Below are 57671 nucleotides of genomic sequence, written 5' to 3'. Positions count from 1 at the left end.
TTCCACTGCATGAAGTCGTGCAGGTCGCCGTGCTCCTTGATCACCTCGGTACCTGGGCGCAGCCACAGGTGGAAGGTGTTGCCGAGGATGATCTCGGCGCCGGTGGCGACGATGTCCCGTGGCAGCATGCCCTTGACCGTGCCGTAGGTGCCCACCGGCATGAAGGCCGGGGTCTCGACGGTGCCGCGCGGGAACGTCAGGCGACCGCGACGGGCCTTGCCATCGGTGGCCAGCAACTCGAACGACATACGACAGGTACGACTCATGCTTGATCCTCGGGTGCCGATGCCTGGGGTCCGGTCGGCGCGGGGTTGCGGGTGATGAACATGGCATCACCGTAACTGAAGAAGCGGTAACCGTTGTCCACGGCGGCCTGGTAGGCGGCCATGGTCTCGGGATAACCGGCGAAGGCCGAAACCAGCATCAGCAGCGTGGATTCGGGCAAGTGGAAGTTGGTGACCAGGGCGTCGACCACATGGAACGGCCGACCCGGGTAGATGAAGATGTCGGTATCGCCGCTGAACGGCTTGAGCACGCCATCGCGGGCGGCGCTTTCCAGCGAACGTACGCTGGTGGTACCCACGGCGATCACCCGGCCACCACGGGCGCGGCAGGCGACCACGGCATCCACCACGTCCTGGCCGACTTCCAGCCATTCGCTGTGCATGTGGTGGTCCTCGATGCGCTCCACGCGCACCGGCTGGAAGGTCCCGGCCCCGACGTGCAGGGTGACGAACGCGGTCTCGACGCCCTTGGCGGCAATCGCCTCCAGCAGCGGCTGGTCGAAATGCAGGCCGGCGGTCGGTGCGGCGACGGCGCCCAGGCGCTCGGCGTAGACCGTCTGGTAGCGCTCGCGGTCGGCGCCCTCGTCAGGACGGTCTATATAAGGAGGCAACGGCATGTGGCCGACACGCTCCAGCAGCGGCAGCACCTCCTCGGCGAAGCCCAGTTCGAACAGCGCGTCATGCCGGGCCAGCATCTCGGCCTCGCCACCGCCGTCGATCAGGATCTTCGAGCCGGCCTTGGGCGACTTGCTGGAGCGCACGTGGGCCAGCACGCGATGACTGTCGAGCACCCGCTCCACGAGGATTTCCAGCTTGCCGCCGGAAGCCTTCTGGCCGAACAGCCGGGCCGGGATGACCCGGGTGTTGTTGAACACCATCAGGTCGCCCGGGCGCAGATACTCGAGCAGATCGGTGAATTGACGATGCGCCAGGGCCCCGCTGGGCCCATCGAGGGTCAGCAGGCGGCTGTGGCGACGCTCGGCCAGCGGATGGCGAGCGATCAGGGAATCGGGGAGTTCGAAAGTAAAGTCAGCGACGCGCATGATGGGAGGTTCGTCCAGCAGGGCCGGAAAGTTTAGCGGAATTCGTCAAAATTGACCATGAAAGGCAATTGACCAACGGTAGGCGCCTCTCTATACTTCGCCGCCATTGAGCCCTGATGGCGGAATTGGTAGACGCGGCGGATTCAAAATCCGTTTTCGAAAGGAGTGGGAGTTCGAGTCTCCCTCGGGGCACCAAGATTGAAAAAGACCTTGATTATCAAGGTCTTTTTTTTCGTCTGCTGGAAAGTGACCACCAGCGGCCGCAGCGCTCGGCGGAGGAAAACGCCTCATGGAATCGCAACTGGAAACCGTCGCCCTTTTTGCCCTCAAACTGGCCCACGAACGTGACGGCGGGAGCCCGCTTTTGCGCGATGACGTGGTGATGGGCGAGTACCAGAAGGATGTGTTCGAGCTGTTGCTGCGCCAGGGCGATGTCGAGGCGATCCGGGGCAAGCTCAATGCCTGCGTGGCCGTCGCGATGGACGCCGTGGGCGGGACGGACAAGCCCCTGGGGCGTGAACTGCGGCGACTGGCCGATGACTGCAATCAGGTACGGACCACCGCAGACCTGACGGCACCGCTTGATCTGCTAAAGAACTACCTGAAAGACATCCAGTGACGAGCCGCACGCGCCCTGTAGGAGCAGAGCTTGCTCCGGGCGGCGTTCCGACGAAGAACGATAACGCGGCGGGCCTGCCGAAACCCGCCGCCCAATCGCTATTTTTGCTGAACGGCGCAGGCCTACGCCTCACGCAACATCCCCTGCGTAAGGTCATCGATCACCGCCTTCCCCATCTCCCCCAGATAATGCGCCGCCCAGGCATATCGCTCGCCATCCTTCGCATCCAATGCCGCATCGAGGGACAACGCCTTGGCACACTGCAGCAACAGGGAAGCATGTTCCATGGCTTCCAATATCGGCACATCGGCATTGACGCGGAACAGCTCGCGGCCTTGGGAGCCGCAGGTGGAAAAGGTGACGGCACCGAGGGTTTTGATGAGGGGTGATGGGTTCATTGGGCACCTCCGGCGAATGCCTGGGTGCTGAGGGGTAAAATCTGAAACGTCGACTTACAAGAAACGCTCATGCGCTTGGCTCCCGCGGAATACTGAATCTCAAGGGCACCAACCATCGTGCTGAAAGGTGGCGCAATATTCCTATTTGCAGGTTTCCAGGCCTGATCGTTGGATTTTCAACGACATTCCGAGAATAGCGGGATACGCACAGTGCCTCAAAAAGCGTTTGAAGCGAGATATTTCAAGGTAATGCATCGCCACCTGCGCAGTGCCCCTTCCCCCCGACATCCCCGGGCCAGTTGGCCGGGATTGCCGCCGAACACGGGAAGATCGAGATACCGACGGTCCAACAGGCATTGATCACCCTGCAAGAGAAGAAGCTGGTCTGGAAGGCTTCTCGCGGCGTATACGCCGTGGATGAGTCGGCCATCACCGACATTCTACAAGAGGCGAATCTACTGGAAGGACTCAACTGAAAGGACGTTTCATTAAACCCGCCCCGGCCGAAACCAGGGCGGGCCACTTCAATAACCCTTACCGCTGGTCATCGAAGTGATCCCGTAGAAACTCATACAGGCGATAAGCCCGAAATGCGTTCACTACGAGGCTCCAGGTACGTCGCAGGATCTTTGACATACTGTGGCCCTCCAAAGCGGGCCAAACCTCCAGCGTACTTACCGGAACACGCACGCCTTCGGGTCCACGCGAGGACTCGGTGAGGCGGCCGGGCTGATGGCCCCCTGAATGAATCCGGCACGGGTTACTAAGCCGTGTCAGGGGGGCCTGAATGCGCGCGCGGGCCTGGCCGCCTCAGCAATGTTTTTCGCGCGAGAGCACCGACATCGTACCCGAGCATCAACCGTCAGATGTTTCTATCAGTTGCTTTTTTGTACAACTTTCAATCAAAACATTTCAGCCCCATCCCTCGACCTAAGGGCGTTGCATAGTCTCATCAGACTGGTTAGGATTGGGCCGTCCACGCGAGGACTCTGTGAAGTGAGCAAATCGACCCTACGGCCGGATTTGCAAAAAAAACCGCCCTACTAAGGCGGTTTTTTTTCGCCTCGTGTCCAGGCCGCAGCCATGAGCATGGCCCGTCGTACATATCGGCACCCTTCCCGGCGCTCCGACGCCCAGACTGGACCCGATAATAGCGCTTCAGTAGCATGCCCCCTCTTCAAGTCCGCCAGCCAGGGATGCTCAATGCCGGTTCTATCCTCCACCCCTTCACGCCTGTTGACCACCGCGACCCTGCTGCTATCAGCCCTGCTGGGCGGCTGCAGCGTCAACGGCACCTACCCGGATGCCACGGAGCCAGACGCCGCCAAGCTGCGTTTTGTCGCCAACACCTCGAACGCCACCCTCGACTATTTCGACGCCGAACACTGCGACGGGCAGACGACCGGGATGCTCAACAACATGCTGATGGGCGACACCAAGCGGCGCGCCGACATGCTCAGCACGCCGCCCAAGGACGCCCGGGGCTACCTGGAAATCAAGCTCAAGCCCGGACACGAGACCCTGTTGCGGGTCAACACCCACGAGGGTTATTCGGTCTGTGGCAACGGCATCAACTTCAAACCCGAAGCCAATGCCGAGTACGAGCTGACCTTCGACTCCGGCAAGGGCCAGTGCCGCACCCGCCTGCAACGGGTCCGGATCATCGACGGCAAGGAACGGCGCACGCCTGTGCTGCACCTGGGCAAGGGCCTGCCCGCCTGCGCCGGACGCAATCCGCTGTTCCCCAAGCAGCCGGTGGCCCTGCCGGACACGCCACATCGCCTGGAACTGATGAACCGGATCATCGACAGCAGCCTGATCCCGAGCATGCTGCCTTCCCCGGAAGATGCCAGCAAGACGCCGCTGGCGATGGCAAAGGTCGACAACCTGATCGCCGAGCGCAAGGCCAAGCTGGGTTTCACCCTGCCGGACGACTACTGGGCCCTGTATCGCCAGAACCTGCAAGCCTTCGACGCCGAGTCGGCACAACGCAAGGCGCTGACCTTGCAGCGCTACAAGGATGAGTACCTGTCGCGCCTGCGCCCGTTGAAGGATACCGAACTGGAAGACTGGGCCAAGCCGGAAGACAAATCGGCAAAGCCGGGCAACAAGGCGGCGTTCGAGCAGTACAAGTCGATGACGCTTTACTACTTCGAAGCCGGCAAGCAGGTGACGCTGGAGATCATAGAACATCACCTGGAACGCATGGCGCAGATGGACCAGCGTTACGGGGTGTGCGAGCGCTACAGCGAATGCTGGAGAAGCTTCTGACGAGACACGTCACGGCCCACCCGGACGGGGACCGGGTAGGCCACTTCGATCGGCTGGCGCCCCTGGCAAAGCCCCTCCCTGACGACGGTCGATACAGGTACCGGACCACGAAGCCCCTCCACCCCACTGCAGGGGCTGCGCGCCCCCTGTCCCCATGACACCCGCCCGAAACGCCCCCTTCTATACTCAATGGCAGTCGCGAAAAGAACCATGCAAGTCGCTTTGGTGCCGATAAAGCCTGGGCGCCATGGCAAGCTGGACTTTATGCCCTGAAGAGGTGCGGCAAAGACCGCACCGGGCCCAAAAGATGCCCGCTCAGGGTGCCTGGCCACCGGACATGCCACGATACCGTGACGTGGTGTGAATGCCGCAGCCGACACTTTCGGACAGCCGACGACCTCGTGGTATGTCCGTAGCCGTGAGGATTGCCGTATGCCTGATGAGACGTTGCACCTGCCCCTGGTCCACCGCCTGCTGGAACGCCACAAGGGCTCCCCGGGCGCGCTGTTGCCGATCCTTCATGATATCCAGGAAGGCATCGGCCATATCCCCGATGTCGCCATCCCCGAAATCGCTCATGCCCTGAACCAGAGCCAGGCCGAGATCCGTGGGGTGATCAGCTTCTACCACGACTTCCGTACCGCCCCTCCGGCCCGGCATATCCTGCGCCTGTGCCGGGCCGAATCCTGCCAGAGCCGCGGCGCCGAACAACTCGCCGCACAATTGCGCGATCGCCTGCAACTGGATGACCACGGCAGCAGCGCCGACGGTCGCATCAGCCTGCGTCCGGTGTATTGCCTGGGCGCCTGCGCCTGCTCGCCGGCCCTGGAGCTGGATGGCCAGGTGCACGCACGGCTCAGCGCCGAGCGCCTGGATGCGCTGCTCGACAGCTGCCGGGAGGACGCATGATGCCGAACCTCTATCTACCCGCCGACTCCCTGGCCCGCGCGGTCGGGGCCGATGAGATCGCGGCGGCCATCACGACCCGGGCCAGCGCAGGCAATCTGCAACTGGATCTGCGGCGTACCAGCTCGCGAGGCCTCTATTGGCTGGAGCCGTTGCTGGAAATCGACAGCCCGCGGGGCCGCCTCGGCTTCGGCCCCGTGAGCGCCGCCGACGTACCGTCGCTGCTCGATGCACTACAGGGCGACCCATCGGCCCATCCCCTGGCCCTCGGGCTGGTGGAAGAACTGCCTTATCTGAAAAGCCAGCAGCGCCTGCTGTTCGCCCGCGCCGGCATCACCCGTCCGCTGTCCCTGGATGACTACCGGGCCCATGGCGGCTTCGAAGGACTGGTCCGGGCCATCGCCATCGGCGCTGAACAGACCGCTACCGCCGTGTTCGATTCAGGCCTGCGCGGCCGCGGTGGCGCGGCCTTCCCTGCCGGGATCAAATGGCGCACGGTCAGCGCCGCCCAGGCGCCCCGGAAATACGTGGTGTGCAATGCCGACGAAGGTGACTCCGGCACCTTCGCCGACCGCATGCTGATGGAAGGCGACCCCTTCCTGCTGGTCGAGGGCATGACCATCGCCGGCCTCGCGGTCGGTGCCAGCCAAGGCTACATCTACGTCCGCTCGGAATATCCACAGGCGGTGTCGACGCTGCGCCAGGCGCTGGACATCGCCCGCGAGGCCGGTTACCTCGGTGCCGATGTACTCGGTAGCGGCCAGGCCTTCGACCTCGAGGTTCGGGTCGGTGCCGGCGCCTACATCTGCGGCGAGGAAACCGCCCTGCTCGACTCCCTCGAAGGCAAGCGCGGCATCGTCCGCGCCAAGCCCCCCATCCCGGCGTTGCGCGGGCTGTTCGGCCAGCCGACGCTGGTGCACAACGTGCTCACCCTGGCGTCGGTCCCGCTGATCCTGGCCAAGGGCGCGCAGTTCTATCGCGACTACGGCATGGGCCGTTCCCTGGGCACCATGCCTTTCCAGCTGGCCGGCAATGTCCGTCACGGCGGCCTGGTCGAGCGGGCCTTTGGCCTGACCCTGCGTGAACTGGTGGAAGGCTACGGTGGCGGTACCGCCAGCGGCCGGCCACTGAAGGCGGCCCAGGTAGGCGGTCCGCTGGGCGCCTGGGTCCCCCCGGAACAATTCGATACACCGCTGGACTACGAAGCCTTCGCCGCCATTGGCGCCATGCTCGGTCACGGTGGCGTGGTGGTGGCTGACGACAGCCTGGACATGGCCCGCATGGCGCGCTTCGCCCTGCAGTTCTGCGCCGAGGAATCCTGTGGCAAGTGCACGCCCTGCCGCATCGGCTCGACCCGCGGCGTGGAAGTGATCGATCGGCTGCTGGCCGCCCCCGACCAGGGAGGCCGCGATGAACAGGCGATCATCCTCAAGGACCTGTGCGACACCCTGCAATACGGTTCGCTGTGCGCGTTGGGCGGCATGACCTCCTATCCGGTGGCCAGCGCCCTCAAGTATTTCCCCGCCGACTTCGGTCTGCAGCCCTCGGAGGCCGATCAATGATCACTCTCTTCGATCCGAAAACCGATATGGACCTGGGCACCCCGGCCCGCGACAGCCTGGTACAGGTCACCCTGAACATCGACGGCCAGAGCATCAGCGTGCCCGAAGGCACCTCGGTGATGCGCGCGGCGGCCATGCTCGGCACCAGCATTCCCAAACTGTGCGCCACCGACAGCCTGGAACCCTTCGGTTCCTGCCGCATGTGCCTGGTGGAGATCGACGGCATGCGCGGCTACCCGGCGTCATGCACGACGCCCGTCAGCGAGGGCATGGTGGTCCACACCCAGACGCCGAAACTCGCGACACTGCGCCGCAACGTCATGGAACTGTACATTTCCGACCACCCACTGGACTGCCTGACCTGCTCGGCCAACGGCAACTGTGAACTGCAGACCGTCGCCGGCCAGGTCGGCCTGCGGGAAGTGCGCTACGGCTATGAAGGCGACAATCACCTGGCCGACAAGAAAGACACCTCCAACCCTTATTTCGACTACGACCCGAGCAAGTGCATCGTCTGCAACCGTTGCGTACGCGCCTGCGAGGAAACCCAGGGTACCTTCGCCCTGACCATCACCGGACGCGGTTTCGAATCGCGGGTCGCCGCCGCCGGCGGGGAGAATTTCCTCGACTCGGAATGCGTGTCCTGCGGCGCCTGCGTGCAGGCCTGTCCCACCGCGACGCTGATGGAAAAAAGCGTGGTCGAACTGGGCCAGCCCGAGCATGCCGTGATCACCACCTGCGCCTACTGCGGCGTCGGCTGCTCGTTCCGCGCCGAGATGAAGGGCGACCAACTGGTACGCATGGTTCCCGACAAGAACGGCCAGGCCAACCACGGCCACTCGTGCGTCAAGGGACGCTTTGCCTGGGGCTACGCCACTCACCCGGATCGCATCACCAAGCCGATGATCCGCAAGCACATCGACGACCCCTGGCAGGAAGTCAGCTGGGATGAGGCGGTCACCTACGCCGCCAGCGAGTTCCGGCGCCTGCAACACAAATATGGCCGCGACGCCATCGGTGGCATCACCTCCAGCCGCTGCACCAACGAAGAAACCTACCTGGTGCAGAAACTGGTACGGGCGGCCTTCGGCAACAATAACGTCGACACCTGCGCCCGCGTCTGCCATTCGCCCACCGGCTATGGCCTGAAGCAGACCCTGGGCGAGTCCGCGGGGACCCAGAGCTTCGACTCGGTGATGCAGGCCGACGTGATTCTCGTCATGGGAGCCAACCCCAGCGATGCCCACCCGGTGTTCGCTTCCCAGCTCAAGCGCAGCCTGCGCGAAGGCGCCCGGCTGATCGTCATCGACCCCCGGCGTATCGACCTGGTGGACTCCGTGCATGCGCGTGCCGAACTGCACCTGGCCCTGCGCCCGGGCACCAACGTCGCCATGCTCAACGCGCTGGCCCATGTCATCGTCACCGAGGGCCTGCTCGACCAGGACTTCATCGACGCCCGTTGCGAAGGCGGCGATTTCGCCCGCTGGAAAGAGTTCGTCAGCCGCGCGGAAAACTCGCCGGAAGTGCTCGGGGTCATCTGCGGCGTGGCCGCTGAAGACATTCGCGCAGCCGCCCGCCTCTACGCCAACGCCGACAATGCGGCCATCTACTACGGCCTGGGCGTGACCGAACACAGCCAGGGCAGCACCTCGGTCATGGGTATCGCCAACCTGGCCATGGCCACCGGCAACATCGGCCGCGAGGGCGTCGGCGTGAACCCGCTGCGCGGGCAGAACAACGTGCAGGGCTCCTGCGACATGGGCTCCTTCCCCCATGAGTTGCCCGGTTACCGGCACATCTCCAACGAAGCGGTGCGCAGCCAGTTCGAACAGGCCTGGAACGTCACCCTGCAACCCGATCCGGGCCTGCGCATCCCCAACATGTTCGAATCAGCCCTGGCCGGCCACTTCAAGGGCCTGTACTGCCAGGGAGAGGACATCGCCCAGAGCGACCCGAACACCCAGCACGTCACCGCGGCACTGTCGGCCATGGAATGCGTGGTGGTGCAGGACATCTTCCTCAACGAAACCGCCAAGTTCGCCCACGTGTTCCTGCCGGGCAGTTCGTTCCTGGAAAAGGACGGCACCTTTACCAACGCCGAGCGGCGCATCTCGCGGGTGCGCAAGGTCATGGAACCGCTGGGCGGCAAGGCCGACTGGGAAGGCACCGTGGCCCTGGCCAATGCCCTGGGCTACCCGATGAACTACCAGCACCCGTCGCAGATCATGGATGAAATCGCCAGCCTGACACCGACCTTCACCCACGTCAGCTATGCGGCCCTGGAGCGTCACGGCAGCCTGCAATGGCCGTGCAACGAGGCGGCGCCGAACGGTACACCGACCATGCACATCGAAGAGTTCGTGCGTGGCAAGGGACGCTTCATGATCACCGGCTACGTGCCCACCGAGGAAAAGGTCAACAGCCGCTACCCGCTGCTGCTGACCACCGGCCGCATCCTCAGCCAGTACAACGTCGGCGCCCAGACCCGGCGTACCGAAAACGTCGCCTGGCATGATGAGGACCGCCTGGAGATCCACCCCACCGATGCCGAGAGCCGGGGTATCAGCGAAGGCGACTGGGTCGGCATCGGCAGTCGTGCGGGCCAGACCGTGCTGCGTGCACGGGTGACCGAGCGGGTTGCCCCGGGGGTGGTGTACACCACCTTCCACTTCCCGGAATCGGGAGCCAACGTCATCACTACCGACAACTCCGACTGGGCCACCAACTGCCCGGAATACAAGGTCACTGCCGTGGAGGTCAGCCGCGTCTACCAGCCTTCGGAGTGGCAGAAACGCTACCAGGCGTTCAGCGACGAGCAGCAGCGCCTGCTGGAGGAACGCCGCCAGGCACGCGAAACCGGAACCCGAGCGGAGGTCCGCCGATGAGCACCGATAACCTGATCAAGATGGCCAACCAGATCGCCCAGTACTTCTCCAGCGAACCGGATCCGCAACAGGCCGTGCTCGGCGTGCGCAATCACCTGCAGATGTTCTGGACGCCCGGCATGCGCAAGGAACTGCTGGCCTGGCAGATCGAGCACCCGGGTGCTGAGCTGCATCCGCTGGCGCGTGCGGCGGTCAGTGGAGCGGGTTGGGAGGCCTAGGAGCGCACTCCCCCCCTGGCCTGTGAGAGCAGGCCAGGGGCATCACCTCGGCATAAGCCTGCAACGGGCTAGAAGCCTGGAGGCCTGCGAACCCCATCGCTGGCGACAGGATCGAGATGATTGCGCGCGGCCTGTCGCGACTCGCGCAACTGCCGTTTCAGCGTTCGCAACGGCGGCGCATACAGGAAGCCGAACGACACGCTGTCCTTGCGTCCCTTCACCGCATGATGGAGCAGGTGCGCCTGATACAGGCGCTTGAGGTAACGATTGCGTGGCCGCGGCCGAAACGGCCAGTAGCGATGCACGATGCCGTCATGCACCACCACGTAGATGATCCCGAAGGCTGCCACACCGGCACCGATCCACTGCAAGGGCTCATGCCCGCTGTTCCCCGCCACGATCAGGCCGACAGCCACCACCGCCAACACCAGCAGATAGATATCGTTGGTCTCGAAAGCCCCCAGGTGTTGCTCATGGTGCGAGCGGTGCAGGAACCAGCCCCAGCCATGCATCACGTACTTGTGCGCCAGGTAGCCGACGCCTTCCATCGCGACGAGGGTACAGAGGAACAGGGCAAGGTGGGTGATCATGGAACGCTGTCGACTCGCAGGAACATCGGAATGCAAAGCGGCTGGTAAGGAGCCAGCATACCTTGCCGGAGACGAAAATCGAGCGCTGGAACGACGAGCGCTCAGATCTGCGCCTGCACCACTTCGATCCCCAGGCGCCGATAGGCCTCGATATCGCCCATCACCTGCTGCTCGGTGAACATCGTCTGCAACCGTGCGCACGGCCCCACCACGAACGGCTCCACCGCGCCGAGCTTGTCGGCGGTGGTCACGGCCACCACATGGGAGGCGCTGTCGAGCAGCGCCTGCTTCACCGCCAACTCCTCGTAGCGCGAACAACTGATACCGACCTGCGGATGGATCGCACAGACACCGGTAAACAACAGGTCCGCCTTGATGCCCTGGATCAACCGCACCGCTTCGTGCCCTCCCACCGCCATGGTCGCCGGGTTCAGCGTGCCACCGGCAAGGATCACCGTAACGCCCTGGTGCTCGGCCAGGGTCATCGCGATCATCGGCGAACAGGTCACGGCGGTGAAGGACAGGCCCGTCGGCAGTGACTGGGCGATCTGCAAGGTGGTACTGCCCGAGTCGAACAGGACGATCTGCCCCTGGCCGATCCGCCGTGCCGCCAGTTCGGCCAGGTGCCGTTTCACCTCATCGGTCTCGGCGATCCGGGTGAAATAGTCCTTGCCGGTATCCTTGGGGCGCGGCAAGGCGCCCCCATGGACCCGTTGCAACAGGCCGGCCTGGGACAGCTCGGCCAGGTCACGACGGATCGTGTCTTCCGACACCGCGAAATGCTGGCTCAGTTCCGAGGCCATGACCTTGCCATCGCGCTCCAGCAACAGCAGGATCTTCTGTCGCCGCACATCGGGCAGCTCGGAAGGGGAATGAAAGTTTTGCATGAGTTCGCCTGATTGTGCATGTTTGTGCCGATTTCGATAAAACTATATGACAGCCACCTGCTCGATCAAGCGAAAGCACGACAATACCGACATACGCGATCACAGCCGGCGAAAGCTGACGACATAGGCGGTTTTCACGAGATTTGCCCAAATCCGCTGTCGATGTCGCCAATACCTTCAATGCCCGCAGCACCTGGCTGTCGGAAACTTCCCAATCCATGCCTAATTTGCCCGCGACCCCGCGTAATACTTGAGCCCCCCATCTTCGGGATTTAATATCCACGCCGCTTATGTCGAGCACTCAGTATCGGTTGCAGATCTGATCCAGTCAGGGCCCCGCTGAGAAGAAAAATGAGAGAAGGTGAAGCAATGACGGGTGAAAACCTGACACCGGGTTTGCTCAAGCGCGGCCTGAAAAACCGCCATATCCAACTGATTTCCCTCGGAGGGGCGATTGGCACCGGGCTGTTCCTAGGCTCCGCCGGGGTGCTCAAGTCCGCCGGCCCGGCGATGATCCTGGGCTATGCGATCTGCGGCTTCATCGCCTTCCTGATCATGCGCCAGTTGGGCGAGATGATCGTCGAGGAGCCGGTGGCCGGCTCGTTCAGCCATTTCGCCCACAAGTACTGGGGCGGCTACGCGGGCTTTCTCTGCGGCTGGAACTACTGGGTGCTCTACGTGCTGGTGGGCATGGCCGAACTGACGGCGGTGGGCAAGTACGTGCAGTTCTGGTGGCCCGAAATCCCGTCCTGGGTCAGCGCGGCGGTGTTCTTCGTGCTGGTCAACCTGATCAACCTGACCAATGTGAAGACCTTCGGTGAAGCCGAGTTCTGGTTCGCGATCATCAAGGTGGTCGCCATCGTCGGCATGATCGCCCTCGGCGTCTACCTGCTGGTCAGCGGTGTCGGCGGCCCACAGGCCACGGTCAGCAATCTGTGGAGTCATGGCGGCTTCTTCCCCAACGGCGTCAGCGGCCTGCTGATGGCGCTGTGTTTCATCATGTTCTCGTTCGGAGGCCTGGAACTGGTGGGCATCACCGCCGCCGAGGCCACCGAACCACGCAAGGTGATCCCCAAGGCGATCAACCAGGTCGTGGTGCGTATCCTGATCTTCTACGTCGGCGCACTGACCGTCCTGCTCTCGCTGTACCCGTGGGACCAGTTGCTGGTCACTCTCGGCGCTTCCGGCGACGCCTACAGCGGCAGTCCGTTCGTGCAGATCTTCGCCCTGATCGGCAGCGACACCGCCGCGCAGATCCTCAACGTGGTGGTCCTGACCGCCGCCCTGTCGGTGTACAACAGCGGCGTGTACTGCAACAGCCGCATGCTGTTCGGCCTGGCCGAGCAAGGCGATGCGCCGAAGTCACTGCTGAAGCTGAACAAGCAGGGCGTACCGGTTCGGGCCATCGGCGTCTCGGCGCTGGTCACCCTGCTCTGCGTGGTGGTGAACTACGTCGCGCCCCATGAAGCGCTGGAGCTGCTGATGGCACTGGTGGTCGCATCGCTGATCATCAACTGGATCGTGATCAGCCTGACCCACCTGAAATTCCGCAAGGCCATGGAGCAACAGGGCGTGGTACCTGGCTTCAAGGCGTTCTGGACGCCGTTCAGCAACTACCTGTGCCTGGCCTTCGTCGCGCTGATCCTCGGCGTGATGCTGATGATCCCGGGCATCGCCGTGTCGGTCTACGTAATGCCGGCCTGGGTACTGTTCATCTACGGGCTGTATCGCCTGCGCGTGGCGAAGGGTTCGCCGCGTACGGCCTGATCATCAGCCTGAAGAACAAGGGGACCAGACGGTCCCCTTTTTTGATGGTGCCCAGCCGGCGGCAGAGCCTGTGAGAACCGCCACAGTGCCATTCAAGGCGTCCCCGGATGCGGCTGTGGATAATCGCGCGCCACATCCAGCGGCCAGGCATAGGGCCCATCCCACAACTGCTCATGCAACGCGCCGATCCGTTCGGCCATCGCCTGGTCGTGCATCACCACTTCGAGGTTGCGCGAGTTGTCGAGGTAGCCGCCCAGCCAGTTGCTGGTGCCGACCCACGCCACCTGCCCGTCGATCTCCATGGTCTTGCTGTGGATCACCCGCGCATAGGGGATGAAGCCCTGCGGGTCCTGGGGCAAGGTGACGATCTTGACCTGGACGTTGGGCAGCACCGCCAGGCTCTTGAGGTAGGCGACTTCCGGCGCGCCGGTGTTCCAGTCGGAGACCATCAGCCTGATCGACACGCCTCGTGCCGCAGCAGCGCGGACGGCATTGTCGATCACCGGGTAGTACGGACGGGTCTTGTCCGGCCCGTAGGACAGCGGCGCATAGTCGAGCAGTTGCACCCGCACCTCATGTTTGGCCTCGGCCAGCAGGCGCGGCAGCTCCTGCTGTGAATCGCCGACGCCTGCCGGGTTATAGCGTTGCGGGCTGGCGACCAGGTAGTTGCCGCTCCGTGTCGGCTCCTTGCCGGTTTTGGGCAATGGCACCGGCTTGTTCTGGGTCAGCGCGGCCTGGGCCTTCCAATCCTGATCGAATATCGCCTGGACCTGGCCGACGACGGTTTCGTCACTGATCCGCAAGCCGGTTTCATGAATGTGCTCAAGGGACCGCCAGTCGAAGTTCTGGCTGCCGATAAAAGCCTGCTGACCATCCACCACCAGGTACTTGGCGTGGATGATGCCGCCGCCCACCCGTGCATACGGCAGTACGCGGAAGGTCAGGTTGGGAATCCTGCGCAACCGTTCCAGGGTAGCCTGGTCGGAGAGCTTGAGGCCCTTTTCTTCCAGCAGGAAACGAATTTTCACGCCACGCCTGCCAGCGGCCTCCAGACTGTCGATCACCTTGTCCATCACCGAACCGGGATGATCGGCGGCATAGAACTGGCCGATGTCGATTCGGTTTCTCGCGCCGTTGAACAACTCGATCCAGACCGGGCCGGGCTGGCGCAGGTCGGGGGCATCGAGCTCGGTCGCCAGGGGCACGGTGTGCACCAGTTCGAAACCGGGAATGGAAAAATCCGCCTGGGCCAGCGGACTGAGCAACAGGCCGAGCGCAGCGGCCAGGCCGATGCGCAAGCGCATTGCGTGAAACTTCGGAATGAGGGACATAAGCGTCTCGTATCGGAAGATAAAAACAACCGTTGGCGAGCGGGCTCGTCGGGACGCCGCACCGCCGCTCTCGGCTGCACCGCAGCCACAGAACCGGACACCGCGATCGGGCTGGTGCATCCAGTACTCAGGTTTCAGGGGGGCTTTGCCCCCCAGCGCGGGCAAGCCCGCTCGCCACAAACAGCCCTTTATCCAGAACGGCTCAGGCCGTGTGCAACTGCGCCGGACTGGTGGCGCGATGCGGCACCTCACCCTGCACCCGGGCACCGGTCGCGGCGCGGATCAGCAGCATCTTGAGCTGATCGTTGATGCGCTCCAGGCTGTCCTGGAAGAAGTTGTGGAACACCACGCAGAACAGCGCGATGGCGATCCCCAGCCCGGTGGCGAACAGGGCCGTGCCGATCCCGCCGGAAATCTGGCCCGGGTCGGATACACCGGCACTGGCCAGGGCCTTGAAGGTGTCGATGATGCCCAGGATGGTCCCGAGCAGCCCCAGCAGCGGCGCCGCCGTGGTGATGGTCTCGATGATCCACAGGCTGCGGGCCAGCGGCGCCCGACTGGCCAGGTACTGGGTGTCGATCACATCCTCCAGGTCCTTGCGCGTCCCGTGGGCGGCCTTCTGCGCCAGCACGGCACTGGCCATGTCCAGCGGCAGGCTGTCACGGCGGGTCAGTTGCTGCGGCAGGTCCTTGTCGCTGTGCACATGCGAGCCCAGGGCTTCCATCAGCCCACGGGCCTGGCGCCGGACGTAGGCGAAGTAGATGGCGCGTTCGATGGCGATGAAGATCGCGATCGCCAGGGCGGCGTACATCACATAGAACGTGATCTCGTGAAGCGTGTTCATGTCCATTAGCGGGTTACCTCTGTAGCGGATGGGACAGACATCAGAAATTCGCCTCCAGCGAGACGGTCACGGTGCGGTCCAGGCCGACGATGTAGGCCGGGTCGCCATCACGGAAGCCGCCATAGGTCGCCGAGTTGGTCTTGGTGGTGTACACGCCGTCCAGGTATTTCTTGTCGAACAGGTTGTCGACGTTCAGGCGCAGGGTCGCGTCCTTGACCACCTTCTTGTCCACCGGCAGGTAGATACCGGCACCGAGGTTGAACACGGTGCGCCCGGAGATCGCCTCGTCGTTGGTCAGGTCGCCGTACAGCTTGCTGGTGTACTTGCCGCCGAAGGTGCCGTAGAACAGGCCGTCGTCATAACCGATGTTGGCGGCCAGCATGTTCTTCGGCACGTTGGCGAACTGCTTGCCGGCGGTCGGCAGCAGGATCGCCTTGCCGGCGTTGTAGACGGTCAGGTCGTCCTTCTGCTCGGCACGGGTGTAGGTGTACGAGGTGTAGAAGTTGAAGTGATGGGGCAGCAGGCCGCTCCACTCCAGCTCCAGGCCCTTGTTGTCGACGTTGCCGGCGTTGATGTCGGCGAAGTCGCCGTTGATGTCCCTGGACGACACCTGGCGGTTCTCGAACTGCATGTAGAACAGGGTCGCGGCGACGGTCATGTCGTCCTTGGTGTAGCGCCAGCCCAGTTCGTGGTTCCAGCTGGTTTCCGGCTTGGCGTCGATGGAGCCGGCGCCCTTGTCGTACAGCACATAGTTCTGCGGTACGCGCATGTTGCGCGACAGGCTGTAGAACGCCTGGTCGTACTCGTCGACCTGATACTTCAGGCCAACGTTGGGCAGCAGCTTGGTGTAGGTCTGGCTGCGCTTTTCCGGCTGTTCGGTGAGACTGCCGTGGTTGGTACCGTCACGCTTGACGTTCATGTAGGCCAGGCCCGCCACCAGGGTCCAGTCCGGGGTGAAGTACCAGGTGTCCTGGGCCCAGACCTTCTGCGCCGGGGTCACGGTGAAGCGATCGCGCCCCTGAACGGTGTTGCCGTTGGCATCGACCACGTAGTCGGAGTCGGGCCAGACGCTTTCCGGCTTGCCGCTGGACTTGAGGCGGATGAAGGGCTGGGTCTGGCTCTGGCGGGCGCGCTCGTACCAGTAGCCGAACTGCAGGCTGTGGTCGCCCAGGTCCCAGTTCAGCTTGGTGGTGATCCCCGGGCGCCAGGTCTGGGTCCGCGAAGGCCGGTAGTACACGCCGGTGTTCGGTGTACCGTCGGCGTTGTACTGGGCGCCGGTCGGCAAGTTGCTCAGGTCGAATACGCCACCGGCATTCGAGCCGCTGTTGAGCGCGTAGGCCGAACTGCCCACGCCGCTGCCGTTACCCCAGTAGTAGTACGGGATCACCGACAGCGCGAGGTTGTCGGCCAGCTTGAACTGGGTGTTGAGCACGCCGGTGAAGGTCTGGAACGGGTTCAGCGCCAGGCCGTAGTAGCTGTTGATCTTGCCGTTGCTGCCCACGGCCGGGGTCTGCGGGTATGGGTCGTACTTGCGCCCGTACTGCTGGAACTGCGCCTTGGTCAGTTGGCTGTAGCTGGTGTTTTCCTGCTCGTGGTACTTGAGGATCAGGTTGGCGGTGTTGCCGCCGCCCATGTCGAAGAAGCTGTTCCACTCGACCTTGTCGGCACGCTCGGCACCGCCGCCGCGCCATTTCTGGCCTTCGGTGTGGGAGACCGACAGCCAGTTGCTCAGGCCGTTGATTTCACCGGTGTTGAGGCGGGCGAAGGTCTTGGTGGTGGCATGGCTGCCAACCACCTGCTTGACGAAGGCGCCGGTCTCCTTGGTCGGGCGGATGGTCACCACGCCGATGTTGCCGCCACTGGAGCCGATGTGCGGGCCATCGGCCTCGGACGAACCCTGGGTGACGAAGATCTGCTCGATGTTCTCCGGGTCGCCCAGCAGGTTGGCGTACAGCGCGTAGTTGCCGGAGTCGTTGATCGGCATGCCATCGATGGACATGCCGACCTGGTCGGAGTTGAGACCGCGCATGGTGAAGCGGAAGCTGCCCAGGCCCGTGGCGTCTTCACTGGAAATGTTCAGCCCCGGCGTGTACTTGAGCTTGTCGATGGCGTTGCCGGTGGCGGTCTGCTTGTCCAGCGCCTCCTTGGTCACGGTGGAGCGGCCCTTGATGCTGTCCTCCTGGACCATGTAGCCGCCACCTGCCGTCGCCTTGCCCTGCACGCCGATCACGCCGACATCGCTGGCAGCGGTGTCCGCCATTGCCACGCCGTGGCCCATGCTCGCGGCAACGAGTGCCAGATGAATCCGTGTAAACCTCATCACTCTATTCCTGGTTATAGGTGCTTACTGCACGCTGTAATTGAAAGTGGCGGTGAAGCGTTGCTCGTTGCGTCCGCCAAAGGCTTGCTCAGGGAAAGGCTTGACCTGCTTGATGCGATGCAGGCTGTTGGTCGCGGCCCGGTTGAGCAGCATGCTCGAGGCCGGGGTCTGGATTCCGGAGTCGAGAACGCGGCCCTGCCGGTCCACCAGCAACCAGACCACCACATCGCCGCTGGGGCGTTCGAGGGAGGCCTGGCGTCCGGTGGGGTACTGCTTGAAGGTGTCCAACTCATTGCGCAGTCCCTTGAGGTAACCGCCTTCCAGGGCCTGGCTGTCGACCTTCGGCGGTGCTGGCGGCGCGGGCGGCGTTGGCGTCTTGGCCACCACCGGCTCGGCAGGCGGCTTGGCCTCCACCGGTTTGGCCGGCACGGGCGTCGGCTTGGCCACCGGTTTGGGTGTCGGCTTGGGCTTGGGTTCCGGCTTGGGCTGTGGCTTGGGCGGTGGTGGCGGTGGCGCGGGCTCGGCCTCCTCGTCCTCGATCACCGGTGGCGGTGGCGGCTCTTCCACCGCCGGCACCGGCTCGGGGACCACCTCCGGCTCAGGCTCGACCAGGGCCAGTTCCACCGCCGACTCGTCGTAGACCGGCTGGACCTTCAACGGCTGCGAGGTGATCCCCAGGATCACCAGCGCCATGGCGATCAGGGCCGGGACACTGCCCAGCAGCTGACGTGCACGAAACAGGATGTACATGATCAGGACTTACGCGTGGCGATGGAGACAGACGTGAAGCCACCCAGACGCAAGGTGTCCATGACTTCCACCAGGCGGGCGACTTCCACGCCCTTGTCGCTGTTGACGATGATCGTCGACTTGCTGTCGGGCTTCTCGGCGGCCTTGAGCGCCGGCACCAGGCCCTCGACGGTCATGTCCTTGCCGTCCAACTGCAACTGGCCGTCCACGCCCAGGGTGAGGATGAATTTGTTCTGCGGCTTGAGCTGCTGCGAACTGCTGGCGCTCGGCAACTGGGTCTTCATGCCGAGGGCCGGAATCACGTTCAGGCTGACCAGCACAAAGAACACCAGAAGGAACATCATCACGTCGATCATCGGGATCAGTTCGATGTGCGCCTTGCGCTTTTTAGGTTCGTCCCAGGTTCTCATTCGGCTGCCCCTTGTTGATTAGGGGCGCCAAGCTAGCAACGAAAAATGACCGATCGGTTAACTTTAATTTACGGTTTTAAGGCTCTAGGACGGCCATTACGTGCCACTACTGATTTTTTTCGACACGTAATGAAACTGACACTCGGCGAGGACACCCTTGGAACTTTTCTCGACCGGGCTTCCTGAAACAGGACTCGGCCACTTCATCCGGGCCACCGTAGATGACTGCTGCCACCGTTTGAAAGGGGTACATATCGATAGGCTGCGGCAAGGACTCCTGCGGGACCATGGGCAACCCCTTTGACTGAACCCAAGAGTTTTTTCCATGACCGATAATGTTGTGCAAGCGTCCGGTGCGGGCCCGATCGACCTGGACCGACGCCGCCTGATCACCGGGATTGCCGGGGCCGCGGCGCTGTCGCTACTCAGCCCATTCGCCCGCGGTGCCGGGGTCGACTACCCCTTCACCCTCGGCGTCGCTTCGGGCGACCCATTGCCCGACGGCTTTGTCATCTGGACGCGACTGGCACCGCGCTTCAATGCGGCAGACGGCAATGGCGGGCTGGACCGGCCGGTGCCGGTACGTTGGCAGGTGGCGACGGACGCGGCCATGCGCCGTGTCATCCAACGCGGCGAGGTCATGGCCGACAGCCGTTTCGCCCATTCGGTGCATGTCGAGGTCGCCGGACTGGAAGCCGGTCGGCCCTACTGGTACCAGTTCGAAAGCCTCGGAGCCCAGAGCCCGGTCGGTCAATCACGTACGACACCGCCACGACAAGCGATGACCTCGGCGCGACTGGGCTTCGTCTCCTGCTCGCATTGGGAACGGGGCTACTTCAGCGCCTACCGCCACCTCGCCGCCGAACAGCCCGACCTGGTGTTTTTCCTCGGCGACTATATTTACGACAGCTCCTACACCGATCCAGGAAAAATCGTGCGACCTCACGGTGCCGGAAACGCCAGGACCCTGGTGGACTACCGCAACCGCTACGCACTGTATCGGACCGACCCGGACTTGCAGGCGCTCCACGCCTGCGCGCCCTGCGCGGCGACCTGGGACGACCACGAGGTACAGAACGACTACGCCAACCAGTGGTCGCAGGACCCGAACCTCTCGCCGCAGGCATTCCTCAAGCAGCGCGCGGCGGCCTACCAGGCCTTCTACGAACATATGCCACTGCGCGCCAGCAGCCTGCCCAGAGGCCCGGACATGCGCATCTATCGGCGCCTCGATTACGGGCAACTGGCACAATTCCACATTCTCGATGGGCGCCAGTACCGCTCCGAGCAGCCGTGCATCCCGCCCAACCGCAGCCACCAGGGGCATGTTGCGCCCAGCGACTGCGTCGACCTGCGCGACCCGAAACGCACCATGCTCGGCTGGGAACAGGAAGCCTGGCTGGACCAGGGCTTTGCCCGCTCGACGGCACGCTGGAACGTGATCGCCCAGGACCTGCTGGTGACCCCGGTGCTCCAGCGCATGCCGGGCAGCCAGGAACTGGGCCACTGGACCGATGGCTGGGACGGTTATGCCGCCACCCGCGACCGGGTGCTACAGTCGATCGAGCGCACGCGGGTGAAGAACCCGGTGTTCTGGGGTGGGGATATCCACTCGTTCTGGACCACCGATCTGCATCTCGACGGTGGGAATCCGGATTCGAAGATCGTCGCCACCGAGTTCATCGGCAGTTCGGTGACCTCCGACGGGCCACCGTTCGAGTTGTTCAACTCGGTGCTGCCGTTCAATCCGCATGTGCGGTTTTTCGACAGTCGCCAGCATGGCTATGTGTCGGTCGAGTTGGAGTCGGGCAGGATGACAACCAGCTTCCGGGCGATCTCTGAACGGGCCGATCCGCGAGCGACGGTGTCAACGCTCAAGCAGTTCGTGGTCGAAGATGGACGGGCGGGGGCACTGCCCCTCTGATGCGCCGGTGCTGCCCCTCAGGGCAGCCGCGCATGGCCGTCATATGGCGTCTGCAGGTCCCGCTCGGGAATTTCCCAGACAATCAACTTCGGAGGCGTCTGCGTGAACGCCGGGCTTTCGAAGTAGGCCTTGGCCGCGCCGGAGAACTCGCCACCATCCTTGGCGAAGTTGCCCACTGGTGCGCCGAGCGCCGCTTCGAGGAAGCCGATGAAGTTCGAGTTGCGCGAGAACGAGGTGCCGATCAGCGCGGTATTCGGCAGGTTGTCATCGCCGAACAGATCGTCGAGGTTGTCGCCACCGGCCTCTTCCGCGCGCTCCTTGATCTGCGTCGCCGCGACGTTCTCGACCCGTGGCTGCAAACTCGCCGGCAACCAGTCGATCCCTGCCAGGCGCACCAGGTCGCCTGGCCGCACCGCGATCGGCTGTGTCACCAGGTCGAAAGCCTTGCGAGGCGTCGGCTCGAACTTCTGCCCACGGATCATCTGTGCCACCTGCTCCGCCGCGGCCTTGGCACCGGCCTCGCTCCAATGCGTATCGGTACGCAGGTAGGCCGCTTCGCCGACCGCCTGCAAGGCCGATGTCAGGTTCAAGGCGGGAACGCCCGCTGCCTGCAACTGCCCCAGCCACTCATCGATACGCCGCGCCAGCACGGCTGGACGACTGAGCCTGCACAACTGGTTGGCGACGATCCGACTCTTGTCCGGTACCACCGCCACCACCAGTTGGATACCGCGCTTGCCCAACGCCTGCTGCAGTTCGCTCACCGCCTGGACCTTGGCCCGCGCATTGAGCTCGGCATGGCGGTTCAGGCGTAATTCATCGGTGAGAAACAACCAATCCGGGCAGCCCTCGCGCACCCGCGGCCCGAGGTCGCCAAAGGCCAGCCAACTGGCACCCCGCTCCAGGTCGGCGGCCTGCTTCGGCACGGGGGCATCGGACAGGGTCTTGGCGAAGCGATGGGTGATGTCGCCGTGCAGCAGCATGTCCTGGGTGACGGTCTTGGGCAGAAATTCGATCTTGCCCTTGAACATCAGCCAGACACAGGACAACAGGCCCAGCGCCAGGAACAGCATGAAGATCACGCCCGCCAACGGGCTGACGCGAAGCGCCAGCTCCGTGGGGGGCGTGGGTGCGGTCGACGGGGATTGCGTTGGCTTGGTCATCAGAACTGGAAATACAGGAAGGGCACGGCTTCACGGCTGGCGATCAGAGCGAACGACAGCATGAACCCGAGCACGGGCCAGAGGGCCGCAGCCAGCGCAAACCACGCACTGCCGGCGAATCGTCTTTCACAACGCGCCTGCAACAGCGGCGCGAGAATGCACACCACCCCGAGCAGGGCCGCCAGGCCGTGCACCGGTCGCAGGGTCACCGCCAGCGCATCGCCGAGGGCAAAACCATGCTGGCCGAACTGCCCGCCGTACATGCTCAGCGCCGTGGCAAAATCCGGGGAGCGGAACAACGTCCAGGCCAGGCAGACGAACAACAGCGTCGCGGTGTGCGAGGCCCAGCGTGGCAAGCCCGGCAGGCTGGAACGCGACCAGGCACGATCGACGCACAGCGCCACGCCATGGGCAGAGCCCCACAACAGGTAGTTCCAGCTGTCGCCGCCATGCCACAGGCCGGCGATCGCCATGGTCAGGAACAGGTTGCGATAGGTGTTCCAGGTGCCCTTGCGATTGCCGCCCAAGGAGATATACAGGTAGTCGCGCAACCAGCTGGACAACGATAGGTGCCAGCGGCGCCAGAAGTCCTGGATGCTGTAGGCCAGGTACGGGCGGTTGAAGTTCTCCGGAAAATGGAAGCCCAGCATCAGCCCCAGGCCGATGGCCATGGCGCTGTAGCCGGCGAAGTCGAAGAACAGTTGCAGCGAGTAGGCCAGGCAGCCGATCCAGGCATCGACGAAGGACGGATTTTCCAGGTGAAAGGCCACGTCGACCAGGGGCGACAGGGTGTCGGCCACCAGCACCTTCATGCACATGCCGATCATGAACCGGCGCGCGCCCAGGGAGAAATTCAGCCAGTTGAAATAGCGCTGGTTGAGCTCGCGGCGGACCCAGTCATAACGAATGATGGGACCGGCGATGGAGTGACCGAACATCGAGATGTAGGTCGCGTAGTTGACGAAACTGCGCTCCACCGGCACCACGTGCCGGTGTACGTCGACCAGATAGGAAATCGCCTGCAGCACGATGAACGACAACCCCGCCGGCAGCGCCACCTTCTGCCACGCCATGGGCATGGCCCCGTACCAGGTGATCAGCTCGTTCCAGGTGGCGGCGAGGATGTTGGCGTACTTGTACCAGCAGAGCACGGCGGTGTTGATCACGATCAGTGCCACCAGCAGCCGGATCCGCCCGCGGCCGTCCTCCCGCGAGCGATCGACCAGCAGGCCGCCGACCCACGCGAGCACGGTCAGGACCATGTGCAGGAACAGGAACAGCGGGCTCAGCCAGCCGTAGAACAACCAACTGCCGATCAGCAGGATCGCGTTGCGCCAGGCCGGTCTTGCCAGGGCATAGACCAGCAGGAACGCGGGCAGGAACAGCGTCAGGAACTCGAGCGAGGCGAAAACCATGGCGACGGGTGCTTCCGATTCAGTTGGACACGCTGTCCGTGGCGGTAATGAGACGCGGCCCCGTCGACGAAGGCAGTATCAATAGACTGTAGCGTTTGTTGGCTTCCAGCGCGCCCAGCTCGAGCGCCGAACCGACCGGCTTGCCGGCGCAGACCAGCTGGACCGCCAGCGAACCACGCGGGTTGAGTTCCTGGCGCCGCGGGTTGCCGGCCGGAGCCTTCTGGAACAGGTCGACATCACGCCCGGCCAGGTTGACCTTGGCCTCGGCGCAACCGGAGTCGGCATCGAACAGGGCCAGTGAGGCCTTGAGCTGGTTGGGAATGTCGAAGGCTTCGTTGACCACCAGTTGGCGAATCCCCTGCTTGCCGTCGTCCAGGGCGAACACCGTGGCGAAGTCGCCGGCCGCGACTTTCGCCTCCAGGGCGACCTTGTGGCCGTCACGGCTCAGGGTGCCCTTGATCGCCTGGCCACCGGGTACCGGGATGAAGTCACTGACAACCTTGTCGCCTTCAAGCTTGAGGCTGGTCTTGGCGCCGTCGGGCGTCAGTTCCAGGGGGCTGGCGGAGACGTTGACGAAACGCAGATAGGCCGAGTCCTGCGACGGACCGGTAGGATACAGGGCGATCTGCGCAGCGAACGCCGGCGCGACCAGGGCGACCCCGAGCAGGCCGCCGACAAAGCCGAAAGTCCGTTTCACTTTTTCGCTCCCTTCACCGCGCTCGCGGGCAGTTCACTGATGGATTTGCCGATCGCCGCCGCCCACGACTTGTAGCCGGCGATGGTGAAGTGCTGGCCGTCGGAAGTGATCCACTCGCCCGGCTTGGAGAATTTGGTCGAGTCGATGTAGGTGCACGGCGCGACCATGTTGGCCAGGGTGCCGGCGACCAGTTGGGTGCGCACCTGGTTCTTGCCGTAGGTGTTCTCGTTGGTGTTGCTGCCGTTGGCCTTGCCCCAGGCCGGCCCGACCCAGACGCACTTGGCGCCGCTGTCGGCGATCTGCTTGGTCAGCGCGGTCACGCTCTGGTAGGCCCAGACCTTGGGAAACGGCGTGGTCTTGTAGGAGGCCATGGTGTCGCCCATGATCAGTACGACCAGGTCCGGCTTGTCCTTGGCGATCACGTCCTTGATCGGCTGAGTGTCCATGGTGCCGCGGCTCATCACCTTGATCTTCTCGCCCGGGTCGCGGGTCGCGCCGCAGTCGAGCTTGAGCTTCGGCGTGACCCAGTCGGCCGGGTTGGCGCCACAGGCACCGATCGCATGCACCTGGGCCCCCTGCTGGGTCAGGTTGTCATACAGCGGGTTCATCAGCGAGTCGGGAAAACTCATGTGGCTTTCGCCAATCACGAGCAGGGTCAAACCAGCGAGCACGGAAGAAGCCATCAAACTTTCCTCGTTGAATCAATTCGAATAGGGGGAACCGAAGGGACTGACCGGCAGATCCATGGGGCCGTTCATGTCCTCGAAGGTGTAGCGCAGGTAAACGCCACCGGCGACCTGGCGATAATCGCTGGCATTGTCCACGCCCAGCGTACCGCCGAGGAAGAAGTTCGAACCGAACTTGTATTCGCCGGCCGCGCTCAGGCTGTAGCCGATGCCGGTCTTGTTGTCACCGGAGTAGCGGCCCAGACCGACTGCCGTGGCATTGGCCTGGTACTCGCCGTGACCGGGGAAGACGTCGGCGCTGTCCTGGCCGATATGCTGGATACCGATCGAGGACTTGATCCGGTAAGTGAAGCGCTCGGTGCGCTGCGACCAACTGACCGGCACGCCCAGGGCGAAAAAGGTCTGCGGACTGAAATAGCCGCCATGGCCGTAGGTGTAGAAATCCTGGTTCTCGGAGTAGCTCAGGGCCGAGCCGCTGAGGCCGAGGGTGAGAATGCTGCCCGGCGTGTTACGCAGATACCAGTAGACACCGCTGCCCAACTCGAAACGGTTGTTGTCGTCGACATTGTTGCCCATCAGCCGGTGTGCCGAACCGTAGCCGTACGCCCCGAACTTCTGGTTGTCGTAGCCCAGTTCTCCGCGCACGCCGTTGGCGGTGACACCGCCCCATTTCTCGCCGGTACGCGGGTCGCGGGAACCGGCGAACGAGGTCACGCTGTCGGTAACGACGCGCCGCGAGGCGCTGACGCCATAGCTGAAGTTGGGGTTGGCGGAGAACGGCCGGTTGAGGCTGACGCCGCCGATCGGCGTGCTGTAGGTGAAGCCGATCGGGCTCATGCCGATGTCGGCCTTGAGTCCGTTGTCCTTGTCGCGATAGGCCACGGCCAGACCGACACCGCTGTCCTTCTGGCTGCCGACGAGCGCGGTGCCACTGGTGCCGAAGCGGGGCGAACCGTTGGCACCGGGGCTGCCCGAATACAGGTAGACCGGCGTGACCTGCAACGCGATGCTCGCCAGGTTCGAGCCGACGGGGAAACTGGCCTCGAACGGTGCCTCGACGTCCGTCAGCTTGCCCAGGCCCTTCTCACTGTTGTTGCTGCGCACGGTGAAACCCTGCACGACATAACCCGTACGGTCCTGGAGAATATCGTTGAGCGCGACCTGGGCCGGACTCAGTCCGGTGCTCGGCGCCGTGTCACGGGCGTAGGTGTCGCGCGAGTAAGGGTCGCTGAACGGGTTGGCACTGCGACTGGCGACCGGGGCTGCCGCAGCGGCCTGGACCTTGCGTGTGACCGGCTCCGGAATCAGTTCCTGATCACCGGCGCTCAGGCCGCTCGGCGAACCCTCCACCGGTGGCGGGATCAGCGAGGCTTCGGCCAGCGAGGTGCCCTGGCGGCGCTGCCCGGCCAGCCCGACGAACGGGTTGGAGGATGCGGCGTTGCCACTCGCGACACCGGCGACATAGGTGTCGACCCGCTGGCCGTTCTCGATCTCGATCGCCTTGCGCAACAGGCGGCTGGCTTCGCCGGTCTTGCCCATCTCGCGATAGATCCGCGCCGAGGCGGTCAGGGTCTGCGGCACGCCGGGCTCGAGTTCCAGGGCCTTTTCCACCGAACGCTCGGCCAGCGAGTAGTCGCGCCCCTGCATGGCGATGTCCGCCAGGCCCAGTTGCAGCCTGGCATTGCCGGGGTCGGCCTTGATCAGCGGTTCATAGAGTTTGCGTGCCTTGTCGACATTGCCGCTGGCGGCATACATGCGCGCCAGCGAGGAAATCGCCAGGCTGTCGTTCGGCCGCTGCTGCAGGGCCGGCGACAGCATGTCGTAGGCGGCGACCAGATCGTTCTTCTGGCGCAGTTCGTCGGCCTGCTTGACCCGGTAGAGAAACACCAGGTCCTCATAGCGCTTGCTCGCGGTCTCGCTCATCGGCTTGCCCTGCAACTGGCGCAGGATTTCGCTGACCTCGGTATCCCGGTCGGCCTTGAGCAGCACGCCTGCGTACAGCAACTGCAGGTCCGGGCTCGGTGCGGATTTGTCCAGCAGATCACGCATCAGGCTGACGGCCTGGTCCGGATTGCCGGCCTCGGCGTAGGCACTGGCCAGGATCGCCACGCGCTCGGGCTTGCCACGGGTCAGCGGCTCGCACCGTCCCAGCAGGCCCCAGGCTTCCTGGCGCTGGCCGCGGCGGGCGACATCCACCGCCAGTTCGGTCTGCACGTGCAGACGGATGTCCAGGTCCATCTCGTTCATGTCGGCGCTGCGCTTGGCCGCCGGAATCCGCGACAGGGTGCGCTGGGCCTTGGTCCACTCGCCCAGCTCGGCGGAGAGCAAGGTGCTGGTGTAGAGCGCGTCCGGCTGATCGGGTTGCTGCTTGAGCAGTTCGTCGATCAGGTCGCGGGCGACCTGGGCCTGCCCCTGGCGCAGGTATACCCGCGCCAGGGCGAAACGGATCCAGGGATTTTTCGGGTCGTCGGCCAGGGCTTCCTTGTAGGCACGCTGAGCGCCCGCCAGGTCGCCGCGACGCTCGGCCAGCTTGGCCACCTGGGTGGCACGCAGCGCACGAATGCGCACGCTCGGCGCCAGGCGTGCCTGCTCGGCCGGCGACAGGCGATCGATCAGTTGCAGCGCTTCATCGGACTTGCCGGCCCGCGACAGCACGCCGATCAGCCCGCTCAGGGCATCGGGGTAGTTCGCGTTTCTCGCCAGCACCTGTCGGTACCCGGCCTCGGCGTCGTCGAATTGTCCGGCCTGGGCATACCAGCCGGCCAGCGCGGTCGGCCCGGCCGGCTCGACCGAGTTCTTCGCGATGGCCTGCTCGATCAGTTCCCGCGCCTGGGCCTGGCGGCCATTGCGCTGGGCGTCGTTGGCCCGGTCGAGAAGGATCCAATAGCGCACGTCCTCGAGAGCGCCTTTCCACTGCGCGCCGGCGCCGGTCCGGGTCGCCTGCGCCAGGTAGTTTTCCGCCTCACCGAGACGCTTCTGCTGCTGACGCAGGATGCCCATGCCCCCCAGGGCATCGTAGTCGTCGGGCTTGTCCTTGAGACGCGCCTGCAACTCCTGCTCGGCGGTCGCCAGGTCGCCGACGTCGAGCGCCTTGAGGCCACGGGCGACATGCGGGTCGCGCTGCCAGCCGGAACCCGTGCGGCCCTGGGCGATGCCCTTGTTCATCAGCGCGCGGATTTCGCTGTCGTCCGGGTGCGCCTGCAGGTACTGCTCGAACAGCGACACCTGGTCCCGCGACGGCGGCCCAAGCCAGACCAGGGCGAAACGCCAGGTCTCGTCGGCGTTGCCACCGATATCCGGGTTGTGCGACAGCCGTGCCAGGGCACGGATACCTTCCGGACGGCTGTCGGGGTTGCGCGCCAGGTGCAGCGCCAGCCACAGGTCGAGAATCGCATCGTCCGGACGTTCCCGACGCAGGCGCTCCAGCCCGACGCGGGCCTGCGGCCAGCCACCGGTGGAGAACCCCAGGGTGTTGTAGTACTCGCGGGCGATCAGGCCCTGCGGCTGGCGGCCCTCGAACAGTTGCCGATAGACCGCGACGGCCTGGTCGCGCTCACCGGCATCGCTCAACTCGCGGGCCTTTTCCAGCAACTGTTTTTTTTCCGGCGGGCTCAGGGCGATATCCTGTTCGAGCTGCAGCGCCAGACGTGGCATCGGCTGGATCGCCCGCAGACGGGCCAGGTAGTTCTGCGCGTTGGCGATGCGCTGGTGCTGCACCTCGATCAGGCCCAGGCCGTACAGCGCATCGGGCTGTTCGGCGTCCAGGCTCAGCAGGCGGGTCCAGGCCTCGGCCGCGCGATCGGGCTTTTCCTTGGACTGCCAGTAGTAACCCTGCTGAATCAGCAGCGATTGCGGGCTGCCGCTGTCAGCGGCGAAACCGAAGCCGGAAGCCAGAGCGGCACAGACCGCCAGGGCTAGGGTTTGCTGGCGCATGCGGCCTCCCAGGATACTTTCACAGTGCCGTCCTTGTTGAACTGATAGCGGTGCTCGCTCCAACCGAGAGAAAACAGGCTCAGCATCACATGGTAATACTGATGCTGTTGATAGGCCGGGTCAGCCGGGTTGGTGAAATGCGCAATCGCCTGGTCGACCAGCCGCTGTTGCTGGTCCGCCAGCAACGGCAGGCCCTTGGCCCGCAGGTACGGTACCAGCGACGCGGAGAAGCCGTAGGGGCCGACGCCTTCGGTGACGCCGGTGAGCACCTGGACCTTTTCCGGTGGTACGCCCGTGGAAGCGACGGACTGCGCCATACCGTCGAGGTGATCGAGCATCGGCTTGGCCAGGGGGTCGTCCGGCGAGGTCAGGCCGGCCCACAGGTAGGTACGTATCGCGTCATAGCTGCCCAGCGCATTGGTGAACTTGTCCACCACGAACATGCCCTTGTTGAGGTCCGTACCACGATAGCCGACCCAGTCCGGAACGAAGCCGAAGCGATTCATGTTCTTGTCGGCGATCATCTTCGCGGTGCTGTCGGCCACTTCCTTCCAGGGGCTCGACGGCAATTCCTTGCTGAAGCGGCGCAACAGCGGAATCGGCGTATAGCTGGCATTGAAGCGCCACAGTTGATCCGGGTGCTCATAACCCACCGGCCCCGGCAGGAGCATCTTGCCAAGGCCGGGAATGTCGCGGATCAGGGTCTTTTGCACATTGTCCAGGATGCGCTGCGCATCGGCCCGGTAGGCCGGCTTTTTCCACAGACGATCGGCCTCCAGCAAGGCATAGGCGAACCACAGGTCGGCATCGCTCGCGGAATTCCTGTCGATGATGCCCCAGGTGCCGGCGGGCGTCGCGCCCCACAACCAGCCGGGCAGGTTCTGCGCGATGTTGGCGCCGGCCATGTTGTCCCGGGTCCAGCGCCACAGGGCATCGAACGTCTCCGGGTCGTTGCCGATCAATGCGAAGAACATACCGTAGGACTGGCCCTCGGAGCTGCTCTGGTTGGGGTCCATGCTCGAGCCTAGCATGCGCCCGTCTTTCTGCACGAAACGCTCGGCATAGTTCTTCCACAGAGGCCAGTTCTGCAGATTGCAGCTCTCGCCGGCCTGCGCCGCCATCGGCAGCAGCAATGCCAGGGACAGCAGGCCGCGCCCAAACACACGCCCCACGCGCCTGGCGGGGGCGTTCAACTTGCACAGACTCATGACAGACGCTTCCGGGCCCGGGAACGCAGGAACACGAACAGCAGCAGGCTCACCAGCGCCAGGCCGCAGACCGTCACCAACAGCATCCACAGCAGGTTCTGCGAAAGCATCCACTGCATGCGCTTGAACAGGCTCAGGTCGCCGACGTAGTACTGCTCGTCAGCCACCAGCGAGGTGATGCGCTTGTCCTGCACCACCGCCAGACTGCCCTGGATGGTGTCCTTGTACTGGTCGCCACCGATCAGCGCGGCCGTGGCATCGGCCAGGCCTTCGGGCTTGCCACTGGCGATCACCACCACACTGCGCTCGGACCTGAGCGGCGACTCGAAACCGGCCAGGTAGGTGCTGCTGTTGGCACCGCTGTAGGTCACCTGCAGGCGCGGCTTGCGCTGGTTGGCCCGCGGGTCCGGGCTGATCCAGTCACGCACGCGCAGGGTCAGGTCGGACAGGCTGAACCGGTGGCCGGTGCCTTCGAGACCGGCCGGCAAGTGGCTGGCCCACTGCTCCAGCAGCGGCTGGTTGGCGCCCGAGGCGAACACCAGCAGGTCCTTGTCGCTGACCGACTGGACATCCTTGGGCTGCACCACGGTCACCGCGGTCGCCGGATAGCCGGTGGATTCACCGAACCGACCGAGTACCGTCAGGTACGCCCCCCACTCCTGCGGGCCACTGCCCTCAGGCAGTACCACGGCGCTCTGCGACAGATCCGCCAGACGGGTGAACGGGAAGCCGCTGTCGTTGAAAACACCCAGGTTCGGCAAGGCGATGTAGTGGTTGAAACCGCGCAGGTCGAGGCTCGAATCCGGGTCGATCAGGCCGCGCATGTTGTCGATGATGATGTCGCGGCATTCGCCCTGCTTGATGTAGTCGAACATGAAGCGCAGTTGCAGTTGCGAACGTGGCGAGGCCACGCCCAGTGGCAACAGCACGCGGGCCTCGCGCGGCAGACTCTCGTCTTTATTCAGCATCGCCAGCAGGTTGTCGCCACCGTCGAGGCTCTTGAGCGACGGCAAGGGCATCGACTTCATGAAGGAGTTGTTCAGGCTTACCAGCAACGAGGAGTTCGCCGACTCCTGTTGCGGGGTATAGCGGTACTTCAGGTCCAGCGGCACGCCGGCCTCGCGCCAGTTGAACAGATCCGGCGGCAGGCGTACGGGGATGGTGATGTTGCCGGGGTTGTAGCCGGACACGCTGAGCTGCTTGGTTTCGATCAGCTCGCCCAGGCGTACCGGGCGGTCGGACGGCAGCCAGTTCGGTGCATCGTAGGGCTGGCGTGGGCTCAACGGATCGAGGTGATCGATCACCACGCTGCTGCCCACCAGCGCCTTGCTGCCGATGGCCACGGCGTTGGCGGCCAGCTTGAGCTCGGCGGCATCGCGACCGGCGACGATCAGCAACTTGCCGCGCGGGTCGTTCGGGTTGGCCTGCAGGGTGACGGTGGCCCCTTTCAGCTCCGGGATCTGCAGGCTGCCCAGTTGCACGGCCTCCTTGCTTTCGATCAGGACAATGGCGTTGCCCTGCTGGGGAATCTCACCCAGGGCGCTGGTGAAGTTGGCGCCGCGGTAGGACGCCAGCGCGCCCATCCAGGACGACAGAGCGCCGGCGGCTTCGAGGGTAGCGTTATCCGGTTGCCGGGCAAATACAAACGGCAGGTTGAGCTGGCTCGCATCGCGACGGTCGAAAAACGGCAGCGGCAGGATCGACAGGTCGTCCTTGAGCTGGATCGGCGAAACGCTGAGCTTGAGTTCGGAGCCGACGTTTATCTTGGCCCACAGGCTGCTGTGCTGCGGGTCCTCGCACTGCATGGTGTAGTGCCCGATGAATTGCAGGCGCAGGCGGTTGAACTCGGTGATCAAGTGCGGCGGGATGTTCACCACCTGCTGCTGTGGCTGGCCGGCACCTTCCTTGGGCAGCGCCAGGCTGGCGGCGACTTCGTCGTTGACCAGCACGTTGATCTGCGACAGGTCGGCGAGCAGTGCCGGCGAATAGCTGTAGCTCAGCACCAACTGTGCGCCGTTGACCACTTCATCGGCGCGGATGTTGAAATTGACCGCATCGGAGGCCTCGACACCCTGCAGATTCATGGTGTCCAGGCGCCCCAGTTGCTTGAGGGTCAGTTCCCGGGTGTAGCTGCCGGCCGGCGCCTGGTCCGCGGCGGCGGGCTCGACGGCCGCGGGGGCCACGGGGCTGGCCACGGCAGTATTGGCCGCCGCCGCATCGGCATAGGCCATGTGAATCATTGCGCCCAGGCACAGCACCGACGAAGCCAGGCGCATGAACGGGTGACGTGGGCAGCGGGTGCTGCTGCGGGACGAGGATTTCATGGTCATGACTTGTCCATAAGAGGATCGAGCGATTTCGAATTGGCAGATCTTGCAGCCAGGCGATCACGAACCTGCAGCACGCTGGCCTTGATCAACGCGCCCATGCCGACCACACCGATGGCACTGACTTCACGCAGGGCCGACAGCGGCGTATCGACCTTGCCGCTGCCCCAACTGGCGGCCCAGGTGTCGGCGCGGGAGAAGGTCATGCGCACCAGTTCGCTTTGCTGGCGCAGGGTCAACGGGTCGAACAGCGCACCGAGGTACTGGCCCTTGCTGAACACCACCGTTGTATCGAACTGGCTGGTTTGCGAATTGCGGAACAGCGAGACGCGAATGCGTTCACCGGCGGCCACCGTGGTGCCCTCCGGCAACTTGAGGCCGAGGCCGCGCTGGGAAAAGTCCTGGGTCACACCGTAGACCTCGGTACCATCGGCCAGCCCGATCCTGACCGGCAGTTCGGCACGGACCCGCGGCTCGGAACGGACCTGGCGGGTTTCCGAAGCCACTGCCACGGCGGCGCTGGTGATGATCAGGTTGTAGAGCGTCCAGACACAGTTGATCAGCACGGTGATCGCGGTGTCGGGCTCGCCCCAGATGAACTGCCAGATACCGCACAGCAGCCCGATCAGGTTCAGCGCCAGCAGCACGATGTACGGCCGGGCCAGTTTCCAGTCGAAGTATTCCTTGTCGATGATGCCGCCCTTGTCGGTGACGTTGAAGCCGCCGAACCTGGGGTTGACCAGCGCCATCAGCACCGGCGGCATGATGTACCAGGCCAGTACCGTTTCGTAGACCTCGTTCCAGAACGAATGCCGGAAACGCCCCTGGATGCGGGAGTTGGTCAGGTTGGAATGGAACAGGTGCGGCAAGGCGTAGGCGGTGATCATCAATGCCGAGGCATGGAAGATCTGCGCGCCGAAAATCAGGTAGGCCAGCGGCGCGGTGAGGAACACCAGCCGCGGCAGGCCGTAGAAAAAGTGCAACATGGCGTTGGCATAGCAGATGCGCTGGCCCAGGTTCAGGCCCTTGCCCATCAGCGGGTTGTCGACCCGGAAGATCTGCGCCATGCCGCGTGCCCAGCGGATACGCTGGCTGATGTGGCGCGACAGGCTTTCGGTCGCCAGTCCCGCGGCCTGGGGGATCGCCAGGTAGGCGGTGTTGTAGCCGGCACGGTTGAGCTTGAGCGCGGTATGGGCGTCCTCGGTGACGGTCTCGACCGCCACCCCGCCGATTTCCTCCAGCGGCTTGCGGCGCAGGATCGCACAGGAGCCGCAGAAGAACGTGGCGTTCCACAGGTCGTTGCCGTCCTGCACAAGGCCATAGAACAGCTCGCCCTCGTTGGGCACGGCGCGGAAGGTGTTGAGGTTCTTCTCGAACGGGTCCGGGGAAAAGAAGAAGTGCGGCGTCTGCAGCATCGCCAGCTTCGAATCCTTGAGGAACCAGCCCATGCCGATCTGCAGGAAGGAGCGGGTCGGTACGTGGTCGGCGTCGAACATGGCGATGTATTCGCCATCGGTCACCTTGAGCGCTTCGTTGAGGTTGCCGGCCTTGGCGTGGAAATTGTTGTCGCGGGTGATGTAGTTGACCCCGATGTTGCTGCAGAACCGGCGGAACTCCTCGCGGCGACCATCGTCGAGCACGTGAACGCGCAGCTTGTCCTTCGGCCAGTCCATCGCCTGGGCGGCGAAGATACTCAGCTTCACGATGTTCAGCGCTTCGTTGTAGGTGGGGATGAACACATCCACCGTCGGCCAGTCGCTCGGATCACCGGCCAGCAGCACCGGACGGCGGCGCAATGGCCAGGCAGTCTGCACGTAGCCGAATATCAGCACCACCAGCGCATAGAACTCGGCCAGGACCAGGCCGTAGCCGAACAGGATATCCAGCCAGCCTTCGAAGCCCAGGGTGTCGGTCAGGCGCCAGTACAGATAGCGCAGGGACGCCACCAGCGACAGCACGATCAGCGCCAGTACCGGAAAGCGGCCGGGCACCCGCTTGATCAGCAGGGCCGAGCCGAAGCACAGCGCCGCGAACAGGCATTGGGTGTACAGGTCCAGTGGGGCACTGATGATGCCGACCAGCAACAGACAGGCGCTGAGTGCCCCCACCACGATCAGCGTGCGACGCAAGGCGCTCGGCCACTGCTTGACGCGGGCCAGCCAGTCATTGAGGCGCAACTCTGAGCGCCCCGGGGTCTGGGGCGTGAAATTGGGATCGATGGTCATGACAGATGGGACTCTTGCGTACCTTGCACGAGCAGTTCGCACAGCGAACCGGCCACGTCGAGAATGTCCTGACAGCCTCGGGTCGTAGGGATATGCGCCAGGGGATTACGCTCATAGGCCAATGCCTCGCCGAGGAAGTGGTCCTGACGGATCACCCCCAACAAGCGGTTATCGGCCTTTCTTTTCAATACTTCACAGACGTCGAGGCTGAACTGACGCGAAGTATCCAGTTGGTTGATGACATACTTGCACTGTAACGGCATCTCCCGCTGCCGATAGGGTGCCAACAGGCGGTCCATCTGTTCCAGGCTGGCATAGGACCCGGCATCGGCGAGGGTCACCACCAGCGCGACATCGGCAATGGCCAGCGCCTGGGCCAGGTAAGCCGTCGCTCCGGTGGGGGTATCGATGATCACAGTGTCCTGTTCGCCCAACCCCAGTTCGGCCAGTTGCCGAGCCAGCCAGGTGGGATCGTCGCGCAGGGCGTTTTCGAAACTCACCCGCTCCTCTTCGCTCACCAGGCCATAGGCCAGGCAGTGGCAAGCCGAGTAGCCGTCACGCAGCAGGCGCCGCCAGTCCTGCTGCCGATGTTCCTGGGCGATGCCGGGCCATTGGTCGTTGCCGCCCAGGTGCAGGCACAGGGCATTCTGCGGATCGAGGTCGAGGGCCAGGGTGCGGCCGTCGGCACGCTTGATGGCGCTGGCCAGTGCCGCGGCCAGGGTGCTCTTGCCGACGCCGCCCTTGGCCGAGACCACGGCGATGACCTTGGCTTTGAGCACCGGCTGCCCAGCGACCTGGGCGGGAGTGTGGGAAGCACTCGCCTGGCGTTGCTGCTCGATTTCCGCCAGCAGGCGGCTCAGGGAGTTCATGGAGGCCGCGGCGGTGGCTGTGGCAACCGGCGTCGGTGCCGCAGCGGCCAACGGCACCACCGGGACCGGAACAGGCTCTGGCTCGGCAAGCGCCGACGGCACATCATCGGGACGGCCCGGGGTTGCGGCTTGCATCTCATCGGTAACCGGGAGCGAAGGCACGGCCGCAGATACCGCGACCATCGGCTGCAGTGAACTCAGGCTCGCGATCAGCTCGCTCGCCGTTTCCTCGGCGTAGTCATAGGACGGCTCGATTTCGAGATAATTTTGCGCACTCCCCCCGAATCTCTTGAACAGATTCGCGATATCGTCAGAACGATGCATGCCGGTGTCCCTTTGCACAATAAAAATTCAAAATCAGCATCCAAAGGGACAAGCACCCACCCTGGTTGTACAGCGTCCATTATTCCCGACTGCTTCCCCTACAGGTAGTAGCAATATGATGGTGTCATTATTTTGCTGTCTAATTGATTTTATTCAGCACAGACAGGCGGCCAGCCAATATTTTGGCGAACAACTTTGAAACCTGTTGAACAAGCCGAAAACCCCGCCGCTGAGCCGGCCGCTCGCCTGTTGATCCGTGACAACGGCGCGCCGGTCCAATAGATTAAGCGCCCAAAAATGCCGAGGCATTTTGAGCCTTACCCCCTGTTAAATGAAATAGCGAAATTTCGATGCCTGACTCTCATACCGATGAAGCCGTAACCTCCTTGTCCGCCAAGCACGAATACGAAAACGCGATCAATCTTTCCCAGCACGTCGCCCAGGCCAAGACCATCAGTGAGATGGTGCTAGACGCCTTTCAGAGTTCCAAGGAAAGCGAGGAAATCCGCCAGTTGCGCGTCCAGGTCCGCCAGGCGCACGACCGTTTCGACGACGACAGAGCCTACGAACTCATGGGCCAGCTCAAGCAGCTCAAGGATGCCGAAGCCGCGGACCTCGCCGCGCTGGAAGACCTGAGCACGAAATATCCGATCACCCGGATCCTGTCCAGCTACAAGAACGACCCGGCGTTCCAGGAACTGGTCTATGGCCTGGCACTGAAGGTACTGAACCAGACCCACCAGGCGATCACCAACCCCAACGCCGGCAAGGGCAAATCCTCGCGGACGAAGAAGGAAGCCGAGGTGTTCGTCATCAGCAAGGACGGCACCAGCGTCACTTTTCCATTGCGCACGCCCCGCACCAAGGCCAACGCCGACCGTGAAGCGTTCGAATTCCTGGGCTTCGCCTTCGCCGGCCATGGCGACCTGGCCGAACTGCTGAACGAAACCTTTGTCGATAACGAGGGCAACGCACAGCCGGCGACCCGCAAGAACATCGTCACCGCCATCCAGCAGCAGACGGCGTTTGCCGGGTACAGCGTGGTTCAGCAGTAGGCGGTCTCCGCAGCAAGACCCGCACCTCAGCGCGGGACAGAGGTCAAAGGCCCACTGCACCCGCGTCAACGCGGCACCGCCTGAGCTTCCCATCAATCAGGCACAAAAAAACCCGCCGAAGCGGGTTCTTTTTTTGACCTGCCCAACATCCTGTCGGTAGCCATCCTGGCCAGGTCGATCTTCCGTGATCCTGCGCACATCCGTATGCAGCAGTGATGGGTGTAGATTAGGGCAACGACCGGGTCGGGCAAAGACGTGATCGCCAGTGTGGCGTGTAAGCCTTTGGCTATACCGCCACCGCGTTCCCGCCAGCGTCGGCGCAGGCGGCAACCAGCGCATCGCGCACGCCGGCGACGATCATCTCCACCTCCAGCGCATCGATCGTCAATGGCGGCAGCAGGCGGATGGTCCTGCCCCGCGTGACGTTGATCAGCACGCCCTGCTCACGGGCGGCGATCAGCGCCAGGTCGCGGACCGGCTGCCTGAGTTCGATGCCGATCATCAAGCCCCGTCCGCGGATCGCCCGCACCTGTGGATGCTGGCCCAGTTCCTCCTGCAAACGCGTGAGCAGCCGTTCGCCCCGTTGCCCGGCATTGGCGACCAGGCCCTGCTCCTCGACGATATCGAGTACGGTACACCCCACCCGACAGGCCAGCGGATTGCCGCCGAAGGTGCTGCCATGGCTGCCCGGGGTGAACAACTGCGCCGCCTTGCCCCGTGCCAGGCAGGCACCGATGGGAATGCCGTTGCCCAGGCCCTTGGCCAGGGTCATCACATCCGGGACGATACCTTCGTGCTGGAAGGCGAACCACTGGCCGGTACGGCCGACACCCGTCTGGATTTCATCGAGCATCAGCAACCACGAGCGCCGCTTGCACAGGTCGCGCACGGCTTTCAGGTATCCCGGCGGCGGCAGTTGTACCCCACCCTCGCCTTGGATCGGCTCCATCAGCACCGCGCAGATACGCTGGCCATGGCTGCGGGCCAGGCTGTGCAGCAGCGGCAGGTCGCCGAACGGTACCTTGATGAAATCACCCGGCAAAGCATGGTAGCCCAGTCGCACCGCCGGGCCATCGCTGGCCGAGAGGGTGCCCAGAGTGCGACCGTGGAAAGCGTTCTCCATGACCACCACCAGCGGCTGTTCGATCCCCCGATGCCAGGCATGCAGGCGGGCCAGCTTCAGCGCGGTTTCATTGGCCTCGGCGCCGGAATTGTTGAAGAACACCCGATCCATTCCCGACAACCCGGCCAGGCGTTGCGCCAGCCGCTGTTGCCAGTCGATGGTATAGAGGTTCGAGGTATGCAGCAGCAGGCCGGCCTGCTCGCTGATCGCACTGACCAGCCGCGGGTGGGAGTGACCGACATTGGTCACCGCCACCCCCGCCACGGCATCCAGGTACTCGCGGCCGTCCTGATCCCACAGGCGCGTGCCCAGGCCCTTTACGAATCCCAGGTCGAGCGGTTGGTAGGTGGTCATCAGGCAGGCGGCGGTCATGGCAGCGGGCTCCAGGCGGTGAGGGGGTGCGAGCAGTATCGTTAGCCACCTGAGCTGGATAAACTGTGCAAAACTTCATTAATTTTCAAGCAGGAATTGATAATGGACCTGTTCCAGGCCATGCAGGTGTACGTGAAGGTAGTGGAAAGCGGCAGCATGACCGCCGCCGCCCTGGAGTGCGGTATCTCCACCACCATGGTCGGCAACCACCTGCGCTCGCTGGAACAGCGTCTCGGCGTCAGCCTGCTCAACCGCACCACGCGTCGCCAGCGCCTGACCGAGTTCGGTGCGACCTACTACCAGCGTTGCCTGGAAGTGCTGGGGCTGGTGGCCGACTCCGAACGCCTGGCCGAACAGGTTCAGGGCGAGCCCAGTGGCACCTTGCGGATCACCGCGCCACTGACTTTCGGTTCCGAGCGCCTGGCTCCGGCACTCAGCGAGTTCGTCCGGCGCTATCCGCGGATCAAGCTCGATGTAATGCTCAGCAACCAGCGTGAAGACTTGATCGACAGCGGTTTCGACGTGGCGATCCGCCTGGGCGTACCCGAACCCTCGACGCTGATTGCCCGGCCGCTGGAAAACTACGCCTTGACGGTCTGCGCCTCGCCCGACTATCTCAGGCGCCGTGGCACGCCACTGGTCCCCCAGGACCTGGCGCATCACGACTGCCTGGCCTTCGCCTACCCGGCGGGAGACGACTGGCGCACGGTGGAAAAACAATGGAGCCTGAGCGGCCCGGAGGGAGAGATCCTGGTACCGGTCAGCGGCCCGATGACCATCAACAGCTCATCGGCGCTGTACCAGGCGGCGCTGGCGGGCATGGGCATCGTGATGGTGCCGGATGCCCTGCTGCGCGACGATCTGCGCGAAGGGCGGCTGGTGCCCCTGTTGGTCGGCTACAAGCTGCCGTCGCGACCGATGAACCTGCTCTACGCCCAGGACCGCTACCGGTTGCCCAAGCTGCGCAGCTTCGTCGAGTTCGCCCTGGAGAAGTGGGCGAAGCCCTGAGGCCACCCGTGGAACATCCAGGTAGTGGGCGGGGCCTGCCGAGACTGGAGCCGGCTTGCTGGCGATCCGCCAACGGCGGCCATTCACCGCCCAGCGTGGCGACATCAGGACCGCTATCGCGCCGCACCGTGGAAGCCGGCGGTCCGGCGCCCCGGTTTATCCGCGAACCACCAAAGGCGGCCAGTATCCGACCGCTCAAAAGACAGTTGGCTTACACAAAATGGACGTGCGACACAAGCCGGATTTATCCGCGAGTGGCCCTCAGGTCCTGTGCAAAACCATAGAGCCTCCCCCAGAGTGAAACGTCCATTGCGTGGCAAATGCCTTACTTGGCGGTGGCCTTGGCCGCGTCCTCGATGATCGCCGCCACCTTGTCCGGGTTGGACACCATCACCACATGGGATGCGCCCTTGATGTCCACGGTCTCGCGGGAGCCGGCACGGTCGGCCATGAACTTCAGGGCCGCCTCGGGAATGTTCTTGTCCGCCGAACCGTAGATGAACCAGGACGGCAGGGTCTTCCAGGCCGGCTCACCCGAGGCTTCCTTCAGCGCGGCCTCGGCGATCGGCCGTTGGGTCGCCGCCATCAGCGCCGCCTCTTGCGCCGGAACATCGGCGGCGAACTGTGCCGGGAACTTGTCCTGCTGAATGAACAGGTCCACGGTGCCATTCTTCAGTTGCACCGCAGGTGCCAGAGCCGGGCCGAGGGTACCACCCGGGAAGCGGCCGGACAGCTCGATCGCGGTCTCGCCTTTTTCCGGAGCGAAGGCGGCGACGTAGACCAGTGCCTTGACGTTGGACTGCCCATGGACCGCGTTGGAAATCACCGCACCGCCGTAGGAATGCCCCACCAGGATCACCGGACCCGGCGTATGTTCGACAATATCGGCGACGTAATCGGAATCGCTCTTCACACTGTGCAGCGGGTTGGCGACGGCGACCACCGGATAACCCTTGGCCTGCAGGCGGGCAATCACCCCGTTCCAACTGGAAGACTCGGCGAAGGCGCCATGAACCAGGACCACGGTAGGCTTCCCGGCCGGCTCGGTGGCGGCCGCAGCCGCGCCGCTCCACCCCACGGACAGTGCTCCGGCGGCAATGGCGACGGCAGCGAAGAGTTTCGACACAGCGCAAAGACGGGAGGTTTTCATCGGCAGTTCCTTTCGTTTGAAGTGACGGGCCCGCCGGAAGCGGCGGTTTGAACGTGGAGCCATGATGGCGAAAACACGTTTACGAATGGCGCCTTTTTGTCGATGATATACGGCAGATCGTCTAAACCCTCCAGCGAGCACCCATCCATGGATCGCCTGTCGACCCTGCTGACCCACTTCGGTATCGCCGCCCACACCTTTCACAGCGGCCCGTTGCAGGGCCAGCTCGGTATCGACGGCGCGCAGCCCAGCGGGCACGTGCATCTGCTCAAGAGCGGTCGGCTCAACCTCGAGTCCGCAGGCAGGAAGCTGCGTCTCGAAGAGCCGAGCCTGGTCCTCATTCCCCGTCCCCTGCCCCATCGACTGCTCGCCAGCGAGGCTGATGCCGCAGAGCTGGTCTGCGCCTCGTTGCGTTTCGATGGCGGTATCGACAATCCGTTGTCCGTGGCCCTGTCCGACACGATCGTGATGCCGCTCAAGGCCGTGCCGATGATCGAGGGCACCCTGGACTGGCTGTTCGGCGAAGCCTTCGCCGAGCACTGTGGTCGCGAAGCGGTGATGAACCGCCTGTTCGAACTGATGGTGATCCAGTTCCTGCGCCACATGATGGCCTACCACAGCATGACCACCGGGATGATGGCCGGCCTGGCGGATCTGCGCCTGGCTCGCGCCATGACCATGATGCACAACCATCCCGAGCGGCCCTGGACCGTCGCCGAACTCGCACAGGAAGCGAACATGTCGCGGGCCAGCTTCGCCGCGCACTTTCACAAGGTGGTCGGGCAGACGCCGGCGGACTACGTGCTCAGTTGGCGAGTCAGCCTGGCCCAGAAGCGCCTGCGCGAAGGCCGGCCGATCGCCCTGATCGCCGATGAGGTCGGTTACGAAAGCCCGTCGGCGCTGGCGCGGGCGTTTCGCCGCAAGATCGGCGAAAGCCCGCGGGAATGGCTGGGACGCCAGTCCAGCGAGTTGAAAAACACCGCCTAGAACGATTGTCCGGGCACTTTCGCCACGCCGCCAGATCAGACCCTGCAAGGGCCTTGCCTGCACGCAAGGCCGTCCATGGACCCAGAACCGGATCGACCCGCGCCCATGTTCGAACACGTCGACTTCAACTACCTGCTCGCCACGTACGGTTACTGGGCCATTTTCATCGGCTGTCTGCTGGAGGGTGAAACCATCCTGATTCTCGGCGGAGTGGCGGCGCATCAGCAGGTGCTGCACCTGGGAACGGTGATTTTCTGGGCGAGCCTGGGCGGCATGCTCGGCGACCAGTTGCTGTTCTGGGCCGGACGCTTCTTCGGCGCCCGCCTGCTGCCACGCCTGCACCGCCAGCAGGCGGCGATCGAGCGGGTCACCGGGCTGATCGTGCGCTACCCGCTGGTGTCCGTGTTTTCCGTACGCTTTCTCTACGGCATGCGCCTGGTCGGCCCGCTGGTGATCGGCGCCAGCGGCCTGTCGCCGCTGCGCTTCAGTGTGATCAACCTGTTCGGGGCGGCGGTCTGGGCCGCCCTGTTCGCCTCCGGCGGCTATTGGGCCGGCGAGTTTCTCGAACAAGTGTTCGGTAATCTCAAACCCTATCGCCTGCCCATCGCGGTCGGCGTGGTGCTGTTGATGGCGGCGATCGCCCTGATCCGCCATCAACGGGCCCGGCGCAAGGCGCGCCGGTCAGACGCGAAACTGCCCGACCATCCCGCGCAGTGAGTTGGCCAGTTGCGCCAGCTCGTGGCTGGAGGCGCTGGTCTGGTCGGCACCGGCCGCCGAACGTAGCGACAGATCGCGGATGTTCACCAGGTTGCGATCGACTTCACGGGCCACCTGGGCCTGCTCCTCGGCAGCGCTGGCGATCACCAGGTTGCGCTCATGGATCTGGCTCACCGAGGCGGTGATGGTCTTCAGGGCATCGCCCGCCCGCTCGGCCAGTACCAGGGTGCTGGCAGCGCGCCGGGAACTGGCCTGCATCGAATCCAGGGCCTGGGTCGAGCTGTTGCGCATGCCCTGCACCATCTGTTCGATTTCCTGGGTCGATTGCTGCGTGCGGTAGGCCAGGGCCCGGACCTCATCGGCCACCACCGCGAAACCCCGTCCGCTCTCGCCGGCCCGGGCCGCCTCGATGGCAGCGTTGAGGGCCAGCAGGTTGGTCTGTTCGGCAATCGCCCGAATCACGTCGAGCACCTTGCCGATGTCCTGGGACTGAACGGCCAGGGACTGCACCAGTTCAGCGGTCTGCTCCACCTCGCCGGCCAGGGCATTGATCGCCTCGGCCGTTTCGCTGACCCGCTCCTGACCCAACCGGGCCGACTCGCTGGACTCGCGCGTGGCCTCGGACGTGGACACGGCATTGCGCGCCACTTCTTCCACCGCAGCGGTCATTTCGTTGACGGCGGTGGCCGCCTGCTCGATTTCGTCGTTCTGCTGCTGCAGGTCGCGGGTGCTGTTGAGCGTGACCGCGTTCAACTCGTCGGCCGCGGTCGCCAGTTGCACGGAAGAGCCGGTGATACCTTGCAAGGTATTGCGCAAGGTCTGCTGCATGGTCGCCAGCGCTTCGAGCAACTGGCTGACCTCGTCGGTACCGCGGGCCTCGATATTCTGGGTCAGGTCGCCGCGAGCGACGTGCTTCGCGGCGTTCAGGGCCTCACTCAGGGGTTTGACGATACTGCGGGTGAGCAGCATCGCCAGGGCCACGGTGGCCAGCGCCGCCAGCACGATGAACAGGATGACGATCGTCCGCGAATTGCTGTAGTGCGCCTCGGACTTCACGCTCTCGGCCTCGACCCGCTTGCTGAACAGGTCGGCCAGGTCGTTGAGCTGCTTGCCGGAACCATCGACCACGGTCTTCATGTCCACCAGCAACAGCTTGATCAGTTCCTCGCGTCGCCCCTGCTCGGCCAGGGTGAACGATTGGGCGATACCGGAACGGTAGGTGGCGAAGGTCGACTTGAACTGGTCATACAACACCCGGGTCTCCGGCGTGGTCACCAGTTTGTCGTAGGCGAGGATCTTCTCGCTCAGTTCCTTGTCGCGCGTGTCCATCTGCGAGCGGTACGTGGCGACGTTCTTCGGATCCGGGTCGAGGGCCATGCGCAGAGAGATCGTACGGATGCGCAACATGAGCTCGCGAATCTCGTCACCACCGCGAATGCTCGGCAGCCATTGGGTTTCCACCACCACCTCACTGTCGCGGATGCTCGACATCTTCTCCAAGGCAAACAGGCCGAGGAAGGCCACAAGAACGGCAATCAGGGCAAATCCGAGCGCTGCGCGAGGCGCGATATTCATTTGGCGAAGAAGCATGACGGCGGCCTTTTCCTGGGATGATCCGAAGTGAAATAGCGTAGGCATGGCTGCCGACGGTTGGCAGGCTATCGGCAAGTCATATGACAACTTGAAGTGCACTTCGAAAAATAGACCCGGTGGCAGTTACCACCGACAGCGGTGGCCGGGGCCATGCTCAAGGCGATGAAAAATCAGCATCCGCCTACCAGAAACATCCTTGTCGGTACGGCCAGGCGCGATATCAGGGGCAAAAGGCCGGAAATTGAATAAACCTCACTTTTCCACAGGCAACAAAAAACCCGCCGAAGCGGGTTCCTTGTCGCCCATAACGACTCCTGTCATCGACCGTCCTGGTCCGGGCCTGTCTTCCCTGAAGCTGTACACATCCTTGCGCAGCAGCAGTGGGTGTAGATTAAGCCCACCCGGGAATCGTCAACAGAGGAGATCACTGCCAGCGCGTGTAAGCCTTTCGCCATACCGATCCGCTGCCCCCCCGCGCGGGAGGCGTTTGGCCCACCCCGCATGTCCGTGCTGCCCGGCGACAGAAAAAAAGCCCCGCTCTTCTCTCGAAGGCGGGGCTTTTCCGTCATGCGGGTCACTCAGTGCGCATAAGTCAGCAACAACTCGCTCGGCACTTTGAAATCCAGGGACATCATCACGCTCAGGGCGGTAATGGTGAAGATCGAGAACACGAACAGCTTGCGTGCCCAGACCGTGTCATCCACCGCCTTGTAGCCGGTCCAGGCCATGTACAGCCAGTACATGCCCATGGCTGCGGCCACGGCGAGGTAGCTCATGCCGGCATAGCCGCTGAAGGTCAGCATCAGCGTCGCGGCGACGAAAGCCAGGATGTAGAGCAGGATGTGCTTCTTGGCCACGACGATCCCGCGCTTCACCGGCAGCACCGGAATCGATGCGGCCAGGTAGTCGTTGAAGCGGAAGATCGCGATGGCGTAGGAATGCGGCATCTGCCACAGGCTGAACATCACCAGCAGCGTCAATGCCGCCATGTCGAAGCTGTTGCTGACCGCAACGTAACCGATCACCGGTGGCATCGCCCCCGACAGACTGCCGATCAGCGTGCCGTGAACCGACTTGCGCTTGAAGTACAGGCTGTAGAGACCGACGTAGATGACGAAGCCGATCACCGCGAACAGCGCCGCCAACGGGTTGGCGACGCGGTACAGCAAGGCCACGCCGGCAACGCCCAGGACGGTCGCGTAGACCAGTGCCAGTTTCAGGGAGATGAGGCCCTGGACCAGCACGCGGTTCTTGGTGCGCTCCATCTTCAGGTCGATGTCACGGTCGATGCAGTTGTTGAACACGCAACCGGACGCGACCACCAGCGAAGTGCCGATCATGGCCGCCAGGAAGATGGCCAGATCGACATGCCCCTTGGAGGCCAGGAAGAAACCACCCGCCACAGAAAGCACGTTACCGAAAATGATCCCCGGTTTGGTGATTTGGATAAAGTGCTTGAGCGACATCGGGTTTACCTCACTTCGCCATCATGACGGCGTGGATGGTGAACATGATCCACAGCGACAGACCTACCAGCAGGACGATCACCAGCGCCGCGAAAATGAACGCGATCACGTTGTTACGCTGCGCGGCGGAACGGTCCAGGTGCAGGAAGTACACCAGGTGCACCAGCACCTGGATCACGGCGAAGATCAGGATGATCCACAGGGTCGCGGCTTTTGGCAGCGACGGGTACATCACCAGGCCGAACGGGATGGCAGTCAGGATGATCGACAGGATGAAGCCGATCATGTAGGACTTCACGCTGCCATGGTTGGCATCACTGGAATGGTGTGCATTAGCCATTTACAGGGTCCCCATCAGGTAAACAACGGTGAATACGCAGATCCACACGACGTCCAGGAAGTGCCAGAACAGGCTCAGGCAGCTCAGGCGAGTGGTGTTGGTCGGCGTCAGGCCGTTTTTCCAGACCTGGTACATCATCACGGCCATCCAGATCAGGCCGCTGGTGACGTGCAGACCGTGGGTCCCGACCAGGGTGAAGAAACCGGACAGGAAGCCGCTGCGGTTAGGACCGTAGCCTTCTTCGATCAGCAGGTGGAATTCGTTGATTTCCATGCCGATGAAGCCCAGGCCGAACAGGAAGGTGATTGCCAACCAGCCCAGTACCTGGCCTTTCTTGCCCTTGAACAACGCCAGCATGGCGAAGCCGTAGGTGATCGAGCTGAGCAACAGGCAGGCGGTTTCGCCCAGCACGTAGGGCAGCTCGAAGATGTCGTGGCCCGACGGGCCACCCGCTACGTTGTTAACCAGTACCGCGTACGCTGCGAAGATCGACGCAAACAGGATGCAGTCGGTCATCAGGTAGAGCCAGAAACCGAATACGGTCATCTCGCCCGAGTCGTGGTGGTGGTCATCATGCCCATGGTCATGACCATGGGCGTGTCCAGCATGAGTCACTGCATTCGACATGGTTTAAGCCTTTTCCAACGAGGTTTCAACACGGGAGGCCGGAATCACCTTGGCCGCGACCAGCACCTTGTGCTGTTCGGCTTCGATGCGTTCGATGGTCTCGACCGGCACCATGTAGCCCTGATCATCACGGGCTGCGTGGATGATGAAATAGATCACGGTACCTGCGAGGCTGGCGATCGCCATCCACCAGATGTGCCAGATCATCGCGAAACCGAAGACGGTCAGCAGAGCCCCCATGACCAGACCGGTCGCGGTGTTGTTCGGCATGTGGATCGGCTGGTAACGCTTGGGCACGCTGTAGGCAGTACCGTTTTCCTTGGCTTCGGTGAACGCGTCGACGGTGTCGGCTTTCGGCAGTTCGGCGAAGTTGTAGAACGGAGGTGGCGACGAGGTCGACCATTCCAGGGTGTGGCCGTTCCATGGGTCGCCGGTCACGTCCAGGTTCTGCTTGCGATCACGTACGCTGACGTAGATCTGGATCAGCTGCGAAGCGATACCGAAGGCGATCAGGATCGCACCGACGAAGGCAACGTACAGGTACGGTACCCACTCAGGGTTGGTGGTGGCGTTCAGGCGACGGGTCATGCCCATGAAGCCCAGAGCGTAGAGCGGCATGAACGCAACGAAGAAGCCAGTGATCCAGAACCAGAATGCAGCCTTGCCCCAACCTTCATGCAGCTTGAAGCCGAAGGCTTTCGGGAACCAGAAGCTGAAGCCGGCGATGTAGCCGAATACCGCACCACCGATGATCACGTTGTGGAAGTGCGCGATCACGAACAGGCTGTTGTGCAGAACGAAGTCGGCACCCGGAACGGCCAGCAGAACGCCGGTCATGCCACCGATGGCGAAAGTCACCATGAAGCCCAGGGTCCACAGAACCTGGCTGGTGAAACGCAGGCGGCCACGGTAGATGGTGAACAGCCAGTTGAACAGCTTCACCCCGGTCGGGATCGAGATCAGCATGGTCGCCAGGCCAAAGAAGGCGTTGACGTTGGCACCCGAACCCATGGTGAAGAAGTGGTGCAGCCAAACCATGAAACCCAGCACCGAGATCGCGCCACTGGCGTAGATCATCGAGTGGTGGCCGAACAGTTTCTTGCCGGAGAAGGTCGAGATGACTTCGGAGAACACACCGAACGCCGGCAGGATCAGGATGTAAACCTCGGGGTGACCCCAGGCCCAGAACAGGTTGACGTACATCATCGGGTTGCCGCCGAGTTCATTGGTGAACACGTGGAAATCCAGATAACGGTCGAGGGTCAGCAGGGCCAGGGTAGCGGTCAGGATCGGGAACGAAGCCACGATCAGGACGTTGGCCCAGGTGCAGGTCCAGGTGAAGATCGGCATGTCCATCAGTTTCATGCCAGGGGTACGCATCTTCAGTACGGTCGCCAGGAAGTTGACCCCGGTCAACGTCGTACCCAGACCCGACAGCTGCAGCGCCCAGATGTAGTAGTCCACACCCACGCCCGGACTGTATTGCAGCCCCGACAGCGGCGGATAGGCAACCCAGCCGGTCTTGGCGAACTCGCCAACGCCCAGGGACAGGTTGATCAGCACCACGCCGGAAACCAGCAGCCAGAAGCTCAGGGAGTTCAGGAACGGGTAGGCAACGTCACGCGCGCCGATCTGCAGCGGCACGACAATGTTCATCAGGCCGGTGAAGAATGGCATCGCCATGAAGATGATCATGATCACACCGTGGGCGGTGAAGATCTGGTCATAGTGATGAGGAGGCAGGTAGCCAGGCGAACCCTCGGTGGCCATGGCCAGCTGGGAACGCATCATGATCGCGTCGGCGAAGCCGCGCAGCAGCATGACCATGGCGACGACGATGTACATCACGCCGATTTTCTTGTGGTCGACCGAAGTCAGCCACTCGGACCACAGGTAGGTCCACTTCTTGAAGTAGGTGATGGCCGCGAAGACCGCCAGGCCACCGATCGCGATCATGGCGAGTGTCACCATGACGATCGGTTCGTGGAACGGGACCGCGTCCCAACTCAATTTACCAAACATCGTTTACTCCTCTGCCCCGGCAGCTGAATGCGAACCTTCCGTTGCGGCCACTTCCTTCTTCTCGTGCTTGACCGGCTTGCCTGGTTTCATGCCTTCGTACTTGTCGACGATGACCTGGAACAGGTTCGGTGTAACGGAAGAATAAAGCTCGACCGGGTTGTCCTGGCTCGGCTTGGAAAGTTCTGCGTATTCGGCTTGTTCAAGCTTTTTAGGTGACTGCTTGACCTCAGCAATCCAGGCATCGAAATCCGCCTGGCTGGTTGCGATCGCTTTGAATTTCATACCGGTGAAGCCGGCACCGCTGTAGTTGGCGGAGATGCCCTCATACACGTGATTCTCGTTGGAGATCAGGTGCAGCTTGGTCTGCATGCCGGCCATCGCGTAGATCTGGCCACCCAGGCCCGGGATGAAGAACGAGTTCATCACGGAGTCGGAGGTGATCCGGAAATTGACGGGGGTGTTGGCCGGGAACACCAGCTTGTTGACGGTGGCGATACCCTGGTCCGGGTAGATGAACAGCCACTTCCAGTCCAGCGAAACCACTTCGACGTTGATCGGCTTGACGTCGGATTCCAGCGGACGATACGGGTCCAGGGCGTGGGTCGACTTGTAGGTCACGATGCCCAGGAACAGGATGATGATGGCCGGAACGGCCCAGACCACGATTTCGATCTTGGTCGAGTGGTTCCATTTCGGCGCGTAGGTGGCGTCCTTGTTCGATGCACGGTATTTCCATGCAAAGGCCAGGGTCATGAAGATCACCGGCACCACGACCAACAGCATCAGCAGCGTGGCGGTGATGATCAGGTTACGTTCGTCCAGGCCTACCTGACCTTTGGGGTCAAGCAAGGTCATGTTGCACCCTCCCAGCAGCAACGTGCCGAGCAGCGGCAATAAGCCTAGCAATCTGGGGTACCTAGTTTTACTCATCTCACGACCTCTAAAGCAGCTTGCGCAATGCAGTTGGGTTTTGATCGCCAACACTTCACCCTGCCAAGGGTTGGCATTTTTCTTCAATTGAATAAGGGCCTGCCCTTGGCGCTAATCGCTGATCGGCACATCCGGAGCTGGCAGTGAGTCTTATTCGATTTCGTCGGTCAAAGGCCTTGTTACAGACCAATTCCATTTGGTGCGGATACGTGGAAGGTTGCCTGCACCCGGGATCGCATGGCACCTTTTGGCCCCTGTGTCCGCTCAAAAAATGAACGACGCAGGACACTCAGTGCGGGCGATTGTAGATATGTCGGGTTTTATAAACCATGTCTCATCCTGAAATATTTTTTATCCAGTGGCGCAACAATCATTCACCGTTTTTGCAATGATGCAGAATCGTATCGCTTTTCATTCTCAACAAGAAGCACTGATACGTTCTCCTATCGGACAACCCGCCATGCCCCGCCTGCCCTTCCGAACCACCCTGCCAGGTCGCTCTACCCCCTATAAAACGGGGCCCATGGCAGGTATTGGAACGTGTGAAAGAGGCTACCGGCGAGGGAGACGGCAGAAAATCGGCGAAGGGAACTTTCTCGAGAATTGTTGTCGATTGGAGAGGTCCGGGCGAGTCGAAGACGCTCCCTGCGACCGCTGCGACGTGACAATATGTCGCACTTTTTCCAGGCCTTTCGTTGCCTTTCATCACGGTCTTTTTTACCGGCTCACAAACACCAGAACGCCCCGATTCCAGGCAGCGGAACCGGGGCGCCCGAGAGGTCGCTCAGCGAACGTTCTTGCGGTTGCGGTAGATACCCAGCGGCACCAGCACCACGGTCAGCACGAAGGCTACCAGGGCCCATTGCGCCAGGGATAGACCGAGTACCGGCGGGTATGGCGTTTCGCAGAAACCGTCGACCTGGAAGCCCAGCGGAAACAGCTTGGCCAACGGCAGACCATCGACGATCGGCTGCAACACATCGATGCCACAACTGACCTGGGGAAAGGCCTGGATGTACACATGCCGGCCCGCCACGGCGAGCCCCCCGATCGCGCTCAGCCACACCAGCACTTCCAGCACCGAAAGACTGCGCCGGGTCGGCATGGCCGCACCGATGAAGGCGAAGATCGCGATGAACAGCAAGGCATAGCGCTGCAGGATGCACAGCGGACAAGGCGCCTCGCCGAGCACCACCTGCATGTACAGCGCCCCGCCGATCAAGGCCAGGCAGATCACCCCGAGCAGGACGAGAAAGCGCTTTTCCCGTCCCAACCGCATCATTTCGTCATTCATCCCGTTTCCCTTAAGACTCGTTATTGGATCGGCCGCAGGGCAGCGCTGACAACGGCTGCATCGGGCCGAGGTGCCTTCGCTCGGCGCACCTGGCGCCACTCGGGCATGGTCGATCCCTGGCTCGCCAGTCTACACGCAGGAGATGACCTTTGAGCGTATTGAACACCCGATAAAGGCCGGTGCGCGCCTCAACTCCGGCGAATTAACGCGAAGTCGATTAAAGGCGGATTAACCGTCGCGGGATTTTGCAGAGGGGATACGCAGGATTGTGCCGATTCTTTTGCAGGATCGGGCTTGGACGTGACCCGTTTCGGACACACCACAATCCCTGTGGCAGGTGCCTGACCAGCGGGCCCTCAAACGCATCGCGGATCAATCCAGCTTCCTGCCGGGACTTTCCACGGATGAGCCCTGCTCTCGCGACGAGTCCCCCCGGCGATCGGCGGGACTCGGGCCAGGCGCTTATTCCAAGGCCGCAGCCGGGCCGAAGAACTCGTAGCGGCTCTGCTTCTCCGGCACGCCCAAGGCCTTCAGGTGACGCTTGACCGCCCCCATGAAACCCTTCGGCCCAAGGAAGTAGGCGTCCAGGTCACGCTGTTCCGGCAGCCACTGGGCCAGTTGCTCCTGGCTCAGCAGACCGACCTTGTCCGCCGCCGGGCTCACGCCGTCATCCTCGGCATAACAGTAAAAGCGCTTGAGCTGCGGATGACGCTCGGCCAACCCGTCGACCCAGTCACGGAACGCATGCACCGCGCCGTTACGCGCGCAATGAATGAAGTGCACCGGCCGCTGTGTGGCGAGCGCCGCTTCCAGCATCGGCAGCGTCGGGGTGATGCCGACGCCGCCGCTGATCAGCACCAGCGGCTTGTCGCTGACGGTCAGGGTGAAGTCCCCCGCGGGCGGGAACAGATCCAGGGTCGCGCCGACCGCCAGTTGGTCATGCAGGTAGCTCGACACCCGGCCGCCGGCCTCGCGCTTGACGCTGATGCGGTACTGCTGCCCGGTATTGGCCAGCGCCGAAAGGGAGTAGTTGCGACGCAGTTCCTCGCCATCGATGACCAGCCTCATGCCGATGTACTGCCCCGGCTCGAAGGCCAGAATGGCCTGGCCGTCGACCGGTTCGAAGTAGAAGGAGGTGATTTCCGCACTCTCCTCGACCTTGGCCACCAGCCTGAAGGGCCGGCTGCCCCGCCAGCCGCCCGGGGCCAGGGCCTTCTCGTCGTAGATCGCGGCCTCGGCGCCGATCAGGATGTCGGCCAACTGGTTGTAGGCCGCGCCCCAGGCCGCAAGCACCTCGGGCGTGGCGATGTCCTCGCCGAGCACTTCACGGATGGCGCGCAGCAGGCAGGCGCCGACGATCGGGTAATGCTCGGGAAGAATCTGCAGCGCAACATGCTTGTTGATGATCTTCGCCACCAGGTCACCCAACTGGTCGAGCTGATCGATGTGCCGGGCATACATCAGCACACCATTGGCCAGGGCCCGGGGCTGGTCGCCGCTGGCCTGGTGGGCCTGGTTGAACAGCGGGCGCACCTGCGGGTACTCCGACAGCATCATCCGGTAGAAATGGGTGGTCAGTGCCTCACCGCCGCTTTCCAGCAGGGGGACGGTCGATTTGACGATGGCACGGTCTTGGGCGCTCAGCATGGGTCAACTCCTGGATATGAGGATTTATCTGAATTGACCTGAATCAATCACACTCCATGCCAGAATTTAAATCATTTAAAATCAATAACTTAAATATTTAATAGTCATAATGACCACAACCGGTCTATAGTCATTGCGACACCACAGGAGTCAATATGACTGCAAAACCGCTGCTGACCGCCCTGCTGCCGCTGGTGGCGGACCTCTCACGGGAACTGCCCGAAAGCGAGCGTTATCGACGCCTGCTCGATGCCCTGCGCGCGCTGCTGCCCTGTGACGCCGCCGCCCTGCTGCGCCTGGATGGCGAATCACTGGTGCCGCTGGCGGTCGACGGCCTGAGCCCCGATACCCTCGGCAGACGTTTCAAGGTCAGCGAACACCCGCGCTTCCAGATCCTGCTCGATGCTCGGGGACCGGTGCGCTTCGACAGCGACAGCGACCTGCCGGACCCGTATGACGGCCTGGTCGATGACCTGACCGAACACCTGGAGGTACACGATTGCCTGGGCTGCCCACTGTTCATCGACGAACGCCCCTGGGGTCTGCTGACCCTCGATGCCCTCGACCCGGAACGCTTCGAACAGATCGATCTCGACGCCTTGCAGGCCTTCGCCAGCCTGGCGGCGGCAACCGTGAACGTCGCCGACCGCATCGAGCGCCTGGCCTTGCGGGCCGAGGATGAACACCAGCGCGCCGAACTCTATCGCCAGGCCAGCGGCCCGCAACAGCGCGAGATGATCGGCCAGAGCAAGGCCCACAAACGCCTGGTGGAAGAAATCAGCCTGGTCGGGGGCAGTGATCTGACCGTGCTGATCACCGGTGAAACCGGGGTCGGCAAGGAACTGGTGGCCCAGGCGATCCACGCCGCCTCGCCCCGTTCGGAAAAGCCCATCATCAGTCTCAACTGCGCCGCCCTGCCGGATACCCTGGTGGAAAGCGAGCTGTTCGGTCACGTCCGTGGCGCCTTCACCGGGGCGGTGGGCGATCGGCGCGGCAAGTTCGAACTGGCCAACGGCGGCACGCTGTTTCTCGATGAGGTCGGCGAACTGTCGCTGAGCGTCCAGGCGAAACTGCTGCGGGTGCTGCAGAGTGGCCAGTTGCAGCGCCTGGGCTCGGACCGCGAGCACCAGGTGAACGTGCGCCTGATCGCCGCGACCAACCGCGACCTGGCCGAGGAAGTGCGCAACGGACGTTATCGGGCTGACTTCTACCACCGCCTGAGCGTCTATCCGTTGCAGGTGCCGCCCCTGCGCGAGCGCGGTCGCGATGTGCTGCTGCTCAGCGGCTACTTTCTCGAGCAGAACCGTTCACGCATGGGCCTGGGCAGCCTGCGCCTGAGCCCGGATGCCCAGGCGGCACTGCTGGCGTACAACTGGCCGGGCAACGTGCGCGAACTCGAACACCTGATCGGCCGCAGCGCCCTGAAAGCCCTCGGCAACTGCCGCGAGCGACCGAAGATCCTCAGCCTGGGCGCCGCCGACCTGGACCTGCCGGCAGTCGCCGACGCAACGCCCGAAGCACAGGCTGACGCCCCCTCGAACCGGCAAACCGGGCTCGACTTGCGCCAGGCCACGGAGCAGTATCAACGCCAACTGATCAGCGCCTGCCTGGAGCGTCACCAGCACAACTGGGCCGCCGCCGCGCGTGAACTGGGCCTCGACCGGGCGAACCTGGGCCGCCTGGCCAGGCGCCTGGGGCTCAAGTGAGCACCGGGCCATGGAGGCCCGGCGCAAGATTCGCCTAAAGCCCGACCGGCTCGGGTCGATAACGCTTTATGGATACCCGTTCGGGGCTCACCCGCCCTGACGCAGCTCTTTGTACAGAAGGTTTTTATGTCCTCCAACAAAGCTCGCGCAGATTCGCTGTCGCTGCTGCTCTTCACCTTGCGTAGTGGCAAGCTGATGGCAATCAACCTGCTTAAAGTCAGCGAAATCATCCCCTGCCCGCCGCTGACCAAGCTGCCCGAGTCGCACCCGCATGTCAGGGGCATCGCCACGCTGCGCGGCGCCTCGCTGTCGGTGATCGACCTGAGCCGGGCCATCGGCGAGCGCCCGCTGGCGGACCCCGACGGCGGCTGCCTGATCGTCACCGATGTCAGTCGTTCCAAGCAGGGCCTGCACGTCCAGGCCGTGAGCAAGATCGTCCACTGCCTGACCACCGACATCCGCCCGCCGCCCTTCGGTTCCGGCGGGCCCAAGGCGTTCATCACCGGGGTGACCCAGGTCGATGGCACGCTGGTACAGGTGCTGGATATCGAAAAGGTCATCCATGTCATCGCCCCGGCGCAGATCGAAGTCGCGCCGACCGAGCTGACCATGGAAGAGGCCGAACTGCTCGGCAACGCGCGGATCCTGGTGGTCGACGACAGCCAGGTGGCATTGCAGCAATCGGTGCATACCCTGCGCAACCTCGGCCTGACCTGCCATACCGCGCGCAGCGCCAAGGACGCCATCGGCTGCCTGTTGGACCTGCAAGGCACGGCCGAGCAGATCAACATCATCGTCTCGGACATCGAGATGTCGGAAATGGATGGCTATGCACTGACACGCACCATTCGTGAGACCCCGGACTTCCAGGATCTCTACATCCTGCTGCACACCTCCCTGGACAGCGCCATGAACGCAGAAAAGGCACGCCAGGCCGGGGCCAACGCGGTATTGACGAAGTTTTCCTCGCCGGAACTGACCAAATGCCTGATCAAGGCGGCCAGGACCGTGGCCGGGCAGGACTTCTGAAATGCCTCACCGGCACTGCCTGCTGCTGCGCAAGGACCTCGACGGTTTACTCGACGTGCCACACTGGCCGGCAGGCATTCGCCTGGAAGTCCTGCGCCCGCAGCAGATGGAGGCGGTACACGCCCTGCTGGTCGAAGGCTATCGCGGCAACGACATCGCGGTCGACGCTTACCCATACTGGTGTGAACGCTTCATCACCGATGCCGAATTCGACCCGACCCTGTGCCTGATCGCCATGGACGAACAGGGTTTGGCTGGTGTCGCCCAGTGCTGGACCAGTGCCTACATCAAGGACCTGGTGGTGCATCCGCGGCGCCGTGGCGAAGGTCTGGGCCAGGCGCTATTACGTCACGTCTTCCAGGTCTTCGCCGCACGGGGCGAAGCCTTCGTCGACCTCAAGGTCATGGAGAACAACCTGCCGGCACGGTGCCTGTACGACGCTGCCGGCATGCGTTTCATCCAGCGCTATGAAGTCAGTCCGGCTCAGGCATAATCGCTTTTTTGCCGGATGCACCTGCAGGAGACCCGCCATGAAAGCCTCCACCCTGATCTTCATCAGCCTCACCGCGCTGACCGCCCAGGCCCAGGCATCCAGTCCTGACGAGTGGGCTGCCCACGACAAGGCGGTGCTGGTCAGTTGCACCAAGGCCAGCCATCTGAAGAACGTCAAGCAGGTGGGCAACCCGGCCCTGTTCGACGATAAGCTCGGCTACACCGCCGTGCTGCTGCGCGGTCACTACCCCCAGGCTCACATGAAAAACCAGGCGGGCACCGAACTCTGCCTGTACAACCGCAAGAGCAAGAGCGCCAGCGTGAGCGAATGGGACTCGGTGATGCCGGCCCGCAACAACTGAGCGGCTGGCGCGCAACTTGCTTCGTTACGGGTTCATGTGGTGACGGCCTGTCGGGTTTGTGTCACTGCGCCAGTCCTTCCCCTGCTGTCGGTCGAGCCATGAACACCCACTTTTCCTGCGTAGGCTGCGGCAAATGCTGCACCGATCACCATGTACCGCTGACCCTGGCCGAAGCCCGGCAATGGGCGGACGACGGCGGCCAGGTGATCGTGCTGGTAGAGGCATTCCTGCCGGACGGCACCGGGATCGCGCCGGACCAGCGCGAACATGCGCAGCGACGCTCCTGGGCCGTGCCCTGCGGCAGCACCGAGGCACGCGTGGCCATCACCTTCGCCGCCTACAATGTCGGTCCCTGCCGGAATCTTGACGAACGCCTGCTCTGCCGGATCTACGAGCGCCGCCCCCTGGTGTGCCGTATCTACCCGATGGAGATCAACCCGCACATCCCGCTCAGGCCACAGGCCAAGGACTGCCCACCGCAATCGTGGCTGCCGGACCAGCCGTTGCTGATCAGCGGCGGCCAACTGGTGGATGCCGGGCTGGCGCAACTGATCGAGGACTCGCGCCAGGCCGACCGCGACGACATTCGCGCCAAGCAAGCCATCTGCGCACGCCTGGGCATTAATGCCACGGCGCTCAAGGGCGATGGCTTCACCGCCTACCTGCCGCAGATGACCGCGTTCGTCGAAGCCATCGCGCAAGTCGAACAGCAGCCGCAATGGTCTCCCGAGGGAGAGTGGGCGTTTCATGTCTCCGGCAACGACATAGCGGAACAACTGCGCGCGGCGGGTGCGCGGGTGGTCAGCGATGCACCGCTGACCTACGCCTTCATTCCATTGCGGGCGGCCTGAGCGGCGGGACGCTAGACCCGGCTGCCGCGCCCCCAGAACTCCTGCGCCAACGAGCGCAGGTCATCCGCCAGCCCGGCCACGTCGCCAGAGTTGGCGTGACTCTGCCGGCCGGCACTGACCGTCACCTGGCAGGCATTGCGAATGCTCATGATGTTGCGGTTGATGTCCTCGCTCACCGCACTCTGCTCCTCGACCGCCGCGGCGATCTGCAGGCTCATCGCGGTGATCCGGTTCACCCGCTCGCTGATCCCGCTCAGTGCCTCGGCCGCCTGCTGCACCTGCTGCACGCTGTCCTCGGCATGCTGGCTGCTGTGGCGCATCACCAGCACCGCCTCGCGTGCCCCGTCCTGCAGGTTGCTGATCATTCGCTGGATCTCGCTGGTGGACTGCTGGGTGCGCTGGGCCAAGCCGCGCACCTCATCGGCCACTACCGCGAAGCCACGCCCCTGCTCGCCTGCGCGTGCCGCCTCGATGGCCGCATTCAGTGCCAGCAGGTTGGTCTGTTCGGCAATGCCGCGGATCACCTCGAGCACACTGGAAATCTCGATGCTGTGCCCTTCCAACTGATGAATCACCTCGGTCGCCCTGGTCAGTTCCCCGGCCAGGCGCAACACCGAACTGCGGCTCTCGCCCACCAGTTGGTGGCCGTCGCGGGTCTCGCTGCCAGCCAGATCGGCGGCCACCGAGGCCTGCTGGGCATTGCTCGCGACCTCGGCGACACTGGCCGCCATCTCATGAATGGCCGCTGCGACCTGATCGGTCTCGGCCTGTTGGTCGAGGGTGCTGCTGTGGCTGCTCTCGATATGTCGAGCCAGCTCCTGGGCATGCCCGGACAAACGCTGCGAGGCGTCACCGATACGCCCGACCACCGAACCGACCTGGGCTTCGAGCATGCGCAGGGCAAACTCGACCTGGCCGAACTCGTCGCTGCGGCCGGTGTAGATCGCCTGGCTCAACGGGTTGTCGGCCAGGTTGCGGGCCCTCGCCGTCAGGCGGGCGAACGGGCGCAAGGCCCAGTGAAAGGTGGCGCCGCACAGGGCACTG

At 63.5% G+C, this 57671-nt stretch carries 47 protein-coding genes and 1 tRNA gene (1 of these 48 running past the window's edge); 18 read left to right on the top strand and 30 right to left on the bottom strand.

The window, feature by feature from the left end:
• Positions 1-248: the 5' end (the start) of a tRNA guanosine(34) transglycosylase Tgt gene (gene tgt / locus K675_RS0118145; protein ID WP_017904907.1), read on the bottom strand. The gene continues 868 nt to the left of window position 1, outside the view; the window shows 248 of its 1116 coding nt (coding positions 1-248); its start codon is at positions 246-248; its stop codon lies beyond the left edge, outside the window.
• A 14-nt stretch (positions 249-262) separates the two neighbouring features.
• Positions 263-1327: a tRNA preQ1(34) S-adenosylmethionine ribosyltransferase-isomerase QueA gene (queA, locus tag K675_RS0118140; RefSeq protein ID WP_017904906.1), complete on the bottom strand. Its 1065-nt coding sequence runs from the start codon at positions 1325-1327 to the stop codon at positions 263-265.
• A gap of 110 nt (positions 1328-1437) precedes the next feature.
• On the opposite strand from queA, the gene K675_RS0118135 reads away from it, so the two are divergent.
• Both K675_RS0118135 and K675_RS0118130 read left to right on the top strand, forming a co-directional pair.
• Positions 1438-1522: transfer RNA gene (locus tag K675_RS0118135), tRNA-Leu, on the top strand.
• 94 nt (positions 1523-1616) lie between these two features.
• Positions 1617-1946: a hypothetical protein gene (locus K675_RS0118130; protein WP_017904905.1), complete on the top strand. Its 330-nt coding sequence runs from the start codon at positions 1617-1619 to the stop codon at positions 1944-1946.
• 122 nt (positions 1947-2068) lie between these two features.
• Here K675_RS0118130 and K675_RS0118125 read toward each other — a convergent pair whose 3' ends face one another.
• Positions 2069-2344 carry a DUF3077 domain-containing protein gene (locus K675_RS0118125; RefSeq protein ID WP_017904904.1) on the bottom strand — a complete coding sequence of 92 codons (276 nt, stop codon included), beginning with the start codon at positions 2342-2344 and terminating at the stop codon, positions 2069-2071.
• 1203 nt (positions 2345-3547) lie between these two features.
• On the opposite strand from K675_RS0118125, the gene K675_RS0118115 reads away from it, so the two are divergent.
• From K675_RS0118115 to K675_RS0118095, 5 genes are all read left to right on the top strand, one after another.
• On the top strand, positions 3548-4615 hold the full coding sequence (locus tag K675_RS0118115; RefSeq protein ID WP_017904902.1) for a hypothetical protein: 1068 nt from the start codon (positions 3548-3550) through the stop codon (positions 4613-4615).
• Positions 4616-5047: 432 nt separating this feature from the next.
• Complete coding sequence (locus tag K675_RS0118110; RefSeq protein ID WP_017904901.1) at positions 5048-5524, top strand: formate dehydrogenase subunit gamma; 477 nt, start codon at positions 5048-5050, stop codon at positions 5522-5524.
• On the top strand, positions 5521-7083 hold the full coding sequence (locus tag K675_RS0118105) for a formate dehydrogenase beta subunit (RefSeq protein WP_017904900.1): 1563 nt from the start codon (positions 5521-5523) through the stop codon (positions 7081-7083). The genes K675_RS0118110 and K675_RS0118105 overlap by 4 nt, the downstream gene beginning before the upstream one ends.
• The gene (gene fdhF, locus K675_RS0118100) at positions 7080-9968 is read left to right on the top strand and encodes a formate dehydrogenase subunit alpha (protein ID WP_017904899.1); all 2889 of its coding nucleotides are present in this window, start codon (positions 7080-7082) and stop codon (positions 9966-9968) included. Before K675_RS0118105 ends, fdhF begins: the two co-directional genes overlap by 4 nt.
• Positions 9965-10186, top strand: coding sequence for a formate dehydrogenase subunit delta (locus K675_RS0118095; protein ID WP_017904898.1), 222 nt, complete (start codon positions 9965-9967; stop codon positions 10184-10186). Before fdhF ends, K675_RS0118095 begins: the two co-directional genes overlap by 4 nt.
• A gap of 68 nt (positions 10187-10254) precedes the next feature.
• Here the strand turns inward: K675_RS0118095 and K675_RS0118090 are convergent, their stop codons facing one another.
• Together K675_RS0118090 and K675_RS0118085 are read right to left on the bottom strand one after the other, a co-directional pair.
• Positions 10255-10776 carry a sterol desaturase family protein gene (locus K675_RS0118090; RefSeq protein WP_017904897.1) on the bottom strand — a complete coding sequence of 174 codons (522 nt, stop codon included), beginning with the start codon at positions 10774-10776 and terminating at the stop codon, positions 10255-10257.
• Between the two features lie 101 nt (positions 10777-10877).
• The gene (locus K675_RS0118085; RefSeq protein WP_017904896.1) at positions 10878-11663 is read right to left on the bottom strand and encodes a DeoR/GlpR family DNA-binding transcription regulator; all 786 of its coding nucleotides are present in this window, start codon (positions 11661-11663) and stop codon (positions 10878-10880) included.
• Positions 11664-12032: 369 nt separating this feature from the next.
• On the opposite strand from K675_RS0118085, the gene K675_RS0118080 reads away from it, so the two are divergent.
• Positions 12033-13430 carry an amino acid permease gene (locus K675_RS0118080; protein WP_017904895.1) on the top strand — a complete coding sequence of 466 codons (1398 nt, stop codon included), beginning with the start codon at positions 12033-12035 and terminating at the stop codon, positions 13428-13430.
• A gap of 92 nt (positions 13431-13522) precedes the next feature.
• Here the strand turns inward: K675_RS0118080 and K675_RS0118075 are convergent, their stop codons facing one another.
• The 5 genes from K675_RS0118075 to K675_RS0118055 form a co-directional block, all read right to left on the bottom strand.
• The gene (locus K675_RS0118075) at positions 13523-14761 is read right to left on the bottom strand and encodes a phospholipase D-like domain-containing protein (RefSeq protein ID WP_017904894.1); all 1239 of its coding nucleotides are present in this window, start codon (positions 14759-14761) and stop codon (positions 13523-13525) included.
• A gap of 202 nt (positions 14762-14963) precedes the next feature.
• The gene (locus K675_RS0118070) at positions 14964-15611 is read right to left on the bottom strand and encodes a MotA/TolQ/ExbB proton channel family protein (protein ID WP_017904893.1); all 648 of its coding nucleotides are present in this window, start codon (positions 15609-15611) and stop codon (positions 14964-14966) included.
• A gap of 34 nt (positions 15612-15645) precedes the next feature.
• The gene (locus K675_RS0118065) at positions 15646-17925 is read right to left on the bottom strand and encodes a TonB-dependent receptor (protein ID WP_026145309.1); all 2280 of its coding nucleotides are present in this window, start codon (positions 17923-17925) and stop codon (positions 15646-15648) included.
• Between the two features lie 24 nt (positions 17926-17949).
• Complete coding sequence (locus K675_RS0118060; protein WP_017904891.1) at positions 17950-18675, bottom strand: energy transducer TonB family protein; 726 nt, start codon at positions 18673-18675, stop codon at positions 17950-17952.
• Positions 18676-18677: 2 nt separating this feature from the next.
• On the bottom strand, positions 18678-19085 hold the full coding sequence (locus K675_RS0118055; RefSeq protein WP_017904890.1) for an ExbD/TolR family protein: 408 nt from the start codon (positions 19083-19085) through the stop codon (positions 18678-18680).
• Positions 19086-19410: 325 nt separating this feature from the next.
• Here K675_RS0118055 and K675_RS0118050 point away from each other — a divergent pair, with 325 nt between their 5' ends.
• Positions 19411-21009, top strand: a complete 1599-nt coding sequence (locus K675_RS0118050) for an alkaline phosphatase D family protein (protein WP_017904889.1) — start codon at positions 19411-19413, stop codon at positions 21007-21009.
• Between the two features lie 17 nt (positions 21010-21026).
• On the opposite strand, the gene K675_RS0118045 is transcribed toward K675_RS0118050, so the two are convergent.
• Genes K675_RS0118045 through bcsQ form a run of 9 tightly spaced genes read right to left on the bottom strand, consistent with a single transcriptional unit; the run spans position 21027 to position 35856 of the window.
• Positions 21027-22172 (bottom strand): alginate O-acetyltransferase AlgX-related protein, encoded by a 1146-nt coding sequence (locus K675_RS0118045; RefSeq protein ID WP_037006761.1) that lies wholly within the window; start codon positions 22170-22172, stop codon positions 21027-21029.
• A complete protein-coding gene (locus K675_RS0118040; protein WP_017904887.1) occupies positions 22172-23587 on the bottom strand; it encodes an MBOAT family O-acyltransferase in 1416 nt (471 codons plus the stop codon). The genes K675_RS0118045 and K675_RS0118040 overlap by 1 nt, the downstream gene beginning before the upstream one ends.
• A gap of 19 nt (positions 23588-23606) precedes the next feature.
• The gene (locus K675_RS0118035; RefSeq protein WP_017904886.1) at positions 23607-24284 is read right to left on the bottom strand and encodes a cell division protein FtsQ; all 678 of its coding nucleotides are present in this window, start codon (positions 24282-24284) and stop codon (positions 23607-23609) included.
• Positions 24281-24967 (bottom strand): SGNH/GDSL hydrolase family protein, encoded by a 687-nt coding sequence (locus tag K675_RS0118030; RefSeq protein ID WP_017904885.1) that lies wholly within the window; start codon positions 24965-24967, stop codon positions 24281-24283. Before K675_RS0118030 ends, K675_RS0118035 begins: the two co-directional genes overlap by 4 nt.
• Before the next feature lie 18 nt (positions 24968-24985).
• The gene (locus K675_RS0118025) at positions 24986-28903 is read right to left on the bottom strand and encodes a cellulose biosynthesis protein BcsC (RefSeq protein WP_017904884.1); all 3918 of its coding nucleotides are present in this window, start codon (positions 28901-28903) and stop codon (positions 24986-24988) included.
• The gene (gene bcsZ / locus K675_RS0118020) at positions 28885-30111 is read right to left on the bottom strand and encodes a cellulose synthase complex periplasmic endoglucanase BcsZ (protein ID WP_017904883.1); all 1227 of its coding nucleotides are present in this window, start codon (positions 30109-30111) and stop codon (positions 28885-28887) included. Before bcsZ ends, K675_RS0118025 begins: the two co-directional genes overlap by 19 nt.
• Positions 30108-32441: a cellulose biosynthesis cyclic di-GMP-binding regulatory protein BcsB gene (gene bcsB / locus K675_RS0118015; RefSeq protein WP_017904882.1), complete on the bottom strand. Its 2334-nt coding sequence runs from the start codon at positions 32439-32441 to the stop codon at positions 30108-30110. The genes bcsZ and bcsB overlap by 4 nt, the downstream gene beginning before the upstream one ends.
• A complete protein-coding gene (gene bcsA / locus K675_RS0118010) occupies positions 32438-34663 on the bottom strand; it encodes a UDP-forming cellulose synthase catalytic subunit (RefSeq protein WP_017904881.1) in 2226 nt (741 codons plus the stop codon). Before bcsA ends, bcsB begins: the two co-directional genes overlap by 4 nt.
• Positions 34660-35856, bottom strand: coding sequence for a cellulose biosynthesis protein BcsQ (gene bcsQ, locus K675_RS0118005; RefSeq protein WP_017904880.1), 1197 nt, complete (start codon positions 35854-35856; stop codon positions 34660-34662). Before bcsQ ends, bcsA begins: the two co-directional genes overlap by 4 nt.
• A 350-nt stretch (positions 35857-36206) precedes the next feature.
• Between bcsQ and K675_RS0118000 the strand changes: the two genes are divergently transcribed.
• Positions 36207-36911, top strand: coding sequence for a hypothetical protein (locus tag K675_RS0118000; protein ID WP_017904879.1), 705 nt, complete (start codon positions 36207-36209; stop codon positions 36909-36911).
• Positions 36912-37197: 286 nt separating this feature from the next.
• Here K675_RS0118000 and K675_RS0117995 read toward each other — a convergent pair whose 3' ends face one another.
• Positions 37198-38406, bottom strand: a complete 1209-nt coding sequence (locus tag K675_RS0117995) for an aspartate aminotransferase family protein (protein ID WP_017904878.1) — start codon at positions 38404-38406, stop codon at positions 37198-37200.
• Between the two features lie 102 nt (positions 38407-38508).
• Here K675_RS0117995 and K675_RS0117990 point away from each other — a divergent pair, with 102 nt between their 5' ends.
• Positions 38509-39414, top strand: coding sequence for a LysR family transcriptional regulator (locus tag K675_RS0117990; RefSeq protein WP_017904877.1), 906 nt, complete (start codon positions 38509-38511; stop codon positions 39412-39414).
• A gap of 325 nt (positions 39415-39739) precedes the next feature.
• Here K675_RS0117990 and K675_RS0117985 read toward each other — a convergent pair whose 3' ends face one another.
• Positions 39740-40564 carry an alpha/beta fold hydrolase gene (locus K675_RS0117985; protein ID WP_017904876.1) on the bottom strand — a complete coding sequence of 275 codons (825 nt, stop codon included), beginning with the start codon at positions 40562-40564 and terminating at the stop codon, positions 39740-39742.
• A 147-nt stretch (positions 40565-40711) separates the two neighbouring features.
• On the opposite strand from K675_RS0117985, the gene K675_RS0117980 reads away from it, so the two are divergent.
• Positions 40712-41551, top strand: coding sequence for an AraC family transcriptional regulator (locus tag K675_RS0117980; protein ID WP_017904875.1), 840 nt, complete (start codon positions 40712-40714; stop codon positions 41549-41551).
• 105 nt (positions 41552-41656) lie between these two features.
• On the top strand, positions 41657-42268 hold the full coding sequence (locus K675_RS0117975) for a DedA family protein (protein WP_017904874.1): 612 nt from the start codon (positions 41657-41659) through the stop codon (positions 42266-42268).
• Here K675_RS0117975 and K675_RS0117970 read toward each other — a convergent pair.
• From K675_RS0117970 to hmpA, 8 genes are all read right to left on the bottom strand, one after another.
• Positions 42233-43858, bottom strand: coding sequence for a methyl-accepting chemotaxis protein (locus K675_RS0117970; protein ID WP_026145306.1), 1626 nt, complete (start codon positions 43856-43858; stop codon positions 42233-42235). The genes K675_RS0117975 and K675_RS0117970 overlap by 36 nt on opposite strands.
• 581 nt (positions 43859-44439) lie before the next feature.
• Positions 44440-45327: a heme o synthase gene (cyoE, locus tag K675_RS0117965; protein ID WP_017904872.1), complete on the bottom strand. Its 888-nt coding sequence runs from the start codon at positions 45325-45327 to the stop codon at positions 44440-44442.
• A 10-nt stretch (positions 45328-45337) separates the two neighbouring features.
• Positions 45338-45667: a cytochrome o ubiquinol oxidase subunit IV gene (gene cyoD, locus K675_RS0117960; RefSeq protein WP_017904871.1), complete on the bottom strand. Its 330-nt coding sequence runs from the start codon at positions 45665-45667 to the stop codon at positions 45338-45340.
• Positions 45668-46294: a cytochrome o ubiquinol oxidase subunit III gene (locus tag K675_RS0117955; protein ID WP_026145305.1), complete on the bottom strand. Its 627-nt coding sequence runs from the start codon at positions 46292-46294 to the stop codon at positions 45668-45670. It abuts the gene before it with no gap.
• Positions 46295-46297: 3 nt separating this feature from the next.
• Entirely contained in the window at positions 46298-48316 is a 2019-nt protein-coding gene (cyoB, locus tag K675_RS0117950) for a cytochrome o ubiquinol oxidase subunit I (RefSeq protein WP_017904869.1), read from the bottom strand.
• A gap of 3 nt (positions 48317-48319) precedes the next feature.
• On the bottom strand, positions 48320-49246 hold the full coding sequence (gene cyoA, locus K675_RS0117945; protein ID WP_026145304.1) for a ubiquinol oxidase subunit II: 927 nt from the start codon (positions 49244-49246) through the stop codon (positions 48320-48322).
• Positions 49247-50030: 784 nt separating this feature from the next.
• On the bottom strand, positions 50031-50540 hold the full coding sequence (locus tag K675_RS0117940; protein WP_017904867.1) for a disulfide bond formation protein B: 510 nt from the start codon (positions 50538-50540) through the stop codon (positions 50031-50033).
• A 462-nt stretch (positions 50541-51002) separates the two neighbouring features.
• Positions 51003-52187, bottom strand: a complete 1185-nt coding sequence (hmpA, locus tag K675_RS0117935) for an NO-inducible flavohemoprotein (RefSeq protein ID WP_017904866.1) — start codon at positions 52185-52187, stop codon at positions 51003-51005.
• 155 nt (positions 52188-52342) lie between these two features.
• Here hmpA and norR point away from each other — a divergent pair, with 155 nt between their 5' ends.
• The 5 genes from norR (at position 52343) to K675_RS0117910 (ending at position 56627) form a co-directional block, all read left to right on the top strand.
• Positions 52343-53893 carry a nitric oxide reductase transcriptional regulator NorR gene (gene norR / locus K675_RS0117930; protein ID WP_017904865.1) on the top strand — a complete coding sequence of 517 codons (1551 nt, stop codon included), beginning with the start codon at positions 52343-52345 and terminating at the stop codon, positions 53891-53893.
• Between the two features lie 126 nt (positions 53894-54019).
• On the top strand, positions 54020-54922 hold the full coding sequence (locus K675_RS0117925; protein ID WP_017904864.1) for a chemotaxis protein: 903 nt from the start codon (positions 54020-54022) through the stop codon (positions 54920-54922).
• A gap of 1 nt (position 54923) precedes the next feature.
• Positions 54924-55415: a GNAT family N-acetyltransferase gene (locus tag K675_RS0117920; RefSeq protein ID WP_017904863.1), complete on the top strand. Its 492-nt coding sequence runs from the start codon at positions 54924-54926 to the stop codon at positions 55413-55415.
• Positions 55416-55452: 37 nt separating this feature from the next.
• On the top strand, positions 55453-55776 hold the full coding sequence (locus K675_RS0117915) for a hypothetical protein (protein ID WP_017904862.1): 324 nt from the start codon (positions 55453-55455) through the stop codon (positions 55774-55776).
• 98 nt (positions 55777-55874) lie between these two features.
• Positions 55875-56627: a YkgJ family cysteine cluster protein gene (locus tag K675_RS0117910; protein WP_017904861.1), complete on the top strand. Its 753-nt coding sequence runs from the start codon at positions 55875-55877 to the stop codon at positions 56625-56627.
• 11 nt (positions 56628-56638) lie between these two features.
• Here the strand turns inward: K675_RS0117910 and K675_RS0117905 are convergent.
• Positions 56639-57671, bottom strand: a 1033-nt coding sequence (locus K675_RS0117905) for a methyl-accepting chemotaxis protein (protein ID WP_017904860.1), incomplete at its 5' end; no start/stop codon positions are given.

The organism is Pseudomonas fuscovaginae SE-1, from assembly GCF_000364705.1.
GTDB classification, from domain to species: Bacteria; Pseudomonadota; Gammaproteobacteria; order Pseudomonadales; family Pseudomonadaceae; genus Aquipseudomonas; species Aquipseudomonas fuscovaginae_A.
Note: the sequence above shows the minus strand (reverse complement) of the source record. Positions and strands in the feature narration are given on the sequence as shown.

Excerpts from the sequence above, each read along its gene's own strand:
- bcsQ (WP_017904880.1), bottom strand. The coding sequence starts at position 35,856 with ATGCATCGTTCTGACGATATCGCGAATCTGTTCAAGAGATTCGGGGGG.
- K675_RS0117975 (WP_017904874.1), top strand. The coding sequence starts at position 41,657 with ATGTTCGAACACGTCGACTTCAACTACCTGCTCGCCACGTACGGTTAC.
- K675_RS0118070 (WP_017904893.1), bottom strand. The coding sequence starts at position 15,611 with ATGGACATGAACACGCTTCACGAGATCACGTTCTATGTGATGTACGCC.
- K675_RS0118060 (WP_017904891.1), bottom strand. The coding sequence starts at position 18,675 with ATGTACATCCTGTTTCGTGCACGTCAGCTGCTGGGCAGTGTCCCGGCC.
- K675_RS0117970 (WP_026145306.1), bottom strand. The coding sequence starts at position 43,858 with ATGCTTCTTCGCCAAATGAATATCGCGCCTCGCGCAGCGCTCGGATTT.
- K675_RS0118105 (WP_017904900.1), top strand. The coding sequence starts at position 5,521 with ATGATGCCGAACCTCTATCTACCCGCCGACTCCCTGGCCCGCGCGGTC.
- bcsA (WP_017904881.1), bottom strand. The coding sequence starts at position 34,663 with ATGACCATCGATCCCAATTTCACGCCCCAGACCCCGGGGCGCTCAGAG.
- cyoD (WP_017904871.1), bottom strand. The coding sequence starts at position 45,667 with ATGGCTAATGCACACCATTCCAGTGATGCCAACCATGGCAGCGTGAAG.
- K675_RS0118080 (WP_017904895.1), top strand. The coding sequence starts at position 12,033 with ATGACGGGTGAAAACCTGACACCGGGTTTGCTCAAGCGCGGCCTGAAA.
- K675_RS0117995 (WP_017904878.1), bottom strand. The coding sequence starts at position 38,406 with ATGACCGCCGCCTGCCTGATGACCACCTACCAACCGCTCGACCTGGGA.
- K675_RS0117980 (WP_017904875.1), top strand. The coding sequence starts at position 40,712 with ATGGATCGCCTGTCGACCCTGCTGACCCACTTCGGTATCGCCGCCCAC.
- K675_RS0118030 (WP_017904885.1), bottom strand. The coding sequence starts at position 24,967 with ATGGCTTCTTCCGTGCTCGCTGGTTTGACCCTGCTCGTGATTGGCGAA.
- K675_RS0118045 (WP_037006761.1), bottom strand. The coding sequence starts at position 22,172 with ATGACCAAGCCAACGCAATCCCCGTCGACCGCACCCACGCCCCCCACG.
- hmpA (WP_017904866.1), bottom strand. The coding sequence starts at position 52,187 with ATGCTGAGCGCCCAAGACCGTGCCATCGTCAAATCGACCGTCCCCCTG.
- K675_RS0118125 (WP_017904904.1), bottom strand. The coding sequence starts at position 2,344 with ATGAACCCATCACCCCTCATCAAAACCCTCGGTGCCGTCACCTTTTCC.
- K675_RS0117985 (WP_017904876.1), bottom strand. The coding sequence starts at position 40,564 with ATGAAAACCTCCCGTCTTTGCGCTGTGTCGAAACTCTTCGCTGCCGTC.
- cyoB (WP_017904869.1), bottom strand. The coding sequence starts at position 48,316 with ATGTTTGGTAAATTGAGTTGGGACGCGGTCCCGTTCCACGAACCGATC.
- K675_RS0117955 (WP_026145305.1), bottom strand. The coding sequence starts at position 46,294 with ATGTCGAATGCAGTGACTCATGCTGGACACGCCCATGGTCATGACCAT.
- K675_RS0118085 (WP_017904896.1), bottom strand. The coding sequence starts at position 11,663 with ATGCAAAACTTTCATTCCCCTTCCGAGCTGCCCGATGTGCGGCGACAG.
- cyoE (WP_017904872.1), bottom strand. The coding sequence starts at position 45,327 with ATGTCGCTCAAGCACTTTATCCAAATCACCAAACCGGGGATCATTTTC.
- K675_RS0118075 (WP_017904894.1), bottom strand. The coding sequence starts at position 14,761 with ATGTCCCTCATTCCGAAGTTTCACGCAATGCGCTTGCGCATCGGCCTG.
- fdhF (WP_017904899.1), top strand. The coding sequence starts at position 7,080 with ATGATCACTCTCTTCGATCCGAAAACCGATATGGACCTGGGCACCCCG.
- K675_RS0118065 (WP_026145309.1), bottom strand. The coding sequence starts at position 17,925 with ATGAGGTTTACACGGATTCATCTGGCACTCGTTGCCGCGAGCATGGGC.
- K675_RS0118025 (WP_017904884.1), bottom strand. The coding sequence starts at position 28,903 with ATGCGCCAGCAAACCCTAGCCCTGGCGGTCTGTGCCGCTCTGGCTTCC.
- K675_RS0117915 (WP_017904862.1), top strand. The coding sequence starts at position 55,453 with ATGAAAGCCTCCACCCTGATCTTCATCAGCCTCACCGCGCTGACCGCC.
- K675_RS0118050 (WP_017904889.1), top strand. The coding sequence starts at position 19,411 with ATGACCGATAATGTTGTGCAAGCGTCCGGTGCGGGCCCGATCGACCTG.
- K675_RS0118000 (WP_017904879.1), top strand. The coding sequence starts at position 36,207 with ATGCCTGACTCTCATACCGATGAAGCCGTAACCTCCTTGTCCGCCAAG.
- K675_RS0117920 (WP_017904863.1), top strand. The coding sequence starts at position 54,924 with ATGCCTCACCGGCACTGCCTGCTGCTGCGCAAGGACCTCGACGGTTTA.
- K675_RS0118090 (WP_017904897.1), bottom strand. The coding sequence starts at position 10,776 with ATGATCACCCACCTTGCCCTGTTCCTCTGTACCCTCGTCGCGATGGAA.
- bcsB (WP_017904882.1), bottom strand. The coding sequence starts at position 32,441 with ATGACCATGAAATCCTCGTCCCGCAGCAGCACCCGCTGCCCACGTCAC.
- K675_RS0118095 (WP_017904898.1), top strand. The coding sequence starts at position 9,965 with ATGAGCACCGATAACCTGATCAAGATGGCCAACCAGATCGCCCAGTAC.
- norR (WP_017904865.1), top strand. The coding sequence starts at position 52,343 with ATGACTGCAAAACCGCTGCTGACCGCCCTGCTGCCGCTGGTGGCGGAC.
- K675_RS0118055 (WP_017904890.1), bottom strand. The coding sequence starts at position 19,085 with ATGAGAACCTGGGACGAACCTAAAAAGCGCAAGGCGCACATCGAACTG.
- cyoA (WP_026145304.1), bottom strand. The coding sequence starts at position 49,246 with ATGAGTAAAACTAGGTACCCCAGATTGCTAGGCTTATTGCCGCTGCTC.
- K675_RS0117910 (WP_017904861.1), top strand. The coding sequence starts at position 55,875 with ATGAACACCCACTTTTCCTGCGTAGGCTGCGGCAAATGCTGCACCGAT.
- K675_RS0118110 (WP_017904901.1), top strand. The coding sequence starts at position 5,048 with ATGCCTGATGAGACGTTGCACCTGCCCCTGGTCCACCGCCTGCTGGAA.
- K675_RS0118040 (WP_017904887.1), bottom strand. The coding sequence starts at position 23,587 with ATGGTTTTCGCCTCGCTCGAGTTCCTGACGCTGTTCCTGCCCGCGTTC.
- bcsZ (WP_017904883.1), bottom strand. The coding sequence starts at position 30,111 with ATGAGTCTGTGCAAGTTGAACGCCCCCGCCAGGCGCGTGGGGCGTGTG.
- K675_RS0117925 (WP_017904864.1), top strand. The coding sequence starts at position 54,020 with ATGTCCTCCAACAAAGCTCGCGCAGATTCGCTGTCGCTGCTGCTCTTC.
- K675_RS0117990 (WP_017904877.1), top strand. The coding sequence starts at position 38,509 with ATGGACCTGTTCCAGGCCATGCAGGTGTACGTGAAGGTAGTGGAAAGC.
- K675_RS0117940 (WP_017904867.1), bottom strand. The coding sequence starts at position 50,540 with ATGAATGACGAAATGATGCGGTTGGGACGGGAAAAGCGCTTTCTCGTC.
- K675_RS0118115 (WP_017904902.1), top strand. The coding sequence starts at position 3,548 with ATGCCGGTTCTATCCTCCACCCCTTCACGCCTGTTGACCACCGCGACC.
- queA (WP_017904906.1), bottom strand. The coding sequence starts at position 1,327 with ATGCGCGTCGCTGACTTTACTTTCGAACTCCCCGATTCCCTGATCGCT.
- K675_RS0118130 (WP_017904905.1), top strand. The coding sequence starts at position 1,617 with ATGGAATCGCAACTGGAAACCGTCGCCCTTTTTGCCCTCAAACTGGCC.